The organism is Streptomyces sp. NPDC059142, assembly GCF_042755665.1.
GTDB lineage: Bacteria > Actinomycetota > Actinomycetes > Streptomycetales > Streptomycetaceae > Streptomyces.
Window position 1 is genome coordinate 1 of sequence record NZ_JBHZDA010000002.1, and the last position, 57,671, is coordinate 57,671.

Genomic DNA, 57,671 nt, shown 5'->3' on the forward strand with positions numbered 1-57,671 from the left:
GGGCCGGGGCGCGCCCCGGCCCGGCCGGTTGCCCGAAAAACCCCGTCGGCGGCCGCCCTTTCCGCCGTCTTCCTCTCTCCGACGTCTTCCCCGCCCGCCGTCTTCCGGCCGTCCCCCGAGGAGCTGCCATGCGCGTACTGCTGGTCAACATGCCCTGGTCGCCCATCGACCTCCCGTCGCTGGCCCTGGGAATCCTCAAGCGGAGTGTGGACGAGCACGTGCCGGACGGCAGTGCCCACGTCCTGCACGCCAACCTCGAATTCACCGACTGGATCACCCGGCGCATGGAGTTCACCGCCGAGGACTACGAGTACTACGCGCTGGCCTCCTACTTCATGGGGTGCGGCGACTGGGTCTTCTCGTCCGCGCTCTACGACGACCCCGGCTGGCGGGACGACGAGTTCGCCGCCGCCATGAAGGGGAAGCTCGGCGCGTCCCGGATGCGGATGACCCGCGAACTGCACCGGCTGGTACCGGAGTTCGTGGCGGAGATCGCGCAGCGGATCGTCGACGAGGCACCTGACGTCGTGGGGTTCACCTCCACCTTCCAGCAGAACACCGCCGCGCTCGCGGCCGCCCGCCAGGTCAAGAAGCTCGCGCCGCACATCGTGACCGTCATCGGCGGCGCCAACTGCGACGGCGAGCAGGGTGCGACGGTCCACCGCAACTTCCCGTTCGTGGACCATGTGATCCGGGGCGAGGGCGAGGCCGCGTTTCCGCAGCTCCTCGCCGCGCTCGCCGAAGGATCCGCGGACCTCTCCGGCGTCGCCGGGCTGTGCCACCGCGGTCCGGACGGGGTGAGCACCGCCAACGCGATGGCCACCAGCCCCCTGCCGCCCGCCACCATCCTGCCGCCCGACTACAGCGGCTACTTCGAACGCCTCGGCGCCTCCGTGGCACGCAACTGGGTGGAGCCCAAGCTCGTCGTCGAGGGCGCCAGAGGCTGCTGGTGGGGCGAGAAGCACCACTGCACGTTCTGCGGGCTCAACGGTTCCTTCATGCAGTTCCGCAGCAAGAGCCCGGAGACCTTCTACAACGAGATCATGGATCTCGCCCGCCGCCACCGTGTGCTGGACATGTACGTGGTCGACAACATCCTCGACATGGGCTACCTCTCCACCGTGCTGCCCCGGATCATCGACAGCGGCTACGACCTGCGGCTGCACATCGAGATCAAGGCCAACATGCGCCGCGCCCACCTCCGTACGCTCTCCGACGCGGGCCTGATCTACGTGCAGCCGGGCATCGAGAGCCTGAACAGCCGCGTACTGGACCTGATGGACAAGGGCGTCAGCGGCTGCCAGAACGTACGCATGCTCCGCGACGGCGCCGAGACCGGACTGTCGGTGTCCTGGAACTATCTGCACGGCTTCCCGGGGGAGAGCGCCGAGGACTACGACCCGGTCATCGCGCAGATACCGGCGCTGGAACACCTCAACCCGCCGGTCGACCTCTCGGCCCGTATCGCCATCGAACGGTTCAGCCCCTACTTCAACCGGCCCGAGCTGGGCTTCTCCGGCCTGCGCCCGGAGGCGCACTACCGCTTCACCTACGACCTGCCGGAGGAGGAGCTGTACGGCCTCGCCTACGTCTTCGAGGCACCGGAACGCGGCATCGGCAAACCCACCGTCACCGCGCTGAACGCCGCGCTCGCCGCCTGGCGCAAGCACCACGCCGACGCGCGTCTCACCCAGGCCGATCTGGGCGACCGTATCGTCCTGGTCAGCAGGCGCCGAACCTTCGAGTGGCGGGCGATGGAGCTGACCGACCCGTACGAGATCACCGCGTTCCGGCTGCTGGACCAGCCGCACACGGCGGCGGCCCTCACCCGCAAGGCCGCGGGCCGGGTACCCGGCGGGGCGCTCCAGGAGAGCGAGGTGCAGGAGCTGCTCGACCGGTGGGTGGGGCTCGGGCTGGTCTTCACCGACAACGGGCAGTACGTCCATGTCGCGCCCTCGGCGGTGAACGAGGACCTGCTGCGGCTGGACTTCATGCGACACCGGCACGCGGCCCGGACGGAGCCGACGCCGGCGGTGCCCGCACCAGCCGAACCGCACATGACAGGAGTCTGACCCGCCCCTCCCCCGTCCTTCCTCCGTCCCCGCCCCTCCCCTCTTCTCCTCTCCCGTCTTCTCCTCTCCCCTCTCCCCCGCCCCACCGTTCAGGCGTACTTGGAGGCCAGTCCGATGAGTCCCAGCTCCACCCTCACCCCGTCCGCCGCCGTCTGGCGTGACTACGACCCCGTCGCCTGCGCGCTGCCGGGGATGTTCCTCGGCGACCTCGCGCTGACCGGTCCCGTCGCCGAGGAGTGCGACCGGCTGTGGGAACTGGGCGCGCGCCGCGTCCGGCTCTCCGGCGCCGTGGATCTCGCGGACACGGGCACCCCGGACGCGGCGGCCCGTGCCGTACGCACCCTCAGCCTGGTCAGGGACCTGACGGCCCGCGCGGTGCTCGTCGAGTGGGAGCTGCGGCCGGATCCGGCCGGCGGCCCGACGGCCGCCGAGGACATCAGCCGCCTGCTGAGCCACCTCCAGCCGCCGCAGCGGATCGAGGGGGTGGACCCGGCGACGGCGGACAGCGCGCTGCGCACCTGGCGCAACGGCCACTACCTCGGCAAATGCCTCTGGCGACAGGGACCGGGCTTCGTCCAGATCCGCGACCGCCGCTGGGGGGATCTCCGCCGGTTCACCGTCGACGAACCGCACTACCAGGAGGCGATCGGACGCCTGGCGTACGGGGCTGCCGCGTCGGCGGTGCCGTCGGACGCGCTCGCCGACTTCCGCGAGGAGCGACTCGTGCTCGGCGTCGGCGCGGTGGAGTGGTGGCTGCCCTACCGCGTCAGCCGGTGGATACAGGAGGCGATGACGATCTGAGCCGGGCGGACCGCGGTGGCGGGCCTGGGACCGGGGATCAGCGGCCGGGGCGGGAGAGCCGAGTCGTCGGACATGATCGTTCCCTTCGTTTCCCACACATGGCCGGTCAGGAGGCCCTGGGCGGTGAGAGGGCCCTGGGGCGGTCAGGAGACCCCAGGGCGGGTCCGGGCGCGGTGGGAGCGGTCAGGCCACCGGGGAGCAGGAGAGGCCGGGCGGCGTCAAGGAGGTGGTCGTCGCGTCGGCGTTCACCGGGATGTCCCGGCTGACCTGCGACCCGTGAACGCCCACACGGATGGTGACGGCACCTGAACTGTGGGTGGCCCGCTGGACGCCCAGGTCGTACTGCGTCACCGCGCCGCCGCACAGCGGGGCCGCCATCTCCGTGACGGCCAGTCGCGCCGCGTCGATCTGCGCGGGCGGGCAGCCCCACAGCCGCATCTCGGACTCGACGATGCGCCGTGCGTGGGCCAGGTGGGCGGGATCCGCCGGCATGCAGCAGTACATAGAGCCTCCAGGGCTCTCGACGATGCGAAGGGCCGGGTCGGTGTCGTTGTCGGCCGTACGGCCCCGTCCCACTATCACTCTGCGAGCCGCACTCTGCAACCCTGCAAAGTGGTGTTTATCCTGACATGGCGAGCCATCGGAGACGTTCCGCCGCCCCATGGAAGGGAAGAGAGCACCTGTGTCCCAGCCCCGATCCGGTCCCACGGCAGCCCTGCGGATCTTCGCCGCGGACCTGCACGCCCGTCGTGAGGCCACCGGTCTCACCAGGGAGGCCGCGGCCGAGGCACTGGGTGTGCACCCGGACACGGTGCGCCGCCTCGAACAGGCGGTGACAGCCCCGCGCAAAGTCACCGTCCAGCAGCTGCTGCGCCTCTACGGCACGCCGGACGCGGACACCGGGACGGTTCTCGCCTCGCTGCAGGAGGCGCTGCGTCCGGGCTGGTGGCATCCGTACCGCGACATCCTTCCGGACCACCTCGCCGGGGTGATCGACCTCGAATCGGCCGCTTCGCTGATCCGCTGCTACGCCCCCGGTGTCGTCCCCGAACTGCTCCAGACACCGGACTACGCGCGAGCCCTGCTCACGCTGCACCACCCCCGCGCGAGCGACGCGGAGATCGAGCGGCGCGTCCAGCTCCTCGCCGAACGCCGGCGGCACAGCACCGGCCGGAGTGAGCCGGCCCGGTTGTGGGCACTGATCGAGGAAGCCGTACTGGCACGGCGGATCGGGAGTCCTGAGGTGATGCGCGGGCAGATCGAGCACCTGGAGCGCTGCGCCCTGCACCCCGGCCCGGTCACGGTCCAGGTGGTGCGCACCGCGTCGGGCCCGCATCCGCTGCTGCTGTCCGGGCCGTTCGACGTGATCCGCTTCGACCACGCCATGATGGCCGACCGGCTGGTCGTACGGGGCCTGCACTCGGATGTCGGCACGGTCACCGCCGACCGGGCCGCGGTACGCGCGTACCTGGCGGCCCTCGACACCACCGCCTCCCTGGCCGCGTCCCCCACCAGCCCTCTGCCGAAGGAACTCCCATGAGCAGCGACGACGTCACCCGGGACCTGGATCTTCAGCCGGAGAAGCCGCATTCCGCACGGTTCTGGAACTATCTGCTGGGCGGCAAGGACAACTTCGCGGCCGACCAGGAGCTGGGCGAGCGAATGAAGCGCGACTGGCCCGAGGCCGTCGACATCGCCCGCGCGAGCCGGGCGTTCCTCGGGCGGACGGTCCGTCACCTCGCCGCCGAGCGGGGAATCCGCCAGTTCCTCGACATCGGGAGCGGTCTGCCGACCGCCGACAACACCCACGAGGTGGCCCAGCGCGCCGCCCCCGACGCGCGGATCGTCTACGTCGACCACGACCCCATCGTGCTCGTGCACGCCCGGGCGCTGCTCACCAGCTCCCGGGAAGGCGCGACCGACTTCATCGACGGAGACCTGAACGACCCGCGGACCATCCTGACGCGGGCGGCACGCACACTCGACCTCGACCGGCCGGTCGCGCTGATGCTGCTGTCCGTCATCGGCCATGTTCCCGACGCGTCCGACGCCGCGCGCCTGGTACGGACGTACATGGACCTTCTGGCGCCGGGCAGTTGCCTCGTGCTGTGCACCACGATCTCCACGCCGAGAGCCGACGCCGCGAACGAGACGTACGCCGCCTCGGGCACCGACCCCTACATCACCAGCACGGCCGAGCAGATGGCCGCGTTCGCCGACGGCCTCACCATCCCGCCGCCCGGCCTCGCGCCGATCAACCGCTGGTTCCCGGAGGGCGCGACGGGCCCGGACATCGAGCAGTGGGGATACGTCGCGTACAAAGCGGCGGCGCGGCAGTAGGCGGGAGGGGACGCGGCGGTGTCTCCGGGGCAGGCAGGTCAGGCAGAGGAGAGCTGTTCGGCTATCTCCTTGACCCAAGCGGCGCTCTTCGCCGGGTCGTTGAGGGAGCCCGCCCACTCCTCCGGGCTCAGCCGGTGGTTCGCGGGGCCCGCTTTGAGCGCCACGAGAAGCGCTCTGGCCGAGCTGCGCATCTCGTCCGTCGTGCTGCCGCTCCCGCCGATGTCCGCGCCCGCGGCCAGTCCGTAGAGTTTGCGCGCCATGGCCTGGCGTTCCCCGTTCTCCACCTTCTTCCAGAACTTCAGGGCCTCCTTCAGCGCGTCCTCGCGGGAGGCGGGCTCCTTCGGGGTGTCGTCCGCCGCCCAGCGTTCGGGGTGGCGGGCCCCGTCGTAACGCTTCTTGCCGGCGCGGCCCGCCTTGTACGCGGTGACGCCGAGGATGAGGCCGGCCGCACCCGCGGCGAGGCCCCAGCCGACCGGGTTGCTCGCCAGTCCCGCCCCTCCCGCTGTGGCGGCGACCGCCGTCACGATGCCGCCCGCGGCCTTGGTGGACTCGCCCACGGCGGTGAGCGCCTGCTTGCCCATCTTGTTGCGCTGCTTGCCGAGCGCGTACGTGTGCACCGTGTCCATCGTGTTCATGTCCTCGGCGCGCCGGACGTCCGTGGCCGCGTCGCGGGCGGCGCCCATCGCCTCCCAGGCCGCGTCGATGGCGTCGGAAACACGCTCCAGCCGGTCATCGCCCTCGTTGTCCCAGTGCGCGTCCAGCGCGACATACGCCTCGGCCGCGGCCCATTCGGCGTCCTGCCGCGCGTGGTTCAGCCGGTCCAGCGCCTCCTCGCCGACGCGATCGGACTTCCCGAGCCCCTTCAGGGCACGGTACTTGCGGGCCGTCAGTCCGAAACGGCCGGCCGCGCGGGCGCCCTTGACGGCGCCGACGACGCCGGAGCCGATGCCGCTCGCCTCGGACGCCGTCGCGGCGTTCGCCACCTTCTGGGCCTTCGTCAGCTCCTTGGCGATACCGAGGGCGTAGTTTCCCGCACTGGCCGCGCCGACGACCGCGTCGGCCGATTTGGAGTTGGCCTTCTTGTCCGCCCCGTGGAAGGCGGCCCCGTCCTTGTGCTTCTTGGCGTCCTTCTTGGCCTTGGCCGCCTCCATGCCACTGAGCACGGCACCGGCGGTCTCCGAGACGATGTTCCCCGACGCGGCGGCGGTCCCCGAGGAAGCGGCGGAGTGCTTGAGTCCCTCGTTGGCGGTGGCGGCGGCCTGCTGGGAGAACCCCGCGTTGGCGGGGACGTGGACACCCTTGACGAAGGTGTCGATGAATTCGAGATGCTTCTTGAGCTTGTCGAGGACCGAGGAGATCCGGTCGCGATAACTCTTCGCCCCGGCGGACGCGTTGCCCTTCTCCGGCGCCTTCTCCTTCGCCGTACCCCTGGCGCGCTGCACCGCCGCGGTCGCGACCCGGTTGCCGACGCCCGACTGCATGTCGAGGAAGGCGCGCTCCGCCGAGCTCTCGGACGGACTCCCCGCCCGGCTCCACTCCTGGCCCTGCCGGGCCGGCGTCGGGGCGGCCACGGGCCGCCGGGTTGAGGTGCGGTAGACCGGGGTGCTCATGGACGTACCTCTCCTGCGCCGGACCGAAGCGAGTGGAGAGTAGCCAGGCGCGGCCAACAGAAGGGGTGCGGTGGGGAAACTCCGCGCGGACGGCGCGGAACGCGTTGTGGCGCCGGCAGTCACCTGGTGTCGGCCACACCGGGCACGGCGGGTTCCTCAGTCCGCGGGTGCCGGTTCGGCGGGCCGGGGCGTGAAGAAGCGGACGATGTCCGCCGCCGCGGTGGGGGACAGCATCATCGCCTGGACCCGTGCGGACATGTCGGCGATCGGGCTCGTCCTGGCGAACATCTCCTCCTCGTACGTCCGGATCGCCGAGTGCGGGTCGGCGGGGGCAACGGCGAGCCGGCCGGCGAGTTCGGCGGCGTCGAGCATGGCCTGGTTGGCGCCCTCGCCGACCGGCGGCATGAGGTGCGCGGCGTCGCCGACGAGGGTGACACCCGGCCGGCCGGTCCAGCGCGTACCGGTGGGCATCGCTTCGATCGGGCGCGGCACGGGCGCGCCGTCGCCGGCCTCGACGAGCGCGGTGAGGCGTGGGTCCCAGCCGTCGAACCCGTCCAGCAGAGCGCGCTTGCTGCGGTACGAGTCGACGGGACGGTCGTCCGCGCGCAGCGAGATCCCGACCCGCAGGCTGCCGTCGCCGAGGCGTTGCGCCGCCAGGATGCGGTTGACACCGACGCACCACAGGTTCCCGGGGCCGACCAGCTCGGCGAGGTCGGGACGGCGCCGGTCGACGTCTTCGACGGTCAGCTCCACGAGGGTGGCCACGGAGTGCAGGGGGACGTCGGTCAGCAGCGGCCGGACGACCGAGCGTGCCCCGTCCGCGCCGACGAGGATGTCGCAGCCGGTCCGGTGGCCGCCGTGGAACGTCAGCTCCCAGCCGCCGCCGGGTCGCGGGGCCGCCGCGACGAGCCGGCGCCCCCAGACGACCGTGTCGGCGGGGAGGGAGTCGAGCAGGAGATCACGCAGTGCGCTCCGGTCGATCTCGGGGCGCCCGGAGAACGAGCCGGGTCGCGGCTCGTGGTGGACCAGGGTCCGTCCCATCGGGTCGAGGATGCGGTGTTCCTCGCCCTCGGGCCGTGCCGCCGACCGGAACCGGCCGGCGAGACCCGCGTCGGCCAGGGCCCGCTGACCGGACTCCGGGTGCAGGTCGAGCGATCCGCCCTGCGGTCGCGCCGACCGGTCCGCCTCGCGTTCGTACACCGTCGCGTCGATGCCGTGCCGGTGCAGGATCCGTGCCAGCGTCAGCCCGCCCAGGCCGCCACCGACGATCGCCGTACGCATACCGACTCCTCTACCGTACACTGTATTCATGGATACACCGTACGGTAGCGAAGCCTTGTCCGTCTGGGAACGGCCCGAGCCCCGGCCGCGGGCGGCGCCGGTGGCGTTGAGCCGCGAGAAGATCGCCGCCACGGCGGTCCGGCTCGCGGACGCGCACGGCCTCGACGAACTGTCGGTCCGCAAGCTCGCCAAGGAACTCGGGGTCGGTCCGATGCGGCTCTACGACTATGTGCTCAACCGGTCCGAACTGCTCGATCTGATGGTCGACGTCGTCCATGCCCGGATCGCCGGGGCCGGCCGGCACTCCACGTGGCGCGCCACGGTACAGGCCATCGCGCACGCGACCCGCGAGGCCGCCCTGGAGCACGAGTGGTTCTCCGACCTGCTCGGCGGAAGGCCGCACCTGGGTCCGCACGCGCTCGCCGTGGGCGAAGCGACCGCGGCGGCGCTGAGTCGGGCGCCCGGTGTGCGCGGCGTCGACGATCTTCAGCGGGCTGTGGGCGCCCTCAACGCCTTCCTCGTCGGAGCGGTCCGCAGAGAGGTCACCGAGCGACGCACCACCCGTTCCACCGGCACCGACGAAGCCGCCTTCCAGGCCGGGCTGGGCCCCTACCTCACCCGCATGCTGAACACCGGCCGGTACCCCACCGTCGCCCGGCTCGTCGTCGACGGCGCCCATCTCGACGCCGAGGAGACCTTCGACCACAACCTGGCCACCGTCCTGGACGGCATCGCCGGCCGCCCCGGCGCGTGACCGGCCCGCCGGGGTCAGCCCGACGTCGGCGGATTTTGCGCGTCGAAGGCGAAGAGGGTGTTCTTGGCCGCGGCCACGATCACCGCACGCCCGGCGACGGTCACGCGCGGGCTCGCGCCCTGTTCGCCCGTCAGACCGTCGGCCTGGGGGTCCGTGGTCCACAGGAACTTCCCCTGCGACGGCGACAGCGCGACCACCCGGCCGGTGGCCGAGCTGAAGAACAGTGCGCCGGTTCCCGCGACGGGACCCGACGCGCCCTCCACGCCCGTCTGCCGGGACCACTTCTCCCGGCCCGTCGTGGGGTCGATGGCCGTGACGAGACCGGTCTGCCTGCTCACGTACAGGGCGCCGCCCACCATGCCGGGCGTCCCCGTGTACGTCTTGGGCAGTCGGGTGTACGCGACCTTCCGCGAGGCCGGGTGGACCCGCGCCACCCCGTCGTAGCCGGCCAGCGCCGTCCCCTCCATACGCGCCTGGAAGAGGACGAGCGCGCCGTCGGCTACGCCCATCGGCACGGCGGGGCCGTCGACCTCGATGCGCCCGCCCAGCGCTCCCGAGGCGCGGTCGAGCGTGTACAGGGTGGGGTGGCGCACCTCCGACGCGTCCACCTCGGTGTTCGTCGCGCACATCGCGAGGAGCCGTGAGCCCACCGGGACGGGCGCGCACTGGCTGCCCGCGGGGAACGGCTTCCTCCAGGTCACCGTACCGCTGTGCGCGTCCCGGGCCTCGAAGCGGGAGTTGGAGGCGTCGACCGTCACCACGGTGGAGCCGGCCACCACGGCGTCCTGGGTGCGGCCCGTGACGGCCTGCGACTGGGCGCCGGACGGTACGGACCACAGCTCCCGGCCGCTCTTCGCGTCGACCGCCACCACCTCGCTGCGAGGGTCCTGCGGGGCGTCCTCGGCGGCGAAGCGGTAGCCGAGCACCGTGTCGTCGGTGGCGCCCACCAGGTGCACGCCCTGGACCGGGACGCCCGGACTCTTCACCGTCCACACCGGCGTGCCGTCCGAGACCCTGATACGGGTGGCGACCACGCTGCCGCCTCCGCAGTACAGCGCGTCGCCGCGCGCGACGCAACGCAGCTCGTCGGGGATGTCCGCGCGACCGCCCTGCACCGTCCTGTGCCACGGGTCGAACCCGTCCTGGAGCGTGGCACCCGGCGTCGCGGCGGCGCGGTCCTCGTGGCCGCCGCTCCTCGCCCCGAAGCCGCCCGTGTTCAGCACGGCGGCTCCCCCGCCGATCGCGGCCACGGCGACCGCCGCCGCGAGCACGGGCCGCCACCGGCGCCGCAGACGGCGGCCGAGGGGAGCGTCGGCGCTCCGGGTATCGGGACCGGCCGGGGCGATCGACGCCGGGGTGGCCGACGCCGCGAGGTGATGCTGGGTGTCCATGTCACGGGTACGGCCCACGCCCTCCCCGGTCCCGTCGGTCCCGCCGAGGTCGGTCGGCAGGTCCCGCAGCAGGACGAGCAGTTCGTCCGCCGAGGGACGCCCGTCGGCCTCCTTGTCCAGGCACGACTCGACGACCGTGCGCAACGCCTGCGGCACGGCGCCCAGGGAAGGCTCCTCGTGCACCACCTGGTACGCCGTGAGATAGGGGCTGTCGGCGTCGAAGGGCCCGTGGCCGGTCGACGCGTACACGAGCAGCGTCCCCAGCGAGAAGACGTCGGACCGCGGCCCCACCCCGCGCGGCGCCTGCAACTGCTCCGGCGACATGAAGGGCGGCGTACCGATGACCCGCCCGGTCATCGTCAGCGTCTGCTGGTCCACGGCGCGCGAGATACCGAAGTCGATGACGCGCGGCCCCTCGGGCGAGAGCACGACGTTCGAAGGCTTCAGATCACGGTGGACGACCCCCACCCGGTGGATGTCGCGCAGCGCCTCCGCCAGCCCGATGGCCAGCATCTTCAGCTCCGCCCCGTCGAGCGGGCCCTCCGTCGCGATGCGCTGGGCGAGCGTCTTCCCCTCGATGTAGGTCGTCGCCATCCACGGCTGCTCGGCCTCGGGCGCGGCGTCCACCACGGCGGCGGTGAACGCGCCGCTCACCCGCCGCGCCGCGGCCACCTCCTGCCGGAACCGGATACGGAACTCGTCGTCCCCCGCGAACTGCTGGTGGATGAGCTTGATCGCCACGGGCCGCCCCGAGCTCGTACGGGCCAGGAAGACCGTGCCCATCCCCCCCGAACCGAGCCGCGCCTCCAGCGGGTAACCGCCGATCTCGGTGGGATCACCTCCGCGCAGCGACACTCTCCCCGCCCTCTCCTCCCCCGTGCACCTCTGTCACCACGGGCCCGCCTGTCTGTCCTGCACCCAAACTAGCCGCAGGACGGTACGGCACGGCAAAGAGGGTGACGAACGTGGCTCCGGGACGGCCCCCGGAAGGCCTGGACAAGGGACCTGCCGGCCACGTTCGCGCCGGGCGCCACGGAGGCGACGCACCGACGGATCAGGCCCGGACACCCGCGAAAATCCGATCCGTCACGATGTGCGGCCATCAGCCCCCGCGGCCCGGGGAAGACGTAGCCGGAAGCACGCTCCGAGGGTCCGGGGCGTGAGGGTGAGCGTGCCGTGGTGGCGGTGGGCCAGATCGCGGGCGATGGCGAGTCCCAGGCCGGTGCCGCCGTGGTCGCGGGAGCGGGCGTCGTCGAGCCGCACGAAGCGTTCGAAGATGCGCTCGGCGTCCTCGTTGGGTACGCCGGGTCCGTCGTCGTGCACCGTGAGGACGACCCAGGCGTCCTGGTTCCGGACGGTGATCTGTATGCGGTGTCCGGCGTGGCGGGCGGAGTTGTCGAGAAGGTTGCGCAGCAGCCGTTCGTACGCGTCGGGGTTTCCGTGTACGTAGGCGGGGCCGGTGCTGTCGCAGGCGAGGGTCAACGGTCGCTCGGGGAGGGGGTAGTGCTCGGCCATCCGGGAGGCGAGGGCTGTCAGGTCGACCGTGTCGGGGTCGGTCACGGGGGTGCGGGTGTCGAGGCGGGCGAGGAGGAGCAGGTCCTCGGCGAGGGCCTGGAGGCGGCGGGTCTGCCGTGCGGCGGTGGTCGCCGCGGCCGGCCAGTCGGTGCGTTCCGGGTAGGCGAGCGCGACTTCAAGGCTGGCGAGCAGTGTGGTGAGGGGGCTGCGCAGTTCGTGGGCGGCGTCCGCGACGAAGCGACGCTGCTGGGCGGCGGCGTTGTCGAGGCGCTGGAGGGTGGCGTTGATGGTGGTGGCCAGGGCGGTCAGCTCGTGTCCCGTGGCGGGGACGGTGACGCGTTCGCGGGGGTCGTTCGCGGTGACCGAGGCGGTGAGGACGCGGATGGCTTCGACCGGCCGCAGCGCGATACGGACGGCGAAGTAGGCGACGGCGGCGATCAGTACGAGGCCGACGAGGCCGGCCCGCAGCAGCAGGCGGTCGATGGTCTCGGTGACGGCCACGGCCGTGTGCGGGAGCACCACCACATGGACGCGCAGTGTGGCGTCGGAGGCGATGCCCAGAGCGGCGATCTGGTCGCTGCTCAGTTCATCGGCCCTGATGTCGTCGAACAGGACCAGGTAGGTTCCGCCGTCCTTGCCGAACAGGTCCCAGGACTCGGCGTCGTGACGCCCCGGCAGGCGCAGGGGACGGGTCGCATAACCCCAGCCCTCCCCGTCGTTCTCTCCGTCACCCGGCGGGGCGGGCAGCTCGGCCTTCGGCGGGGCGGGCAGCACATGGCGGGTGCCGGGATCGAATTCCTCCATGCCGCCGCCGAAGGCGACGGCGCCGCTCCGGCCGGTCGCCACGACTTCGTACGGCACGGAGCTGGTGCGAACGGGAACCATGCCTTCCCTCAACTGGTCGACGAGAGCGAAGAGCTGTGGCCGGGCCCGGTCCGCGGCGATCTGCTCGCTCTGGCGGTAGACGTCGCGGTGCAGCCACCAGCCGATCCCGACCAGGATGACGGCGGCGGCCGAGGCGGCGGCCAGGGCCGTACGGGCCCGTACCGAACGCGGCCACCAGCGGCGTCGCGGCTCAGTCGCGTTCACGGTCGTCCACCAGCCGGTAGCCGGTGCCCCGTACGGTCTGCAGGGACTGCCTGCGGAACGCGGCGTCCACCTTCTTGCGGAGGGCGCTGACGCGCGCCTCCACCAGGTTGGGGTCCCGGGCCTCGTCGGGCCACGCGTGGTAGAGCAGATCCGTTTTGGAGACCGCCTGCCCCGCCCGGCGGGCCAGCAGCTCCAGCACGGCGAACTCCCGGGGTGTGAGTTCCACCCGGGCCCCGGCCCGGCGGCAGACCCGCCCGGCGACGTCCAACGAGAGGTCGCCCACGGCGAGGACGGGCGGGGCGACCGTGGCGGCCCGTCTGACCAGGGCCCGCAGCCGTGCGACGAGCACCAGGTAGGAGAAGGGTTTGGCCAGGTAGTCGTCGGCCCCCGTGTCCAGGGCCTCCGCCTGGTCCCACTCCCCGTCCTTGGCGGTGAGCACCAGGATGGGGGTCGCGTTGCCCTCCCTGCGCAACTGGGCGCAGACCTTGTAGCCGTTGAGTCCGGGCAGCATCAAGTCCAGGACGACCAGGGCGTATTCACCGGTCCGGGCCATCCACAGTCCCTGTCGGCCGTCATGGGCGAGGTCGACGCTGTACCCCTCGGCGGTCAGGCCGGTGTGCAGGGTGTGGGCAAGGTCCACCTCGTCTTCGACCACCAGGATGCGCATGGGGTGCAGCCTCGCACACCGCCGGGCCGCCTTCCTGATCGTTCGGTCAGGTTGGGTCAGCACCCGGTCAACGAGGTCCGGGCACGCTGGCGGAGTGTCATCGCCACTGCTGAAAGGCGCTCCCTCCGATGTCCGTTGATGAACGTGGCCCCGCCGTGGCCAGGACGGTTCCCTCGCTCGTGGCCGTCCGCCGACCGGCACCGGGCACGCCCCGGGCCGTTGTCGTCATCGCGCCCCTGTTGCTGACCGTCGCTCTGGGGCTCTGGGGGATCCGCAGGAAGAACAGCATGTGGGGGGACGAGGCCGTCACCTATCAGCTCGCGCACCGCGATCTCTCGCAGATATGGCTCACCGCGCAGCACGTCGATCTGGTCCATGCCCTGCACTACGCCGTGATGCACGGACTCTTCGGTCTCTTCGGCGGAGGGCTGCTGACGTTGCGGCTGCCGTCCGTGCTGGCCATGGCCGTGGCGGCGGGCGGAGTCGGGCTTCTGGGGCTGCGCCTGGCGGGCCCCCGTGCCGGGCTGCTGGCCGGGCTGGTGTTCTCGCTCCTTCCGCAGGTCCAGCGGTACGCGCAGGAGGGCCGCTCGTACGCCATGGTCTGCGCCCTGGTCACCTGGGCCACCTACGCGCTCGTGGTCGCCGTCCCGCATCGCAGCCGGTGGCGGTGGGCGGTCTACGGCTCCACCATGCTGCTGGCCTGTCTGCTCCACGAGTTCGCGGTCCTCGCCCTGGTCGCACACGGCGTCACACTGGTCGCCTCCCGTGTTCCACGACCGGTGCTGCGGGCGTGGAGTGTGACGGCCACGGCGGTCGTGGCCGGGCTGTTGCCGCTGGCCGTCCGGAGTGCGGGACAGTCGGGACAGGTCTCCTGGATCGACCTGCCGGGGCCGATGCGGCTGCTCGGTTTCCTGGCCGTGGCGGTCGTGGGCGTGGCGTGCGCCCGGACGCCCCTGAGGACGAGGGGACCCGTGCGGCTCCCCGCGCTGGCTCTGCCGATCCTTGTGCTCCCGGGCCTTCTGCTGCTGATCGCCTCGCTGGCCAGACCCCTTTTCGTCGACCGGTACGTGCTCTACAGCAGCATCGGCCTGGCGTTGCTGCTGGGCGCCTGGATGGATCACCTCCACCGGCTGCGGCGGTCATCCCGCATGTCGTGGATCGCGGCAGTTGCCGTACTGGCCGCGCTCGTCCCGTCGAGCCTTTCGCTGAGGACGCCCGGGAGCCGCAGCACCGACGTCATCGCCATCGGCGCCACCGTACGCGGGGAGAGCCGTCCCGGCGACGGGCTGCTCTATCTCTCCGGACGCCACCGGGTCTGGACCGCGGCCTACCCCGAGGACACCCGGCTCCTGACGGATCTGGCCCTGGCACAGGACCCCGCTTCCTCGAACACGCTGGCAGGCATCGAGCTTCCCGCCGAGGACATAGCGGCACGCATGCTGGAGTTCGACCGGATCATCGCGGTCCGCGACCCGGCGGGTGGACACTCGCCGACCAACCCCCAGGAGGAAGCGAAGACCAGCACCCTGCGACGGCACTTCCGCGAGGACGGCACAACTCATGCCGCCGGCGCACGAGTCACCGTCTACGTCCGCGACCACGGCCCGTCTCCACAGGCCGGTCCTGAAGCCTCCGGACCGGGTGGGAGCGGTGGGGCGACGACGTGACCCCGGACGGCGCCGACCCGGCCGGCGGCGCGGCCCCCGGGAACGATCCTCGTCACCCGAGGAAGCTCAGCCGCACCTGCCGGTCCGGGTTGTCCCCGTTCGTGTCCACCAACCTCCGTTAAGGCAACCGTCACGCTACCTGGTCACGTCCCCACGGATCGATCGGCGGACCCGCTCCCAGAAGTGGCCGGGCTCCCTCCGGACACGAAGGTGACCACTACGAACCGAACCTGGACACTGCCTGGCTGCGCCTTGGTGGCAGGCTGCGCGGCAGAGCCGAGGCGCAGCCAGGCTTTGGGGAGTTAGTGAGCATTTTCAGCGTTGCCTCTCCAGGGTGAGGAGGGCCTTGGCAACTGACGTCATGCGGTTCGGGCTGATCCGGGACCTTCGGAAGATCTGCCAGGACTCCAGCAGTGCCATGCCTCGTTCGACGGGTGCGCGGGACGCGGCCAGTGCCCGATTCACCGTCTGCTGTGTTGGCGACAATTGCCCGCCGGGCGGCCGTCTGCGTCCGGTGGTGACCCACGGGCCGGCACCCTGGTAGGCACGGTCGGCCAGGATGGGAACGCCCTGGCGTTCGCAGATCCTGATGATCCGGTGAGAGCGGGCCGCGGTGAGGTCGTGGCACCGGCCCGGCAGAGCCGACGAGATCCACAGCACCTGGCCGGCGGGGTTGGTCACCACCTGCACGTTCACTCCGTGGCGACGGTGCTTGTGCGAGTAATCGGCCCGACCGCCGCCCACCCGGTCGCACTCGGCGAGCGTCCCGTCCAGCAGAACGAACTGCGGGTCGCTTTCGCGCAGGACCTTCAGCAGGCCCGGTGACCGCTCGGTCAGGAAGTTGATCACGGCGGTGGTGTAGGTATGGGCGGTGCCGACAGATATGCCGAAGCCGGCGGCGACCTGAGCCAGGGTGTCGTGCTTGCGCAGGTACACCAGGCCGATAAGCGCACGCTGGTGCGGCGGAAGCTGCACCGGCGGTCGCCCTCGCGGGTGACGATGAGTATGGTACCCACTCGACCAGCGCATGCGGCAGGTCGAATGCGGCAGAATAAGGGACCAACGAGGCACCTGCGCTGTTGAGCTGAGACGTCGAACACCTCCCTCAACGGCACAGGCGCCTCGTGCGTTGCGACCGTGCCGCTGTCACCCGATCGGTCGCCAGGCTGAAAATGCTCAGTCAGACGCGACTGGCCGCCAGGTCATTGAGGACGGCATTCACGGTGGACCAACACAGGTCGGCTGTGTCGAAGTCCGCGCTGTGCTTCGCTCGCTTCTCGGCAAGCGGGTGAACCAGATTGCGGTAGGTTCGCAATAGTTCCGACGCCATTTTCGCGTCTTGGTCGATCCATCCATTCACATGGGCATGCTGAACAAGGTCCTGCATGCCAGCCGCGCGCAGCGGCTTGGAAAGTGGCGTGGCGGCAGGCCTGACTTCGGCTGCGTGTACAAGCACGCCTTCGAGGAGGCTGCCAAGCATGATGACCGCAGAGGTGTAAGCGCCGTTTTCCTGACATGTGTGCGCCTCATCCAAACGCAACTGGACGGCGCGGGCCAAGTCGGGATCAGCGACGATGTCGGTGATCGTGACCTTGAGTTCGACTCGCTGTGGCCGGGGTGGGTTGTCAGGATCGTACGCAATTAGGTTGGGTCGCCCGTTGCGGTAGTCGACGCGTAGGCCTTCGAGGGCCAGGACTTCCTGGAGCCGTTCGATGACAGGTGTGTATTCACTGGCTTGTTGCTGGTACTCACGCCGGTCGGCCAGACGCAGTACGACACGCTCGATGTCTCCGGCGTCGTCTTCCTTACGCTCACGCAGGAGGTCCAGAAGCCAAGTGTGTCGTGGGCTGCCCTCGTGATCGGGAACATCTTCCCAGCCAGCCCGGCGGAGGAAGGGCGCCAGCTCCCAGCCACCGCGACGTTTCATGCCAGCCTCATCTCCGCTGATCATGGCAGCCAGCTCTTCGAGAGTACTTTCGTCGAAGTTTTCCATGTCAGACTGCCTCGCTGTCGTCGTCCAGTTCACCGTCATAGGGGTCTGCCTCTTCCTCTGCGGTCTCGGCTTCAGCCAGACCGACCGGCGCCCACACCGCCCGAGGTTCTGCGCCATCTGCGACTCTGTCTGATGCGGTATCCGGGTGGATACCGAGGTCGGTCAAGCGTTTCCACAGAGGAGCGAGGGCAGCCTCCGGCGATAGAGCAAAGGCGCTGCTGCGCACGCGCCAAAAAGTCCAACCTGCGCGGCGTAGTTCTCGTTCGCGCTCCGCATCGTCGTGGATCTGTTGCCTCGTGGAGTGGTGGGGACTTCCGTCACACTCGACGGCGAGGCGTCCGTGGCCCCCGGTGACGACGAGGTCAATGCGCTTGCCGTTGACTTCCCATTGCGGCACTACGTCGTAGCCACGTTCCTTGATGCGCAGGTAAACGCGTTGCTCGAAGAGCGAGTCGAAGGGGGCGCATAGCTGGTCTGGGGTGACGTTGGCCGGCTGGCGGGCGTGGGTGTAGGGCGGGGGTGGGTTTTGCATGTAGGTGAGCAGGGAGCGGCGCAAGTCTTTGCTGCTCAGTTGGTCGACGGTCATCGAGTGGAAGAGCCACATCTGGTCACGAGCTCGGCTGGCTGCGACATTGAAGCGCCGTTCATGGCTGCGCCCAGTTGCCGCGATGACGTTGGTGCCGTCAACGACCATGGAGAGCAGGATGACGTCGCGTTGGTCGCCTTGGAATTCCTCAGGAGTACCGACCAGGATGTTGTGGCGCTCGCGGGCCGGCATGTCGATGCGCAGGTCAACGAGGTCTTGTACGAGTCGGCTCTGGGCGCCTTGGCGCAGGATGATGACACCTAGGCTGCGGTCGGCGTAGGCCGGGTCTTGGGTGAGGCGGCAGAGCTGGTCAACGACTGCTTCTGCTTCGGGGCGGTTGATCAGCTTATCTCTGCGTCCTTCACAGTGGCCTTCTGGTACGTGGACGACTTTCAGCGGGGAGAGCCTGTCCGAGCCGTGCTGACGCAGCGGGATGAGCTCGTTGTCGGGGTAGAACTGCATGGAGGACCACTTGATGATTTCGGGCATACAGCGAAAGTGTTCGGTGAGACGGACCACTTCGGTGAAGCGTGAGGAAAGCAGCTCGTACAGGTTGGATTTGGGGTCGAAGCCTTCGCGCTGCCAGGGTTCAAGTGCATCCATGCGTTCGTCGAAAATTTGGGTAATCCGGTCATGTTTGCTGCCGGTGTAGTAGGGCGCGCACTGGCGGTCGTCCCCGACGACGATGATCCGCGGGGCGAGCCACAGCAGCAGGAGGCCGTTCAGACCGACCTGGCTGGCTTCGTCGACGATCACAACATCGAAGGAGTCTGGTTCCGGGCTGATCGTCTCGGCCACCTGCCTGAGTGGCATGATCCATGCGGGGACCGCGCCCTGAGCTGTCTGCATGGCTGAGCGCGCGTGTCGTTGGTGGCGTTTTCCGTAGTCCGTTGTCCCCTGGCCGGCATTGGCTATGGCGCTGGCGTAAGCGGCCAGGGCTTGTTTGTGTTTCGTGGTCATGCGGCTCACGCAATGCAGGGCCGCTCGGTCGCACACCAGGCCCTCTACAAGGTCGTGGAGTCTGCCTTCGATCTGCGCCAGCTCCCCTTCGAGCTGTTCTTCACGACCGGGGAGGAGAACGGTGTCGAGGAAGTCCTGTGCTTGCCGCCAAGCCCACGCGTGGGGGAAAGCAGCGAATCGGTCGCGCCAGTGCCCTGCGAGAGGGTCGGAGGCGAACACCTGCGCCAACTCAGCGTGAGCTTCGCTCAGGCGCTGGAACAGTTTTCCTGTCTCTCGACGGTCCGCTTCACGCTGGTACGCCAGCGTCAATGCTTGCACTGCGTTGGCATAGGCCTGGGCGTCGCGGGCAGCTACGGCATCAGCTGCCTGGCGAAGCTCCTGAACGCCTTGAGCTTGTGGCTGAGGAAGCCTAGTGAGAAGCTCGTTGAGCTGGCGGTCCGCTGCTTTGACCCGTAACAGGTTCCGGGCCTGTGCAGCAGCTCGTCGGACGTTCTGCCACTGATCGATTGTGGTGACAGGTACTGGGATACCGTTGGTGAGCAGCCTCGTGTGGACTTGGCGGATTGCCGCGACGCAGCAGTCGATGGCCTGCAGCAAGGAAGCTCTGTCCAGGAGTTCGGAGAACAGCAACTCTGGCGTGTTCTTCTCGACGTCCCATCCGACCCCTGCCCAGCGGCTGCGCAAAGTACGGGTATGGGAGCGCATCTCCAGATGGCGCGCCACTGCGGTAACTTGCTCTCGGTTGGCGGGTGCCATGCCTTCGACTCGGCATCGTTCGAGTAGGACCCGGGCTTGTTTGAGGACAGCTGGCCGGGGCCATCGTTTGTTCAGTTGACCGTTTCCCAGGAGGTACTTCTCAACGTCTCGGCTGCTTACCAGTAGTTCTCGTTCTTCGCCTTCGGGTAGCTGGGGCACTTCCACATTCAGGAAGGAGGCGTTCGCGATCTCTTGTTGGGTCTCTTGGGCTCGCTTTGAGGCCTTGCGGATGCTGTCCCACATCTGCTGCGAGCGTCGTGCGATGCCGTCCTCAAGCGCGCGAGTGGGCCAGCTCTTCTCTTGCCAAGTTGCAGGGTCTGCGGACATCCCCATGCCTTGAAGGGCCTGCTGGGCTTGCTCCAGAAAGCCTTCCGTCACCGCAAGCTCCACATCACCGTGTTCGGCCAGGGCCTGGGCGAGTGGCGTTGCGGGCTCCAATCCGAGGGCTGTGTCAGCTGCCTCTATGTCCCTGATGCGGCCTGAGACCTCTTCGGGGTCGGGCAAGGTGCCTGGATCGGGGCAGTACTGAATGTGAGCATCGAGGATCTCTGGGCCGTGCTGGGTCACCAGCAGCCATAGCCGCTGAGCCTCGTCAGTATCCAACGGTGGCAGTTGCCCTGGTTGTGCAGGCAGCGGTGGCAGCCACTGGTAATCAGCATTGCCCCATGCGGCCCTCTGCACAATCTCGTCGAGGCGACCGCGGTATCCCGGTGCGATCTCGGGGTGCTCATACCACTCCACTTCCCGTACCGCTCTCAGACGTTCTCGCAGCTTGGCCCGTTCAGCCAAAAGTTGGTGCCGCTGAGCCTGGTGGGTCTCGATGTGCTGCTTAAGCCGCTCAGTGTTCGTGGTCGCACTCAGGTGGGCCAGAGCTCCGAGCGACTGGCGTAGATCGGAGCTGCCGCCCTGCCACTGATCGCGCTGGAGCACGCACATGCTGCGCAATTTGGGCGGTAGTTGGTCGATCAGTACCTTAAGAGCTTGTCCCTTTTCGCTGGTGACCAAGACTCTCTTGCCATCCGCGAGAAGCGCCGCGATGAGATTGCTGATCGTGTGGGTCTTTCCGGTGCCTGGCGGGCCTTGGACCACCACGCTGGTGTCGTGCTGCAGTCTATCCAGCACGTCCAGCTGGGCCGCGTTGGTGAGCATGGGGAATAGCGGTTCCGGGCCCAGTGCCGGAGGGACGGGGCCCTTACTACTCCCCCAGGTGGTGCGTTGCTCGGGTTCGAGGTCGTACAGCAGCTGCGCCAGCCCCAAAGGCGCCTGCGCTCCGGGACGCTTCAAGACTCGCGCGATACTTTCGAAGAAACCGAGTACCGAGCGCTGGCCATGTTCGCGCAGGATGATCGCCGGCGCATGATGCAGTGACCGTGCCTCGGGGTCGGCGGTGAGGTCAGGGTGCCCGCTGCCGGAGTCGAACGGAAGTGTTCGCTCGACACCGAAGGCACGCTGGGCCCATGAGCGCACGGCCTCAGACGCCCGGTCTGACAAGGGGTGGAAGGCGGCTTCCTCCACCTCAGAACGTACAACCCCCAGTAGTTCCGAGGTGTAGCCATCGGACTCGCTGAGAAACTCGGTATCTTCCAGGCGACCTGACTGACCCGGCACCAGAGACACCGTGACGTTGACTGAATTCGGATCGACCGTAAGGGTGACAGGAACCGTCACAATGTGCCTGCGTACCCGAGCCGAACCTCGCTCGGCTCCTACTTGTAGGAGGCCTACGGCCAGGACGGTTTCGAAGGAATCACCGTCCTGTTGGATCTTCTTGGCAATCCGATACAGCTGCTGGTGCAGACGGCGGTGCGACGCAGCCGCTAGCTCTTCCCGCGCCCATCGCTTCCATCGGCCGACCCAGCCCTCGTAGGCCTTACGCACGTCTGAGCTGCCGACATCCAATGCCTTCGGATCATCGGCCTCGTCAGTGAAGGGGTCTGTCCGTTCACTGAACATTGCCGTGTCGTCGAGCAGCGCGGGAGGCTCTGCGGCAGCGGTCGCTGCGGCCTCGACTGACACGCGTCCCTGCAGAACTGCCGGCAGCCGGGGCGCGTCCAGGGGTGGACGGTGCTTCACCACCATGATGCGGGAGTCGGCGTCCTTCACGGGCCGGACGAGTCCCTCTGGAACATCTGCAAGCCACACCGTTTCGGGGTACTTGCTGCAGTTCCTGACAGGCCGGTAAGCGCCTCGCACCAGCTCCTGCAGGCAGTCGACCAACACGCGCGTGTCACGGACAGCCTTGGGATCGCTGCCGTCGCGTACTGCCGGGCGTGCCATCACATCCCCCAAACGCCCGCCACCGTGGCAAGCCTTCCAGGGTGCATGGGCGCTAAGGGTTGGGCAATGCGGCAGACCTTAACCAAGACGCTTTTCAGACAGGCATTGGATCATTGCCCGCCCCGATCGGCCACCCCTGAAATAACAGGGCAGGCGGCTACATCAGGAGCACCGCCGAGCACGAACGCGAGAGAATTCACCCCGGCCCCCACGGTCACCTCTTCTCCGGCTCCGGGCCCGTACCCGCATCCGTCCGCAGTTTCAGCACCGGCAAGTTCGCCCACTTCGCCCGCATCGACATTCCCGTGTCATACGTGACCAAGTGAACCGACCCGGCCACGATCGTGTGCACGGCGAGGGCCCGGTCCACAATCTCGTCGTCCTCGTCCGCCAGCCGCACATGCCCCGGGTTGTCAAAGAGCACCTCGACCTTCACCCGTCCCAGGCGCTCATTGCTATCCAGGAGCTGGTCCAGCACCGCGAGGCTGTACCCGGCCCGCCACCGGACCTGCTTGTCTCTTGACTCCTTCAGCCGGTCCAGCTCGTCGACAACCACCATCGGCACCGTCACCCGAACCGCCTCAGCCCGAGCGCCTGCAAGCACAGAGAAGTCAGTGTCCTCGAGCTTCGTCTCATGCTTGATGAACACACTGGTGTCGAGCACAAGCACGGAAGTCATAGCCGGCCAACGCTGCATCTGCCCCTGGAAAGCAACCACCGCCGCATCCAGAGCAACTACGCGCTCCCTAACCTCGTTGGCAAGGAGCCCGTTCACCAACCGCTCCTGGTCACTGCCTGCCAGACGCCCCACACCATCCAACAGGGACTGATACATCCGAGTCCTGATCAGACGATCGATGTCGCTCGCACTGATCTGGTCGACCAACAGACGCAGGGAATCGGTGGCCCACTCCAGGTAAGCCAGGAGACGGCCGTAGGCCGAGCTGTGGTGCTGCGAGTCCAGGTTTCCCGCAGCTACAAAGACGGATCGCAGAGCGCTGAGCATGTTGTCCCGGTGGGTTCCGGGTATCGGAGTGACGATCATCAGCGGATGATGTCAGGCCAACACGACCGCTGCAGAACTTTCCTGACATTCCCGCCCTGCATCCGGGAGCGCAGAACCACTTTCCGGCTATAGGCATGCTCCGCAGTTGTCTAGGTTGCTGACCCTCGACTCCACCAAACTCCGTTAAGGCAACCCCAGGGTATCCGGATCCCACGTGGACCTGATCAATACCGTGGCTACCCTCGACCACGATGAACTCGGCGGGCGCAGCACGGGGAATGAGCAAGAGCGACCCATCGGGCAGCCCGCGCGGTCAGCCAACTACCCATGTGAGCGACGGCTTGGCTCTAAGCTGTGTTCGCAATCTATCGAGGGGGCCGCAATGGCAGATCAGGTGGTGTCGTACGCGCTGGACGACGAGACGGTCGTCCGGTTCGAGATCGAGCCGACAGACGAGTTCCACCAGGTCAGCGCCGCAGAGATCGTGGGCCAGGTCCGCGAAGCGGTACGGCCGGCTGTGGAAGCCGCCCGGACAGTACTCGACCAGGCTGTGGCGCTCCGCCCTGCGGAGGTCCAGGTGAAATTCGGTATCAAGGTCAGTGGGACGGCCAACTGGCTCGTGGCCAAGGCTTCGACGGACGCGAACTTCGAGGTGTCCATGGTTTGGCGACCCGCGGCGGCGGACGAGGCCTGAGTCTCGATGAACGCCACTGTCGGTTCGGGCCCGCGCCCGGGCACCGATGCCTGGGTAGCCGCAGCACACGGCACGGAGCACGACGAAAAGGCGCTGGGATCCGGCTTCCTCATAGACGACCATCGGGTGCTTACCTGCGCGCATGTCGCATGCCCAACGTGGGAAAGAACGCGGGAGCTGTGGGTGGCCTTCCCCAAGTCAGACCAGTTCATGGACCGGCGCTTCCGAGTACGAGATGTGTTCGCGCCGGAAGCTCCAGCGAAGCACCGCGCGCAGGACGTGGCCGTCCTCGTACTCTCGGAGCCAGTCTCCGGTGAGCCGGCAGGGCGACTGCGGCGGCCGACGCCTTCCGCCCTCGTAGGTGACGCGTGGTGGGCATTTGGGTTCCCCGACGGCGACCTATTCGGCAATTCGTCGGACGGGACGGTCGGCGAGGCGCTCGCCTACGGGTGGGTGCGACTCGACACGGCATCGCGTTATCCCGTCAAGCCCGGCTATAGCGGTGCCGCATTGTGGTCATCGACGTACCAGGCGATCGTGGGTCTGGTCGGGCAAGCCAGCGGCTCGGGTGACGCCCGAGCCTTTACGCTTTATCAGGCCGATAGGTGTCTGCCCGAACAAAAGATCGCGCTGCTCGCCGACTGGTCGGCCGAGGCAGCGGGCGAAACAGCGCTCGCGGCGTGGGGCTGGACGCTGGACGACGATCCGGAAGCTGGCCGGCACTGGAAGCCGCGCGCCCGCGGCGTGAGCACCAACTCCGAAAAAGGCTTCCGATTCCGCGGCCGCACCGCAGCGCTCGCCGAGATCATCGGCTGGATGACCTGCGTCACCGCACCGCGGAAAGTCTTGATGGTGACCGGGTCACCCGGCGTGGGCAAGTCCGCGGTGCTCGGGCGCGTGGTCACCTCGGCAGATTTCGGTATCGCCGCGTCACTCCCGGCGGATGACGACGCCCTGCGTGCCCCCCTCGGTGCGGTCTCCTGCGCCGTTCACGCCAAGGGAAAGACCGCTCTCGAGGTAGCCGAGGAGATCGCCGCTGCGGCCTCGGCCGCGCCCCCCGAACGCGTGAGCGACCTGGCCTCCGTACTGCGGGCCGCGCTGTCCGAACGAGCTGCCTCCGCGCAAACGCCCTTCGTCATCGTCATCGACGCTCTTGACGAGGCCACCAGCGCGCAGCAGGCCCGCCTGATCGCGCGACACATTGCCATCCCGCTGGCTGAGACTTGCGCGGATCTCCATGTCCGGGTTCTAGTTGGTAGCCGCCGCAGGGACGACGCCGGTAGCTTGCTCGACCCATTCGGCGCGGCGGTCCGTGTCATCGACTTGGACGCTCCCGAGTTCTTCGCCACAGCGGACCTCGCCGCATACACCATGGCTACGCTCCAGCTGTTGGGCGACGAGCGGCCCGATAACCCATATGCCGACAAGCGCACCGCGCGCCCGGTTGCTGCCCGCATCGCAGAACTCGCCGACGCGAACTTTCTCGTGGCCGGTCTCACCGCGCGCGCTCACGGCCTGCACGATACTCGCGCTGTTGCGCCCGCAGATATTGCCTTCACGCCCACCGTCGCTGCAGCCCTGGAGGAATACCTCTCACGACTGCCTGCAGTTGACGGCGCTCCGGCGGCTGATGCCCTAAGCGTCCTGGCCTATGCCGAGGCTCCAGGGCTCCCAATGCCGTTGTGGAGCGCTGCAGTGGAGAAACTTACGGGCCATCACCTCGCTGAGGACCAGCTCCGTTCTCTGGCACGCTCGTCAGCCGCGAACTTTCTCATCGAGAGCGGCGTCAGCGATCAGAACACGGGTGTGTTCCGGCTCTTCCACCAAGCCTTAAATGATGCGCTGCGGCAAAATCGCGCGCAGCTCGGATCGAACGTGACCGACGAGCGCGCCCTCACACGCTCCTTCGTCTCCTACGGCCGACGGCTGGGCTGGGACCGTGCGCCCGCGTACCTGCTGCGTTCGCTACCCCGGCACGCCGTGGGCGGCCGGGTCATCGACGAGCTGCTTGCGGACGCGGAGTACGCGCTCCACGCAGATCTGCGACGCCTCATCCCGGCGAGCAGTTCGGCGGTCTCCCGAGCGGCCAAGGAACGCGCCCAGCTTCTACGCCGGACGCCGCAAGCCATCGACTGCGTCCCCACCAAGCGCGCGGCCCTTTTCAGCGTAACCGAGGCGCAGGAAGGATTCGGACAGGTCTACGGGCCCTTGGCAGTGAAGGGGCCATACCGAGCCGAGTGGGCAGCAGTCGCCTCCCGCGCCGAAGACGCAATTCTAGAAGGCCACAGCGGCGAGATCCGCGCTGTGTGCGCCCTCGGCCCCCCGACCGGCACCCTGCTCGCCAGCGCCGCCGGCGACGGGACCATCCGGCTTTGGGACCCAGTGACCGCCCGGACGGTACGACGCCTCACACCCAAGTTCGGGCGCATCAGTGCGATGTGCGGCCTGATCGTCGACGGGCAGACTTACCTCGCTCTCGCTGCGGACAGGGACGTCTGGCTGTGGAACGAGTCCCTCCGACGCGCAGCGGGGTACCTGCGCGGCCACGTCAGCTCGATCCGAGATTTGTGCGCCTTCGAAACGGCCGACGGGCCTCGCCTTGCAACAGGGAGCGCGGACGGAACAGTCCGGATCTGGGATCCCGCCTCCCGAGAGTGCACAGCGGTCCTATCGGAGCACGGCGGCTGGGTCGAGAGTCTGTGCACGCTAGCGGTCAACCACGGAACTCTCCTGGCGTCGGGCGGAGACGAAGATGACCACTCCATCATGCTCTGGCGTCCCGACACCGGCGAGCGCGTCCACATCCTCGAAGGGCATGAGAGTTCCGTCATCGCCCTGTCCGCGGTGGAAATGGGAGATCACACCCTGCTAGCAAGTCTCGGAGACGACAAAACGGTTCGTCTGTGGGACCCGATCAGCGGCTGGTGTGTAGGTACCCTCCCCGGGGAGGACCTGGCCTTTACGCTGCGTGCCCTCACAGTCGAGGGAAAGTCGCTGCTTGCCAGCCCGAGCGGCGACCTGGTGCGATTGCTGGACCCGGAGACCGGCCGCATCACCATCACCCTCCAAGGCCATTCCGACTCCGTGGACTCCCTCTGCGTGCTGCACGTCAACGGCCGAGACCTGATCGCCAGTGGGGGCGCCGACCACACCGTGCGGCTGTGGGACCCGTCGGCGCCGCGCGCCAGCAGCGTGAGCGCCGTGCGCGCACTCTCCCCCGCATCCAGCGGTAACGGTTTGCTATTGGCCGCTGGCGGTGACGACGGCGTAACTCAACTGCGCGATCCTGGCTCTGGCTCGGTCGTCAACTCGTTGCGTGGAAATCACGACTGGGTGCGGGCTCTATGTACCGTGACCCACCTCAACCGGTCGTACCTCGCCGGGTGCGGTGACGACGGAGCAGTGTGGTTGTCTGACCTTGCGGAAGCCGTGCCGCGGTCGTCTCGACGTCCAGGCAACAAACCTGCCTATACCGTGTGCTCCGTGCGCGTCGGCGACCAAACGCTACTAGCTACGGGCCACACCGACGGAAGCGCATGGCTTTGGGACCCACTGAGCAACGAGACCGCACACTTTGCCCGCTTTCATGGCGGGATCTACGCCATGTGTCCCCTGGAAATCGCTGGTCAACCATACGTCGCAACTGCTACGGACGGTCAGGACGGCACGGTGTGGTTGTGGGACGCCACCTCTGGTCAGCGCCACAAATTGGTCGCCGCAACCGAGACCCTTGCAATGTGTGCGCTGCCCATGATGGGGGAGACCGCGCTCGCCACCGCGCACGCACATGGAGAGGTGCGCCTGTGGGATGCCGCGCGTGGCGAACCCATCGGAGACCTCACAGGCCACTCGGGCGCAGTAAACGCAGTGAGCATGATCGGTGAGGGCGGGACATTCCTCGCCAGCGCCAGTAGCGACAGGACCGTACGCCTGTGGGACGTGTCGAGCCAAGCGCTGGTTGAAGAGATTCCAGTACATCATCCTGCACTTGCCGTCACATGGGTGTCACAGCGGCTGATCGTTGGGCTCGACCACGGGCTCCTCGCACTATCGCTAGGGGAGGTGAGTAGTACACCGCCGGCGGGTGAGCCGGAACACCTGAAGCTTTAACGAGTTGGTGCGTGATAGCGGGTGGGGCGTGCTGGTTCGTTTGAGGACCGTTGCTCAGGCTTAGAACTCCTAACGGAATGACTCTTTGGGGTCGGCTGCCCGAGGTGAGGTGCTGTCGGGCAGCATGGGGCGATGGACGTCGAGCGGCCGCTGCCACACGAGGTGAAGGTCATCGATTCGGCCTCGTTGGTCCGGCTGGAGGAGCGGGCGGGTGACCTCGGCCTGAGTCAGCGGTTGGATCCGACGTGGGTGCGGGCGAATGCGGCGCCTGGCGGCACCCACTCTCTGTGGCCGGCCTTGTGGCACACCCTGTCCCACCGCCCTGACCTTGACGTTGCCGATCACGTGCGGTGGGAACTGCTGATCACTCTGCGTACGGGAGACCGCGTGGTGAGCTGGCTGGACGTGATCCCCGACGACTTCACCCCGCTGCCGAAGGTGACCTCACGCGAAGAGGGAATGCGGGTCAGACGGCTCCTTGACCAAGCTCCTTCGGTCTGGGAGTGGCTACTGCGCGAGGGTGAGGGGTCGGGTCGGCTGTGACAGGCGTCGCCAGCAGATGAGTGCGCATCCCAGGGTGAGGAAGGCTTCGTGGATGTCGTCGCGGATCTCCCAGCGGATCCGCAGGCGGCGGAACCAGTGCAGGTGGGCGAATGCGCGCTCGACAACCCAGCGTTGAGTGCCGAGTCCAGAGCCGTGTTCAGTGCCACGGCGCGCGATCAGTGGCTTCACACCGAGCGCACGGACGAGGCGGCGGTACTTGTCGTGGTCGTAGCCGCGGTCACCAAGCACGACGTCGGGGCGGCGCCGAGGTCGGCCACGCTTGCCCCGAGCGGGCGGCACCGCTTGGAGCAGCGGGATGAGCTGGGTGACGTCGTTGCGGTTGCCGCCGGTCAGCGTGACGGCGAGCGGGATGCCAGTGGCGTCCGTGATCAGGTGGTGCTTGCTGCCCGTCCTGCCCCGGCCAACAGGGCTTCGTCCCGTCTTGGGACCCCTTTTAATGCTCTGGTGTGGGAGCCGTCGACGGCCGCCGCAGAGAAGTCCAGGGCGTCCGCGCTGCGGAGCTTGGCCAAGAGCGCTTCGTGAAGCCGGGGCCACACGCCGGCCTCGGTCCACTCGGCCAGGCGTCGCCAGCACGTCATGCCCGAACCGAAGCCGAGTTCCTGCGGCATGTGTTCCCAGGCGATCCCGGTATGCAGGACGAACAGGACGCCCTGGAACACCAGCCGGTCCGGATGCCGCTTCCGCCCAGGATGACGAGTGCGACGTTCGATCTTTGGTAGTAGCGGCTCGATCACCGCCCACAACTTGTCATCAACGTCCCACGGCTTCCGCCGAGCCACTCGGCACCCCCAGATCAACGGCCCCGGAGTGATCCAACCACCTCGAAGATCATTTCGTTAGGAATTCTAAGACAGACAGCGGCCTCCGGCTGATTGCCCTGGACGGCGAGACCAACGAGGGCTTCCTCACGCACAAGGGTAGCCAGCGGAGGGAGCGCGAGGCGTGGGGTGAGGGCTGGCAGGACACCGGTCGCATCTTCACCCAGGACGACGGCTCCCTCCTCCACCCGGGCAAGGTCAGCGATCTTTTCGAGCGTCTCACAGATGCGGCCGGTCTGCCGCCGATCCGCCTTCACGACCTCCGGCATGTCACCGCGACGCTGATGCTCTCGGCCGGCGTCGACATCAAGGTCGCCTCGGAAACCCTCGGCCACTCGGATACACGGATCACGCGAGACATCTACCAGCCCGTCCTCGACGACCTGGCCCGCGACGCCGCCGAGAAAGTCGTGCAGCTCGTACCCCATGCACGTAAGGCGCTGGCGGCTGTTCCGAACGTCGCGCCGCGGGCAGACCCCGCATCGAGCCTGCCGAGGATGGTGCCGCCGCGTAAGGACGACGCAGCACAGCAGAGTCGTAGCGCCTGACGCGAAGGCATGGGCGATGGCGCGCGCCGAGAAGAGGCCGCCGCGTCGCGCGGCGCCATCGGCACACCGGCGCGAGCAGCGTTCGTACGGCGTCCTCACCTCCCGCACTCAGCAACATGGTGCACAATCTGTCGCCCTACCGCGACTAATCATGTAGCTTCTCAGAAAGTTCCGACCAGATGGTATCCAATCGGAGCTCTGCGGGGTAGCGTCCGATCGCGGCGCGGGGCAACGTACCGCACGGGTGTGTTTCCGCTCGCACTCTCGTTGCCCCGCCCACGGAAATGGCATGGGGTGGGCCGTCACCGCCGGGCCGACCCCGCTCGGGCCGGCGGCGCGGCGGTGACGAGCTGATCTCAGAAACCGTCGTCCGGACTCTTGGAGGGCACTTATGACGCGTTCAGGGAAAGACTCACAGGGCGAACACCTCGTGCGGATCGGATGTGGATCCGGTTTCGCTATGGACCGGCTCCAGCCGGCCCTTGACCTCGCCGCTAGCGGTCGCGTGGACTACCTGGCCTTCGACTCGCTCGCCGAGCGGACGCTGGCCATGGCACAGGTGCGCAAGCGCGCCGACGCGAACGCCGGATACGACGTCCGGCTCAACGACACTGTCGATGCGCTGGCACCGTATGTCGCCGACGGGCTGAAGGTCGTCGGCAGCTTCGGGGCGGCGAACGTCGAGGCCGCCGCCCAGATCCTCGTGGACCGGTTCCAGCAGGCGGGCCATCGCGGGATCAAGATCGCCGCGATCACCGGGGACGACGTACTGGAGCAGGTCCGCAAACTCGATCCCCTGATCGAGGAGCTGGGCAAGCGGGTGAGTGAACTCGGCGACAGCGTCGTGTCCGCGAACGCCTACATCGGCGCACGCGAAGTCGTCGAGGCGCTGGGCGAGGGTGCCCAATGGGTGGTGGGCGGAAGGCTGAGCGACCCGTCGCTCTACGTCGGCCCGATCATCCACGAAATGGGCTGGTCGATGGACGACTGGGACAGGGTGGCCCACGCCACGCTGGTGGGGCACATCCTGGAGTGCAGCACTCACGCCACCGGGGGCTTCTTCGCGGACCCGCCTTACCGCGAGGTCCCTGGCATCGGGCGCCTGCCCTTCCCGTTCGCCGAGGTCGGCGACGGAAGCGCGGTGATCACCAAGCTGAATGGCACGGGCGGCCTGTTGGACGAGAGGGTGGTCGCTGCTCAGGTCTCATACGAGGTCCACGACCCGGCGGCATACACCAACCCCGACATCGTCGCCGACTTCACCCAGGTCACGACCGAGGCCGTGGGACCCGACCGCGTGCGGGTCCAGGGGGCCAGGGGCAACCCGCGTCCGGCGACTGCCAAGGTCCTGGTCGGTGTGGATGTCGGCTGGAAGGTCGTTGGTGAGATCTCGTATGCCGCCGCGGGCTGCTTGAGCCGTGCCCGGGTCGCTGAGGAGATCATGGCCGACCGAATCGCTGAACTCGGCGACGAGATCCTTGACTCCCGCCAGGACATCCACGGCGTCAACACGCTCGTCGGCGATGGCTTCCGGCCGTCCGACCAGGAGCCCGTGGAGGTGCGCGTGCGCACCGCGGCACGTACCCGGACGAGGGAAGCCGCCGAGCGGCTCTCGCTCGAAGTCGAGCGCCTCTATCTCGAGGGACCGGCCGGGGGTGGCGGCGTCGTCCGTCGTATCGAGCCCGCGCTCGCCGTGTACCCCATCCAGATCGACGCCTCGCAGATCCACACCGCCGTTCGCTACCTGGAGAGCTGACATGCAGACCCCCACTCCCACGGTCGTGTCTCTGCGTGAGATCGCATTCTCACGCTCGGGCGACAAGGGCGACATCATCAACGTGTCCGTGATCCCGTACCGGGCCGAACACTGGGACATCATCCGGGAGCAGGTCACTGTCGACATGGTGGCCAAGCTGTATGACGGCCTGGTTACCGGAACGATCACTCGCTATGAACTTCCCGGGACCCGTGCGCTGAACTTCGTCATGACCGGCGCCCTCGGCGGGGGAATCGCCACGTCGTTGCGTGTCGACGGCCATGGCAAGTCCCTCCAGTCCCACATCCTCGAAGGCCGTGTCCAGCTCGACGGCTCCGCCGTGAAACCGCAGTGACGGGTGCAGCCGTCCAATAACGAAGGAGCCGATGTCATGGCACAACGCAGTGCTCCGACCATGGCCCGGAAAACGCTCATCGCAGCGATGCTGGGGACCCTCACCGAGTGGTACGACTTCGCTGTCTACGGCTACATGGCGACGGTCATCGCCACCGTATTCTTCCCGGAGGGCACGAGTTCGACCGTGGCCCTTCTGGCTACCCTCGCCATTTACGGTGTGGCGTTCATCGCCCGTCCGATCGGCTCGCTCCTCTTCGGTAGCCTGGGCGACCGCATCGGCCGCCGTACCACCCTGGCCATCGTCGTCACCGGCATGGGCATAGCAACCCTGCTGACCGGCTTGCTGCCGACGTACGCGACAGCGGGCATCGCGGCACCGCTCCTGCTCGTCTTCCTCAGGATGTGTCAAGGTCTTTTCGCTGGAGGCGAGTTGACCGGCGCGAGTTCGCTCGTCTTCGAATGGGCTCCCGCCCGGCGACGCGGTTTCTGGGTCAGTCTCGTGCCCACGACCACAGCGGTCGCCTTCCTCTTGGCAGTCGGGGTCGTGCTGCTCGTCGAGAGCGTGACCGGGCCCGAGGCGTGGGCGAGCTGGGGCTGGCGCATCCCGTTCCTCTTCGGCGGCGTGATCTCCATGGTGGGGCTCTACACCCGGGCCAAGCTGGACGACTCACCGGAGTTCGAGGATCTGGAACAGTCCGAGGCAGTTGAACAGAACCCCCTGCGCGGTGCCCTGCGGTCCTGTCGCCGGCAGATCATCGCGGTGGGTGGAGGCGTCGCCATCTACGCGGTGGCCTACTACGTCTTCGCCGGGCTGATGCCCACATATCTCAAGGAGACGGTGAAGGCGGAACCCTCCGTCGCGCTCCTGTCCAACCTGTTCGCATTCGTGGTGCTCGCGCTCGCGGTGCCGACCTGTGGTGCGCTGTGCGACGCCTACGGTCGGCGTCCGGTGCTGGTGGCCGGAGTGGTCGGCACGCTCGCCCTGTTCGTTCCCGGGTTCCTCCTGGCAGGCACGGGAACGCTCCTGGGAACCACAGCAGGACAGGTGCTTTTGGTGCTGCCGATCGCGGCCCTCAACGCATCCCTGATCACCACCGTTGTCGAGATCTTCCCCACGCACGTGCGGGTCTCCGCCTCGTCGGTGTCCTGGAACCTCGCTCAGACGATCTTCGGCGGAACCGCCCCCCTCGTCGGAGCCCTGCTGGTCAGCACGACAGGTCTGCCGCTCGCGCCTGCCCTGTACGTTCTGGCGATCGCCGTCGTCGGCAGTGTCGTGATGCTGGTCCTGCGCCTTCCCGAGACCCGGGACTCCGCGCTCGCTGCTGCGGCCGAGCAGACCGACACCGCCTCGACGGAGCCCGCCAGCTCCGCCCGGCCCGTCTGAGGGCGCGCTTCCCACTCTCACGGCCTCTGATCGATTGAGGAGTACACCCCATGAGCTCACCGACATACGACGAACTCGGGAAGCGCACCGACGCCCCCGCCTGGTCCAGTTGGGGCCTGTTCGGAGAATCAGACGAGCGGGGCACGGCCAATCTCGCTGGCCCGGCCGAACTCCTCGCAGCAGCACGGGCCGTGCGCCGGGGCGTGGCCATCAACCTGGACTACCCGCTCGACGCGTTCTCCCCTCCCATCGCGGCACACCGCGAGACCTATGAGCACCACCTCACCGGTACCCACGCCGACCAGCGCGACGACTACCTCGACCGCTTCTGGCTCCAGGCAGGCAGCCAGATCGACGGCCTGCGCCATCGACGTCACTTCCGGCACGGGTTCTACAACGGCTTTCCGGACGAGGCGGTGGAGGTCGGGTCCCCCACGCTCGGCGTGCAGCGCTGGGCCGAACAGCCCCTCGCGGGCCGCGGAGTCCTTGTGGACGTCGAGCGGTACCGGACGGCCCAGGGGCAGCCCATCGACCACGCGAGCGGTGAGCGTCTCCACGCGGGCGTGCTGGACGAGACGTTGGAGTGGCAGGACGCGCAGACGCGGCCCGGCGACATCCTGCTTCTGCGTACGGGCTGGACCGCCTGGTACCTCGCACTCGACGAGGAACGCAAGGCAGAGGTGCGTCGCTCACGGTGCTGGACGGGTATGGAGGCCGACCGGGAGACCCTCGGTTGGCTCTGGGATCACGGATTCGCGCTCGCGGCGTCGGACACCATGGCCTTCGAGGCGCTTCCCGCTTCCGGCAACGCCGAGTTCGGCGGGCCCAACGAGCCGGGAATGATCCATCAGGACCTGCTGGGACTCCTCGGCCTGCCTATCGGCGAGTTGTGGGACCTCGACGAACTCTCCCGCGACTCGGAGGAGTCCGGGCAGTTCGACTGCCTGCTGGTCGTCTCCCCGCTCAACCTGACCGGTGGAGTCGGTTCGCCGGCCAACGCCGTCGCGCTTCGCTGACGGTGTCCGCACCGGTATGGCGCTCGTGCGCGCCACACCGGAACGAAAGGTATGAATCGTCATGAACAAGGTGGTCACCGCTGAAGAGGCGCTGGCCGACATCACCGACGGAGCTTCACTCGCCGTCGGTGGGTTCGGGCTCTGTGGCATCCCGTCGACGCTGATCGACGCCCTGCACCGCTCCGAGGCCACGAACCTCGAAGTGATCTCCAACAACTGCGGGATCGACGACTGGGGACTGGGCATCCTGCTCGGCGCACACCGCATCGCCCGCGTCACCGGCTCCTACGTAGGGGAGAACAAGGAATTCGCTCGCCAGTACCTCAGCGGCGAACTCGAGGTGGAGCTGTGTCCACAGGGCACGCTCGCAGAGCGCTTGCGTGCCGGCGGGTACGGGATACCCGCCTTCTTCACCCCGGCTGGGGTCGGCACGCAAATCGCTGACGGAGGCTTGCCCTGGCGCTACCGGCCAGACGGCTCGGTCGCCCTCGCCTCCCCGGCGAAGGAGGTACGAGAGTTCGGCGGGGCGCCGCACGTGCTGGAGGAGGCGATCGTGACCGACTTCGCCCTCGTCGCGGCGGCCCGTGGCGACCGGCACGGGAACCTCGTGTTCGACAAGACCGCCCAGAACTTCAACCCACTGTGCGCGATGGCCGGGCGTGTCACGATCGCCGAGGTGGCTGAACTCGTCGAGCCCGGCGAACTGGACCCCGAACAGGTCCATCTGCCCGGGGTATTCGTGCAGCGTGTGGTTCACGCACCGGGCGTGGCGAAGCGTATTGAGAAGACAACCGTCACGGAGGCCGCGGCATGAGTCTGAGTCGCAACGAGATGGCCGCACGCGCGGCAAGGGAACTGCGCGACGGTGAGTACGTCAACCTCGGCATCGGACTTCCCACGCTGATCCCCGGATTCCTTCCCGAGGACGTGCACGTAGTCCTGCACAGCGAGAACGGCATCCTCGGCACCGGCCCCTACCCGCCGTCAGACCAGGTGGACCCTGACTTGATCAACGCTGGAAAGGAAACCGTTACAGTCCGGTCCGGCGCGTCGTTCTTCGACTCGGCGCTGTCGTTCGGCGTCATCCGCGGTGGACACCTCGACGTCGCTGTCCTCGGCGCCATGCAGGTATCCGAACGGGGCGACCTGTCGAACTGGATGGTCCCCGGCAAGATGGTCAAGGGCATGGGCGGCGCCATGGACCTGGTGCACGGGGCCCGCCGCGTCATCGTGCTCATGGAGCACACGACGAAGGACGGCTCTCCGAAGATCCTGCGGCAGAACACCCTGCCCTACACCGGGCTGGGCGTGGTCGACCGCATCATCACCGATCTCGCTGTCATTGACGTCGCCCCCGGCGGGCTCGTTCTCGTGGAGACCGCTCCGGGCGTCACCGAGGAGCAGGTACGCAAAGCCACGGATGCGCCGCTCAGCCGGGGCCGGCAACTTCACGAGGAGTCCACGGGATGAGTGTCGGTCTCCTCGTGACCTGTATGAACGACGCGCTGTACCCCGATACCGGACGTGCGGTGGTGAGGCTGCTGGACCGGTTGGGGGTGGACGTCGAGTTCCCGGCGGCCCAGACGTGCTGCGGGCAGCCGATGGTCAACACGGGCTACCTCGACGAAGCGGTTCCTCTTCTGCGGAACCACGTCGAGGCGTTCGGGGGCTGCGAGGCGGTGGTGGTTCCCTCCGGTTCCTGCGCCGGCTCGGTACGCCATCAGCACCGTCTCGTCGCCGAGAGGTCAGGAGACCCCGGCTTGGTCCGAGCGGTACAGTCCGGGCCCCCTGTATACGAGTTGACGGAGTACCTGATCGACGTCCTCGGGGTGGAGGACGTGGGCGCCTACTTCCCGCACCGGGTGACCTACCACCCGACCTGCCACTCCCTGCGCATGCTGGGCGTGGGAGACCGGCCCACCCGATTGCTGCGCGCGGTGCGCGGACTGACACTGTGCGAGCTGCCGGCGGCGGAGGAGTGCTGCGGATTCGGCGGCACCTTCGCTGTGAAGAACGCCGACGTGTCGGTCGCCATGGGTGCGGACAAGGCCCGTCACGTGCTGGTGTCGCAGGCAGAGGTTCTGGTCGCGGGAGACAACTCCTGCCTCACCCACATTGGTGGTCTGTTGTCGCGGCAGAGGGCAGGCGTGCGCGTGATGCACCTCGCGGAAATCCTCGCCTCGACCGAGAGTTCGGCGGAGGAACGGACAGCGTCCTCCGGGGCACGCACGGTGGCGTGCTCACAGAGGGCAACGCCACCGTGCGCGGTCACAGAAACGGTATCCACGGAGGAGGTCCGATGAGTGGCACCTTCCTCGGGATGCCGCCGTTCCCCGACGCTGCACGTACGGCACTGGCCGACACCCAGCTTCGACGTAACCTCGCGCACGCCACACAGACGATCCGCGGCAAGCGCGCCGCCGTCGTCAGCGAGGTGGAGGAATGGGAGCGGCTCAGGCTGGCGGGAGCCGCGCTCAAGGACCGCACACTGCGTCATCTCGACACCTATCTGGAGCAGCTGGAGGAAGCGCTGACACGCGCCGGCGCCACGGTCCACTGGGCTCGGGACGCCGACGAGGCCAACCAGATCGTGATCGACATCGCGCGAGGCCACGGCGCGGACGAGGTCGTGAAGGTCAAGTCGATGGCCACGGCGGAGATCGGGCTCAACGAGGCTCTGGAGAGCGCCGGGATCAAAGCGTGGGAGACGGACCTCGCCGAGCTGATCGTGCAGCTTGGCGACGACCTGCCCAGCCACATACTCGTCCCGGCGATCCACCGGAACCGTTCGGAAGTGCGCGAGATCTTCCTCAGGGAGATGGGACGCAACGGGCGTCCCGCCCCAGCGGACCTGACCGACCAGCCGGCCGAACTAGCCGCCGCCGCGCGCGCTCACCTGCGGGAGAAGTTCCTCCGCGCCAAAGTCGCGGTGTCCGGAGCCAACTTCGCCGTCGCTGAAACCGGGACGCTCGCCGTGGTCGAGAGCGAGGGCAACGGGCGCATGTGCCTGACCTTGCCCGAAGTCCTGGTCAGCGTCGTCGGGATCGAGAAGCTGGTGCCGACCTGGGAAGATCTCGACGTCTTCCTCCAACTGCTGCCCCGCTCGTCCACGGGAGAGCGGATGAACCCGTACACCTCGACATGGACGGGCGTGACACCCGGCGACGGCCCCCAGGAAGTACACGTCATCCTTCTGGACAACGGGCGCACCTCCGTGCTGGCGGACTCCACGGGGCGGCAGGCCCTACGGTGCATCCGGTGCTCAGCGTGCCTGAATGTCTGCCCCGTTTACGAAAGGACCGGGGGACACAGCTACGGTTCGGTGTATCCGGGTCCCATCGGGGCCATCCTCACTCCGATGCTGAACGGCGTGGGGGACAGCGCGCAGGTGGACTCGCTCCCTTACGCGTCCAGCCTGTGCGGGGCGTGTTTCGAGGCGTGCCCGGTGCGCATCGACATTCCCGAGGTGTTGGTGCACCTGCGAACCAAGGTCGTGGACGCGCACCGCGGCCAATGGAAGACGCAGAACATGGCCATGAAGGCAGTGTCCTGGGCCTTGGCCGACTCCCGCCGCATCGTCGCGGCAGAGAAGTTCAGTGGGGCGATCGGGAAATCCTTGAAACGCGTCCGCAGGCGGGCACCAGGGGGCAGAGCGATGCTCGGCCCCCTCCCGAACCCCTGGTCGGACGCCCGGGACACCCCAGTTCCCGCATCGGAGTCCTTCCGCTCCTGGTGGGCCCGGAACCGGAAAGACCGAACACGCAACGCGTCATCGGACCAGACCAAGGATTTCCGCCCGAAGGAGGGATGACAGCCATGAGCAGCAAGCAGGTGCCCCGGACATCAGCGCCCACTCCCCGTAACGAGGCCGCGCGCCAGGCGCGGGCGGAGATCCTGGGACGTGTACGGAGCGCGCTGCGGGACGTACACGAAACGGAGACCCCGGCGGACACCGTGGTGGACCGCCCCGCCCCGGTACCCGTGACCCCCGAACATGTCGACCTCTTCGCCGAGCGCGTAGCCGACTACGAGGCCACCGTGGTGCAGTGCACCGAGGCTGCCTTGGCCGAGCGAATCGACGCTGCTCTGGAAGGGCGCGGCGTTCTGGTCCCTGCAGGGTTCGAGGAGAACCTGACGCCGAAAGGCGCGCTGCGTGATGTCACCACCGTCGGCGGAAACTTTCCCCTGAGCCCCTACGACCTCGATGGCGTCGAGGCGGTGTTGACCACGGCGAAGCTCGGCATCGCCGAGACGGGCACCATCGTTCTCGACCACAGCGCGGGTCAGGGGCGCCGCGTCACCACGCTCATTCCGGATCGCCATCTCTGCGTCGTTCGGACGAGTCAAGTGGTGGCCGACGTGGCCGCAGCCGTGAGGGAACTGGATCCCGAACGACCGCTCACCTGGATCAGCGGACCGAGCGCAACGAGCGACATCGAGCTTGACCGGGTCGAGGGAGTCCACGGCCCCCGCACCCTGATCGTCTTTCTCGTATCGGAATGAGTGTGTGGCTCTTCCTGACAAGCGAACCTCGCACAACCGTGACAAGGGCCGACCGCTGCTGATCCAGGAGGGGACAAGCAGCGGTGCGTTATCTTGAGGGCGAGCGTGCCAGCCCGCGACCGGTGACGATGGAGAGAACGTATGGTGCCCGAGCCCGATGACGCTCCACAAGCGCGGTCGGTAAGGGGGGGCCGTAACGTCGATGTAGACGCGCGGCGGGAGCGCAGCGGCGGAGACCTAGTCTACGAGTCTCTGCGGCAGGACATCGTCCGAGGCACCCACCCGCCGGGCGCCAGGCTGATCGAGGCGCAGCTGGCGAAGGCGCACGGAGTGAGCAGAACTCCGGTGCGTGCCGCCATCGCCCGGCTGGAGGGTGATGGTCTCGTGGAGACCATCACCAATCGCGGGGCGATCGTGAGTACGTGGACCGACAACGACTTCGAAGAGGTCTACGCACTGCGCATTCGCCTCGAACCGTATGCCTCACGCCTTGCCGCAGGCCAAGTGGAGACGGAGGAACTGGACCGACTGGAAGATATTGCCACATCCATGATCCACCTCCTCGACGAACAACCCGAGGGGTGGACGGAACAGTGTACGGATTTGAACTGGCGCTTCCACTCAAGCGTTCTCCGTGCTTCCCGGTCCCCGCGCCTCATCAGCATGGTCATCAGCCTGACCGAAGTGCCCATGGTGCGCCGCTCCATCAGTCTTTACCCACGAGAAGCCCTGCGCCGGAACTTCCAACAACACCATCAGATGCTGATGGCGCTGCGCGCGGGAGACGGCGAATGGGCTGAAGCCCTGATGACAGGGCACATTCTCGGAGCTCGTAACACCCTACGTGCGCACAGCCTAAGAACCGGGTGACCCGACAACAGCAAGCCTGTACTTCTATCAGCGGCCATGTCGTTCTCCCCGTAGTGCGAAGTCCTACGGGATGTTGGACATTTCTGTCCTGGTTGATCCTGGACGGTCCCGCGACAGTTCTGACGGTCTCGGAACATCCTGGACGGCCGTGGCTCGTTGGCCCTTGTGTGACAGAAGCGCGTGAGCCGGAGCCCGTGGACGACCGGCGGTGGATGGCCGAGCACCGTTACCGGGCGGTGCTCCAGGTGCTGGACGGGGCGCCAGTCACGCAGGTGGCCCGCCACTTCGGTGCGTCGCGGCAACCGGTCTACACCTGGGTCGAGCGGTACACGTACGGGCCCGTTACGCGGGCAGGCACACCGCCGTCATCGGCTCCGGCGCCTCCGCCTTCACCGCCCTCGCCTACCTGGCCGACCTCGCCAAGGAGAGCCGGAGACCTCCCAGTCGTCCGCCCAGCCGATGATGTCGGCCCCGACGGAGGCGGCGGCAGTGAGCACGTTCTCGCGCTGGCGCTCAGGCGAGGACGTCGCCAGCTTCACGCGCGACAGCCGCCGCACTCCGAGCAGGCACTTGCCGCATCCGTCGTAGGGTCGTTCGATCGTGTTGAGGTCAGTACCGCGCATTTCTTATCTCCGTTCGAGCGCGCATAGTACGGAGAATCGGCGGCACGCCCCAGCTGAACGATCCTCGTCACCCGAGGAAGCTCAGCCGCACCTGCCGGTCCGGGTTGTCCCCGTTCGTGTCGACCAGGCAGACCGACTGCCAGGTGCCCAGTTCCAGCCGGCCCGCGACCACCGGCAGGGTCGCGTGGGGTGGTACGAAGGCGGGGAGGACGTGGTCCCTGCCGTGGCCCGGGGTGCCGTGGCGGTGGTGCCAGCGGTTGTCGGCGGGGAGCAGGGTGCGCAGGGACGCGAGCAGGTCGTCGTCGCTGCCCGCGCCTGTCTCGATGACCGCCACGCCCGCGGTGGCGTGCGGGACGAAGATGTTCAGGAGGCCGTCCCTGCCCGCGGCGGTTTCCTGAAGGAATTCCGCGCAGGCGCGGGTCAGGTCGGTGACCGTCTCCTCGGTGCCGGTGGTGAGACGCAGGACCTTGGTGGTGAACGCGTGAGCCATACCCCCATCCTGCCGACCGACGGGCGGAAACGCGCGTCCGCGTGACGAGACGGCATTGACCGGTCCGTGAAGTCTCGCTACGTTCTGCGACATGTCGCGATCAGCTCTGCTCACCACGCGCGGTCACATCGACCTGCTGCGGGTGGCCTCCGCCGCGTGTTGTCGCGGTCGCTGAGCACTTCCCGGCTCCGGCGCCCTTCTTTCCCGAGCCCCGCGTCTCTGCACCCTCCCGTCGTACCCGGCCGACCCGCGCCGTAGCACCACCGCGCGCGGACGCCGGGGCGGGCTTCTGACGCCTCCCCCTCCCCCGCTCTGTCGCTGTCCGTGGAGCCTCCATGACACTCGATCATGCCCCACCCGACATATCCCCTGAATCCGCTCACCCCTCACCTGTCCTGGAGGCCGTGACACCGGTCTCCGCGCGCGGCTCACGGCTGCGCGCCGCCCCTCGGTGGCTGCGCCGCACGGTCGGGCCGGTACTGCTCCTGGTCTGCTGGCAGGCGCTCAGCGCGGCGGGGGTGCTGCACCGTGACATTCTCGCCTCGCCGGGGACCATCGCCCGGGCCGCCGGTGGTCTGATCGCCGACGGCACCCTGCCCGCCGCCATGGGGGTCTCGCTCCAGCGCGTCGCCGCCGGGCTGCTGCTCGGCGGCGTGATCGGCGTGTCGCTCGCCCTGGCGTCGGGGCTCTCACGGCTCGGTGAGGACCTGGTCGACGCGACGGTGCAGATGCTGCGCACCGTCCCCTGGGTCGGTCTGATCCCGCTGTTCATCATCTGGCTCGGCATCGGCGAGGCGCCCAAGATCGCGCTCATCTCGCTCGGGGTCGCCTTCCACCTCTATCTCAACGTGTACGCCGGGATCCGTGGCGTCGACGCCCAACTCGTCGAGGCGGGAGAGTCGTTGGGGCTCGGCCGCCTGGGGCTGATCCGGCATGTGGTCCTGCCGGGGGCACTGCCCGGTGCGATGACCGGGCTGCGGTACTCGCTCGCCACCGCCTGGCTCGCCCTGGTCTTCGGGGAATCGATCAACGCGGACGCCGGTATCGGCTTCCTGATGAACCAGGCCAGGGACTTCTTCCGTACCGACATCATCGTCGTCTGCCTGGTCGTCTACGCCCTGCTCGGGCTGCTCGCCGATGCCGTCGTCCGTACTCTCGAAAGGCTGCTGCTGCAATGGCGACCGACCTTCACGGGCCAGTGAGAAGCACGCCGGAGCTCGACGGCGCGGCGGCGGTACGGGTCGAGGGGCTGACCCGGTCCTTCGATGGGCGGCCGGTGATCGACCGGCTCGATCTGACCCTGCGGCCGGGGGAGTTCACCGCACTGCTGGGCCGCAGCGGCTGCGGCAAGTCGACGCTGCTGCGGGTCCTGGCCGGGCTCGACCGGGAGATCGAGGGCACCGTACTCGTCCCGAAGCGGCGGGCCGTCGCGTTCCAGGCGCCGCGGCTGATGCCGTGGAAGCGGGTCTGGCGCAATGTGCTGCTCGGGCTGGACGGCAAGCCCGAACGGGCCGTGGCCGAGAGCGCGTTGGCGGAGGTCGGGCTGGGCCACCGCTCGGGCGCCTGGCCGAAGACACTCTCGGGCGGCGAGGCCCAGCGCGCCTCGCTCGCCAGGGCGCTGGTACGGGAACCCGATCTGCTGCTGCTGGACGAGCCGTTCGGGGCGCTGGACGCGCTGACCCGGCTCACGGCGCAGCGGCTGGTCGCCGAGTTGTGGCAGCGGCGCGGCTGCGCGGTGCTGCTCGTCACCCACGACGTGGAGGAGGCCCTGCTGCTCGCGGACCGGGCGCTGGTCATGCGGGACGGTGTCATCGCGTACGAGACACCGGTCGCGCTGGACCGGCCGCGTTCCGTGGGCGATCCCGGCTTCGCGGCTCTGCGCGCCCGGCTGCTGGCCGAGTTGGGGGTCGACGACATCGGGCATCGATGACGCCCGGCACCCCTGTCGGCCATCCGCGCCGTAACTCACCTCACTCTCCCCCCACTCCGAGAGACCTCTCATGAAACGTCTTGTGCCCGCGGTCCTGTTGCCCCTCGCCCTGCTGCTCACCGCCTGCTCCGGTGCCTCCTCCGCCGACGACTCCGGCGGGGCGGGCGGCTCCACCGACGGGAAGGGCTCGGTGACCCTCGACGTCGGTGATCAGAAAGGCGGCGCCGAGGCGGTCCTGCGGGCCGCCGGTGAACTCGACGATCTGCCCTACAAGGTGAAGTGGTCGACGTTCACCTCCGGTCCGCCGATGCTCGAAGCGGTCAACGCCGGTGCCGTGGACACCGGTTCGGTCGGCAACACCCCGCCGGTCTTCGCCGCCGGGGCCGAGTCGAAGATCACCGTGGTGGGTGCCACGCACGGTGATGCCCGGGGCGAGGCCATCCTCGTACCGAAGGACTCGAAGCTGCGGAGGACGGCGGATCTGCGGGGAAGGACCGTCGCGGTCGCCCAGGGCAGCTCGGCGCACTACCAGTTGATCGCGTCGCTCCGGCGCGCCGGGCTCACCCTCAAGGACATCAAGGTCACCCTGTTGCAGCCGGCCGACGCGCTGGCCGCCTTCGCCGGGGGAAAGGTCGATGCCTGGGCCGTGTGGGACCCGTACACCTCCCAGGTGCTCCGTGCCGGGCAGGGGCGGGTGCTGACACACGGCCAGGGTGTCGTCAACGGGCTGAACTTCCAGGTCGCCTCGGACGCCGTGCTCAGGAACAAGGCGAAGACGGCGGCGCTCGGTGACTTCCTCGACCGGCTGCGCCGGGCCCAGGACTGGGTCCACGACCATCCGGAGGCGTGGGCGAAGGTCTGGGCGCAGGACACTGGGCTGCCGTACGACGTGGCCCTGGACGCGGTGAAGCTGACCTGGGGGACGCGGGTGCCGGTGGCGCTGGACGCCGCCGCGATCGCCTCCGAGCAGGAGATCGCCGACACCTTCGCCGAACTGAGGCTCATCCCCCGGCGCTTCGACTTCGCCGATTACGTGGACGACCGTTTCAACAAGGATCTGCCGCCGTCGACCTCGCCCGCGCGCAGCTACGGAAAGGCCTCTTCCCGATGAGTGTTCATCTGCACTGGTTCCTGCCGACCGGCGGCGACGGGCGCACCCTGGTGGACCGTCACGCGTACACCGACGGGGGTGTCAAACGGTCGAGGATCACCCCGGTGAGCGGGGTCAGGGCGCCCGACATCGAGTATCTGGCGCAGATCGCCAAGGCCGCCGAGCATCTGGGCTTCGAGGCGGTGCTGACACCGACCGGCACCTGGTGCGAGGACGCCTGGCTGACGACGATGGCGCTGGCGCAGCAGACGGAGCGGCTGAAGTTCCTGGTCGCCTTCCGGCCGGGGCTGATCTCGCCGGTGCTGGCGGCGCAGATGGCGGCGACGTACCAGCGCGTCACCCGGGGCAGGCTGCTGCTCAACGTGGTGACCGGCGGTGACGCCACGGAGCAGCGGCGTTTCGGTGACCATCTCGACCACGACCGGCGTTACGCGCGGACGGCGGAGTTCCTGTCGGTGGTACGGGGCGCGTGGGAGGGACGTCCGTACGACTTCGACGGGGAGCACTTCCAGGTGGAGGGCGGGCTGACCGCGCTGCCGCCGGATCCGCTGCCGGAGATCTTCTTCGGCGGTTCGTCGCCGGCGGCGGGGCCCGTCGCGGCGGAGCACGCGGATGTCTATCTGACGTGGGGCGAGCCGCCCGCCCAGGTGAAGGAGAAGATCGACTGGATCCGTTCGCTGGCCGAGGAGCGGGGCCGTACGGTCCGGTTCGGCATCCGGATGCACACCATCTCGCGGGACTCCGCGCGCGACGCCTGGGCCACGGCCGGCCGGCTGCTGGACGATCTCGATCCCGGTACGGTGGCCGCGGCCCAGCAGGCGCTGGGCCGGAGCGAGTCGGTGGGTCAGCAGCGGATGCTCGCCCTGCACGGCGGCTCGCGGGACGATCTGGAGATCTCGCCCAATCTGTGGGCGGGGGTGGGTCTGGTACGGGGCGGGGCGGGCACCGCGCTGGTGGGCAGCCACGCCGAGGTCGCGGACCGGATCGAGGAGTACCACGAGCTGGGCATCGAGCACTTCGTGCTCTCCGGCTACCCGCATCTGGAGGAGGCGTACTGGTTCGGCGAGGGGGTGACGCCGGTGCTGGCGGAGCGGGGGCTGCTCGCGCAGGTCCCGGCGTCGCCGCTGCTCGGGGTGGCGGGCGGGGGCGGCACACAACCACCCGGGGGCGGCGGCGCAGGCGGCACGGGCGGTGCGCCGCTGCTGCTGGCCGGGGGCCGCTGAACCCCCTCGGACACAGGAGGACCGCGGCCCGGGAAGCTCGGGCACAAGAGGGCCCCGGGCCGGGAAGATTGCCGCCACCCCGACTGTTGGTAGAACCGTGAACTACTTCGGGGTACGCGACATCGACGTGGTGGTGGTGGGCGCGGGACAGGCGGGCCTGTCCGGCGCCTACCATCTGCGGCGCTCGGGGCTGGAGCCGGACCGCGGGTTCGTCGTCCTGGACCATGCGCCGCGCCCCGGCGGCGCCTGGCAGTTCCGCTGGCCGTCGCTGACGTACGGCAAGGTCCACGGGATGCACGCGCTGCCCGGCATGGAGCTGGTCGCCGGCCCTGACGACGCCGGCCGGCCGTCGTCCGAGGTGATCGGCGCGTACTTCACGGCGTACGAGCGCCGCTTCGGCCTGCGGGTCCACCGGCCGGTCGAGGTCCACGCGGTACGGGAGGGCGCCGGCGGGCGGCTGCGGGTGGAGACCTCGGAGGCGACCTGGTCGGCCCGGGCGCTGATCAACGCCACCGGCACCTGGGACCGTCCGTTCTGGCCGCGCTACCGGGGCCAGGAGAGCTTCCGGGGGCGCCAGTTGCACACGGCGAACTATCCGGGGCCCGAGGAGTTCGCGGGGCTGCGGGTGGTCGTGGTCGGTGGCGGGGCCTCCGGCACCCAGCATCTGATGGAGATCGCGCCGGTGGCAGCGGCCACGACCTGGGTGACACGCCGCCCGCCGGTCTTCCGCGAGGGCCCGTTCACCGAGGAGTGGGGGCGGGAGGCCGTGGCGATGGTCGAGGAGCGGGTGCGCCAGGGGCTGCCGCCGCGGAGCGTGGTCTCGGTCACCGGACTGGCGGTGACCGAGGCCGTGGCGCGGGCGCGCGCGACGGGGGTGCTGGACCGGCTGCCGATGTTCGACCGGATCACCCCGACCGGCGTGACCTGGGACGACGGCCGGACGGTGGATGCCGATGTGATCCTCTGGGCGACCGGGTTCCGACCGGCGATCGACCACCTCGCGCCTCTGGGGCTGCGGGAGCGGGGCGGCGGCGTCCGGATCGAGGGGACACGCGCCGTCCGGGACGAACGGGTCCATCTGGTCGGGTACGGACCCTCCGCCTCCACGATCGGCGCCAACCGCGCGGGACGCGCCGCCGTACGGGAGATCGGGCGGCTGCTGGCGCGTACGCCCGGCACGGAGCCGGCGGGCGGGACGGCGGCCGGGGACGAGGAGGAGGCGGCGGCGGTACGTGTGTGAGGAGGGGGAACGCTCCTCACACACGAACAACGAGCCGCGAGCCGCGAGCTGGGAACTGCGAACTGCGAGCTGGGAACTACGAGGCGCCGGCGCGGTGCTTGTTGAACTCCTCGACGTTCTCGCGGTGTTCGGCGTACCGGTTCGTGAAGCGGGTGTCGCCGGGCTTCACCGTGACGAAGTACAGCCAGTCCCCCGGCGCGGGGCTGACCGCGGCGCGCATCGCCTCCTCCCCCGGGTTCCCGATCGGTGTGGGCGGCAGTCCCTTGTGCGCGTAGGTGTTGTACGGGCTCTTCGTCCTGGTGTCCGCGTGGGTGGTGTCCAGAGTGGAGCGGTTCAGCGCGTAGTTGAGCGTCGAGTCCATCTGGAGCGGCATGCCGAGGGCGAGCCGGTTGTGCACCACCCGGGCGACCCGGACCATGTCCGCCGTCGTGGCCGCCTCCGCCTGGACGATGCTGGCGATGGTGACCGTCTGGTACGCCGACACGCCGTGGGACCGGGCGCCCGCGGTGATCCGGTCGCCGCCGAACCGCTGGTTCGCGGTCCTGACCATGTAGTCGAGGAGTCCGGCCGGAGTGGTCGAGGGGGCGATCGGGTACGTCGCCGGGAAGAGGTACCCCTCCGGGTTGGAGCGGGCCGCCTCGGGCAGTTCGAGCCGGGCACCGGCCGCCGCCTTGCCGGTGGTGCCCTCGGGCACGTCGAGCGCGCGGTCGACGGACGCGTAGATCTGGGTGGCGCGCCGTCCTTCGGGCACGACCAGGGAGGTCGCGCGCCCGGCGTCCTCGTCCCCGCCGCTCAGCAGGGCCGTCGTCACCACTACCGCGGCCGTGGCCACCAGGGCGGCGCCGACGATCAGCACCAGCCGGCCGCGGCGGGTCAGGCGGGTGCCGCGCCCGGGGCGTGCCATCGGAGGCTCGTTCTTCATATGGGCACGCTAACCCGGAGTGATCACCGATTCCGACATCTCGGGCAAGGCGACACGGATGGCACGCGTTCGGCCGGATGCCGGGCCAGCGGACACCGCCCGGGGAACGCACGAACGTGGGATCGGATGTTCGTCAGAACGTGTGATCGCATTGGTTTTCCGTACGGGTGCCGGTGTGACAGGTGATGCTTACGGAGCGCGCTCACCGGGCTGCAGACCGTGAAGCGCGCTGTCCCGTGGTCGCGTCACCCTCCACAAGTGGCGCGCCAGCACGTCAAGCACGTACAAGGAGAACCACCTCGATGAACGTCATCACCAACCTGCTCGCCGGCATCGTCCACTTCGTGGGTTGGCTCGTCTGACACACCTTCACCGAACGCGGTGCCGTCGCTTCCCGTCCCAGGGAGCGGCGGCACTGCCGTGTTCACCGGACGTCCAGCGCCACCGGCTCCGGCTCCGGTGCGGGAGCGCCGGTGTCGGGCTCGTCCGTGTGGGCGGGGCGCTCGTCCCTGCGGACGAGGGCGGCGTAGCGGCCGTCCCGCCGGAGCAGTTCCTCGTGCGTACCCCGTTCGGCGACGGCGCCCGCGTGGAGGACGACGATCTGGTCCGCGTCCCTGACCGTGGAGAGCCGGTGCGCGATGGTGATGGTCGTACGGCCTTCGGAGAGCGCGTCGATCGCCTGCTGCACCGCGTGTTCCGTACGGGTGTCCAGCGCGCTGGTCGCCTCGTCCAGGATGAGGACGGGCGGGTCGCGCAGGATGGTACGGGCGATCGCGAGGCGCTGTTTCTCGCCGCCGGAGAAGCGGTATCCGCGCTCTCCGACCAGGGTGTCGTAGCCGTCGGGCAGCGAGGCGATGTGGTCGTGGATCTGGGCGGCGCGGGCGGCCGTCCGCATCTCCTCGTCGGTGGCGTCCGGTTTGGCGAAGCGCAGGTTGTCGGCGACCGAGGCGTGGAAGAGATAGGTCTCCTGCGAGACGACGCCGACGGCACGGGCGAGGGTGTCGAAGTCCAGATCGCGGACGTCGACGCCGTCGAGGAGGACCCGGCCGCCCGTCACATCGTACAGGCGGGGGACGAGATAGCTGAGGGTCGACTTGCCGGAGCCCGTGGGGCCGACGACGGCGAGGCTGCCGCCGGACGGCACCGTCAGATCGATCCCGCTGAGGGTCCGGCGGTCCTTGTCGTCGTAGCTGAAGTCGACTGCGTCGAAGCGGACTTCGCCCCGGATCCGCTTCAGCCGCACCGGCCGCTCGGGCTCGGTGATGTCGACGGGGAGGTCCAGGTACTCGAAGATGCGCTGGAAGAGCGCGAGGGAGGTCTGCATGTCCACGCCGGTGGAGAGCAGGCTCACGGCGGGCCGGAACAGCCCCTGCTGGAGGGAGACGAAGGCGACGAGCGTCCCGATGGAGACGGGGGCGCCGCCCGCGCCGAGCGCGATGCCCGCGGCCCAGTAGATGACGGCGGGCATGGCGGCCATGACGATGCCGATGGTCGACATCCGCCAGCGGCCCGCCATGTTGGAGCGGACCTCCAGATCGACCAGGCGTTCGGACTCGTCGGAGAAGGAGCGCGTGAGCGAGTCGGCGCGGCCCATCGTGCGGCCGAGGAGTATGCCGCTCACGGAGAGCGATTCGGTGACGGTCGCGGCCATGGTGGCCATCTGCCGCTGACGCTCGGTGGTGATCCTCTTGCGCTCGCGGCCGACCTTGCGGCTGATCCAGACGAAGACGGGGAGCAGCACCATCGAGACGGCGGTGAGCCGCCAGTCCAGGGCGAGCATCGCGACGACCGAGGCGATCACGGCCGTGAGGTTGGAGACCAGGGAGGTCGCGGTGGAGGTCACCGTCGCCTGCATGCCGCCGATGTCGTTGGCGATACGCGACTGGACCTCACCGGTCCTGGTCCGGGTGAAGAAGGCGAGCGGCATGCTCTGGAGACGGCTGTAGACGCCGGTGCGCAGATCGTGCATGACCCGCTGGCCGACGGTCGTCGAGATCAGCGTCTGGAGCACGCCGAAGATGCTGTTGACGACCGCCGTGAGGATCATGCCGAGGGCGAGCAGACTCAGCAGGCCGGTGCGGCCCTGCGGGATCGCCGTGTCGAGGATTTCGCGCAGCATGAACGGCGAGGCGACCGTGACCAGGGACGACGCCGCGACCAGAAGGCCGACGAGGGCGAGCCGGCCGCGGTAGGGGCGGAACAGACCGAAGATCCGCCGTAGCTGGGCGGGCTGCTCCGGCGCCTCTTCCGCCCCCGGCGCCGCTTGCGCACCAGGCTCCGGCGCCGGCTTCCGGTCCTGCTTCTGGTCTCCCCGTTTGTCCTGCTTTGGGTCCTGCTGCTGGTCCTGCTTCTGGTCCGGGCCCGGCGACCCCGGCAGGTCCGGCCGGCCGGGGGTTTCCGAGGCGGGACGGGACGGGGGTGTCCAGGGGGAGGGTTCGGGTTTCATGGGCTCCTTCGATATGACGCGTGAGGGCTCGGCACAATCGGCATGACACGTAAGGGCTCGACGCCCTCGGGCCGTCCGGCTCCGGAGAGGCGGGGCCTGTCAACTTTACCGATCTTAGCTCACTGTTACCTATGTTCACAATCACCTTGGTCCTGATATTATTCCGGGCATGAGCACCCCCGATGTCGACGGCATGCTGGCCGAACAGCTTCTGCGGCTGACCCGGCGGCTCCACCGCATCCAGAAGCAGCAGCTCGAACCGATCGGCATCACCCCGGCCCAGGCGCGGCTGCTGCGCGCCCTCACGCTCTACGACACACCGCCGCGGATGACCGATCTGGCCGCCCGGCTCGAAGTGGTGCCGCGCGCCGTGACCACCCTGGTCGACAGTCTGGAGGCGAGCGGCTGGGTGCGCCGCGCCCCCGACGCGACCAACCGCCGGGTGATCCGTATCGAGCTGACCGACACCGGCCGGGCGACGCTGCGCACGCTGCGCGGCGCGCGCAGATCCGCGGCGGAGGACGTCCTGGCGCCGCTGACCGCCGAGCAGCGCGAGGTGCTCGGGGGGCTGCTCTCGACGCTGGTCGACGGGGGCTCCGAGCGCCCCTGCTGAGCGCGGGCGCGCGGCCGGAACCGGCCTCCCCCGCGGAAAACCCATTGCCTCGGGCCTTCGAAAACCGCGAACCTTGCACGGTTTGGGCCACCCACGAGTCATGGGACATCATGCAGATTCGCGACCTTCCGTATCCCGATCCGGGGATTCCCGATGTCCGGTCAGGCCCCCGGTTCCTGTTCTGGCTCGGGCGCAACCAGTTGGGCGGACAGCTCAAGTCGCTCTCCTGGGGCCTGCTCCACCAACTGGGCATCGCCGGACTGCCCGTCGGCGCCGGGGTCGCCGTCCAGGCCGTCATCGACCGCTCCGGGGGCCGGCTCGCGCTGGCCGGCGGTCTGATCGCCCTGTTCGGCCTCGCCATCACCGTCGGCGACACCATGCTCCACCGCACCGCCATCACCAACTGGATCACGGCCGCCGCCCGCCTCCAGCAACTGCTGGCGCGCAAGACCGCCGAGCTGGGCTCCGCGCTGACCCGCAGGGTCGCCGCCGGTGAGGTGGTGGCGGTGTCCACCGGCGACGTCGAGAAGATCGGCTGGTTCGTGGAGGCGCTCTCGCGCTTCCTGGCCGCCGTCATCGCCATCGCCCTGATCTGTGTGGGCCTGGTCCTGTACCTGCCGGAGCTGGGGGTGCTCGTCGCCGTCGGCGTGCCGGTGCTCGCCCTGTCCGTCCTGCCGCTGCTCCCCCGGGCCACCCAGCGCGCCGACATCCAGCGCGAGAAGGCGGGCAAGGCCACCGAGCTGGCGTCCGACACCGTCGCCGGGCTGCGGGTGCTGCGCGGCATCGGCGGCGAGGAGCTGTTCCTCGGCCGCTACCGCACCGCCTCGCAGGAGGTGCGCGAGGCCGCCGTACGCAGCGCCCGGATGTGGGCCCTGATCTCGGCGATCCAGGTGCTGCTGCCGGGCGTCCTGCTGGTCACGGTCGTCTGGTACGGGGCCCGGCTCGCCCTGGACGGACGGATCGAGGTCGGGGGGCTGGTGACCGTCTACAGCGCGGTGACGCTGATGCTCTTCCCTCTGCGGCACTTCGAGGAGATCGCGATGGCGTACTCCTTCTCCAGGCCCTCCGCGAAACGCGCGGCGCGGGTGCTGTCCCTGGAGCGCACGGCGTACGAGAGCGAACGCGGCGGGCTCGACCACGCCCGGCCGACCGGCGATCTGTACGACCCCGCCACCGGTCTGCGCGCCCCGTCCGGGCTGCTGACGGCCGTGGTCTGCGGGGACCCGGACGCGGCGGGACGGCTGGCCGAGCGGCTGGGCGGCCATGCCGCCGAGGCGGAGAAGAGCCCCTCCGTGCTGCTCGGCGGGGTGGCGCTGGACGATCTCCCGCTGGACTCGGCGCGGGCGAGCGTTCTCGTACAGGACAAGGATCCGGTGCTGCTCTCCGGGACGCTGACGGAGCTGCTGGACATCCCGGCCTCCGGCGATGTCGCCCCGGCCGAGGCGCTGACCGCCGCGCAGTGCGGGGATGTGCTGGACGCACTCGTCCAGGCGTCGGTGGACGGCAGCGGGGACCCGATGCGCTCCCGGATCACCGAACGCGGGCGCTCGCTCTCCGGCGGGCAGCGGCAGCGGCTGGCTCTGGCCCGCTCGCTGGTCACCGACCCGGAGGTGCTGGTCCTCGACGAGCCGACGTCGGCCGTCGACTCGCACACGGAGGCGCGGATCGCGCGCGGGGTGAAGGAGCTGCGCGCCGGGCGTACGACGGTGGTGTTCTCCTCCTCACCGCTGCTGCTGGACCACGCGGACCGGGTCGTCTTCGTCCACGGGGGCGAGGCCGTGGCCGTGGGGACACACCGCGAGCTGCTGGGCGGCGACTCCGGCTACCGGGCGGTCGTCACCCGCGAGACGGACCGTACGGCGGAAGAAAGTGCGGGAGCGGGAGAAACGGAAGAGCAGGTCAGGGCACCCGTCGCGGCACGACTGGCCGGGACCACCAGCGAGATGGAGGAAACAGCGTGATCGGCTTGGCGCCCCCGGCGTACGACCCGGCGGCCCCGGAGTCTGCGACCACCCTGCCCGTCGGGACACCGGCGACCGTACGGACCTATGTGAGCGAGCTGCTGCGGCGTCACCGTACGGCGTTCATCGTGCTCGTCACGGTCAACGCCGTGTCGGTGATCGCCTCGATGGTCGGCCCGTACCTGCTGGGCACGATCGTCGAGGACCTGTCGAGCGGCGTGCGCGAGCTGCACCTGGATCGCGTGGTCGCGGTCTTCGTGATCGCGCTGGTCGTCCAGACCGTGTTCGTCCGGATGGTGCGGCTGCGCGGGGCGATGCTCGGTGAGGAGATGCTGGCCGATCTGCGCGAGGACTTCCTCGTGCGGGCCGTCGGGCTGCCGCCCGGCGTGCTGGAGCGGGCGGGGACGGGCGATCTGCTCTCCCGGATCACCACGGACATCGACCGGCTGGCGAACGCGATGCGCGAGGCCGTGCCGCAGCTCGCGATCGGCGTCGTGTGGGTGGTGCTGCTGCTCGGCGCCCTGACGGCGACCGCGCCGCCGCTGGCGCTCGCGGTGCTGGTGGCGCTGCCGCTGCTGATCGTCGGCTGCCGCTGGTACTTCCGCCGGGCGCCCTCGGCGTACCGCTCGGAGGCCGCCGGGTACGCGGCGGTCGCGGCGATGCTCGCCGAGACCGTCGACGCGGGCCGGACCGTGGAGGCGCACCGCCTCGGCGGGCGCCGCGTGGCCCTCTCCGGGCAGCGGATCCGGGAGTGGACGGCGTGGGAGAGGTACACCCTGTACCTGCGGTCGGTGCTGTTCCCGGTCATCAACCTCACCCATGTGACGATCTTCCTGGCCTCACTGGTGCTGGGCGGCGTCTTCGTCCTCCAGGGGTGGCTCACCGTCGGGCAGCTCACGACCGGCGCGCTCTTCGCGCAGATGCTGGTGGACCCCGTCGGCCTGATCCTGCGCTGGTACGACGAGTTGCAGGTGGCCCAGGTGTCGATCGCCCGGCTGGTCGGCGTACGGGACATCGAGCCCGCCGCCGGTGACGCCTCGGTCGTGCCCGAGGGCCGCGACGTCACCGCCGACCGGGTGCACTTCGGCTACCGCGAGGGTGTCGACGTACTGCACCGGGTGACGCTGGACGTCAGCCCCGGCACCCGGCTGGCGCTGGTCGGCCCCTCGGGCGCCGGGAAGTCGACGCTGGGGCGGCTGCTCGCGGGTATCTACGGGCCTCGCCAGGGCAGGATCGCGCTGGGCGGCGCCGAGCTGTCCCGGATGCCCGCCGAGCGGGTACGGGAGCAGGTGGCCCTGGTCAACCAGGAACACCACGTCTTCGTGGGGGCGCTGCGCGACAACCTGCTGCTGGCCCGTACGGGCGCGGCGGACGAGGAGCTGTGGGCCGCGCTCACGGCGGTCGACGCGGACGGCTGGGCGCGGGCGCTGGACCAGGGGCTGGACACCGAGGTCGGCTCCGGCGGGGCGCCGCTGACGCCCGCCCAGGCGCAGCAGATCGCGCTGGCCCGGCTGGTGCTGGCGGACCCGCACACGCTGGTGCTCGACGAGGCGACCTCGCTGCTGGACCCGCGCGCGGCGCGCCATCTGGAGCGTTCGCTGGCCCGGGTGCTGGAGGGCCGTACGGTCATCGCGATCGCCCACCGGCTGCACACCGCGCACGACGCGGATGTGATCGTGGTGGTCGAGGAGGGCCGGATCAGCGAACAGGGCAGCCACGACGAACTGGTCGAGGCGGACGGCGCGTACGCGGCGCTGTGGCGCTCCTGGCACGGCTGACGGCTGGCAACGGACGGCTGACAGCGGACGGGCGTGACGGGTTGTCGTGGCGGGGTGACGGCAGCCCGTCCCTCGGCGTGAGTGACGGCACCCGTCCCTCGGCGTGTACGCGTACGTCTTGCGGGGGCGGCATACGATGTCGCCCATGACGCAAGAGGACGGCGAGCTGGACAGCCTGGTACGCAAACGGATCCGGGCGCTGCGCCTGGCGCAGGGCTGGTCCCTGGAGGAGCTGGCCGGCCGTGCCCGGCTCAGCCAGTCCACGCTCAGCCGTATCGAGACGGGCCGGCGCCGGCTGGCCCTGGACCAGCTCGTCACGCTCGCCCGCGCCCTGGACACCTCGCTGGACCAGCTCGTGGAGACGGCGACCGACGACGTCGTCATCAGCCCGACGATCGACGCGGCCCGTGGGCAGATGCGCTGGCCCATGAAGGGGTACGCCGGTATGAGCGTCGTACGACAGCGTATGACCGACCCGCCGCCCGACAGCCCGACGCGCATGCGCGCCCATCCGGGGCGCGAATGGCTCGTCGTGCTGTCCGGCACCGCGGTCCTGCTGCTGGGCAACCGGCGTATCCGGGTGGAGGCGAACCAGGCGGCGGAGTTCCCCACGATGCTGCCGCACGCCATCGGCGCGGAGGGCGGGCCCTGCGAGGTGCTGGGCGTCTTCGACCGCGACGCCCGCCGCGGCCACCAGCGCGGGGACGACGCCTGAGACGGCTGCCGGACCGGGCGCCCGGGGCGGCGGCTTGCGCGTTCGGCAGGTCCACGGGCCATCGTCTTGCGCATACGGGGATCGATGGTGCCGCGACGGCAAGATCCTCCTAGCGTGACGGTCATGACTCACGCCTCCGCGTCGCACGCGGCACACGATGACGCGCACCCCGCTCCCCCGCACGCCCACGGCGCCTCCGCCGAGAGCGCTCGGATCTTTCAGGACGACACCGACCAGGCGGAGACCCTGGACCTGGACGCCGACGTACTCGGCGAGCACATCGCGTCCCTCACCGCCTGGCTGCCCGTCGGGCGCGCCCCGCGCCATGTCCTCGACCTCGGATGCGGGACCGGAACCGGGACCTTCGCCCTGCTCGCGCGCTTCCCCGAGGCGGAGGTGACCGCCGTCGACGCGTCGGCCGGCCATCTGAGCCGTCTGCGGGAGAAGGCCGGGGCCCGCGGGCTGGCCGACCGCGTCCGTACGGTGGTGGCCGACCTCGACGCGGACTGGCCCGAACTGGGCCGGCCCGAACTGGTGTGGGCGTCGGCGTCGATGCACCACATGGCCGACCCCGACCGGGCCCTGCGCGAGGTCCACGGCCTGCTCGCGCCCGGTGGTCTGTTCGCCGTCGTCGAGCTGGCCGACTTCCCGCGCTTCCTGCCCGAGGACGCCCCGGCGGAGCGGCCCGGTCTGGAGGAGCGCTGCCATGCCGCCCTCGCGCACCTCCACGCCGAGCACGTGCCGCACCGCGGGGCCGACTGGGGTCCCAAGCTGGCCGCCGCCGGGTTCACCGTCGAGGGCGAGCGCACGATCACCGTGGACATCGACGGCTCGCGGAACGAGAAGGTCGGCCCGTACGCGCTCAGCAGCCTGCGGCGGCTGCGCGCCGGCGCAGCCCCCACCCTCGACGCCGAGGACCTGACCGTCCTCGACGCTCTGCTCGACACCGAGGGCCCCCGCAGCATCCTGCGCCGCGACGACCTCGTGGTCCGTACCGAACGCACCGTGTGGGCGGCGCGCCGCGCCTGAGCGGCCCGCGCGGGGCCGGCGCCGCCGCCCGGCCGCTCAGACCAGATTGAGCGCGAACACGGCGCCGACCCCGCCGAGCAGCATGAAGACGGGCATCAGCACCTTCACCTCCACCCAGGCTCCGGCGCGGAAGCGCATCGCCTTCGGCGGGCCGAGCGGGTACCAGCGCTTGCGGCCGAGGGGTATGGGCCACAGGATCGGGCAGCCCGAGACGGTCAGCGCGTCACCGATGTCGTGCACCAGCGCGCCCAGGACGATCGGCAGGCCGAGCCACAGGTACTCCTGGCCCGGTTCGGTGAACAGCCAGTTCGCGCCGTTGCCCGGCTGGTCCAGGATCCCCGCCAGCATCCAGGCGCTGGTCGCGCCGAGCAGCCAGACGAGGATGTCACTGGAGACGCGGGCGGCCTTCCACAGCAGGCCCTCCACCGCGAGGACGAGGTGGACGAAGAGGATCGCGAGGACCCCCCACCGGCCTCCCGTGTACGCGACGGCCGAGGCGCCCGCGCCGATCAGGACGGCCCAGAGCCAGGTGTGGGTGAGCGTGCGGTGGCCGCCGGTCCGGCGGGGGTCGCCCGGCTTCCTGGTCGACTTGTAGACCGCGTACGACAGCTTGTCGACGACCTCGCAGAGCGTTCTCGACACCGGGCCGAACGCCCGCGATATCGTCGCGGCCTTGTGGTCGAGGTCCGGGGCGAGCGCGGCTCCCGCGCAGATCAGCGCCCCGACGACCAGCACCGGCCAGGGCATCGTGTAGCCCGCGGCGGTCGCCGCGGCGCCCACCCCCAGCCAGGCCGCCGCCCCTGACAGAGAGTGTGCCGGTCCCATCATGGTCGTATCCGTCCCGTCCCGTTGCAGTTGTCGCGAGCCCCTGTGCGGGGCTCGTCCGGTGCCCCCGTGAAGGCTCTGAGCCGTCCGGGGTGAAGCCTCGTGTCCTGGGATTCAGGGCTCTGAAGCCAGTTGTCCTGATGCCCAGTTGACACGGCAGCGTATCTCTCATGATCTTCTGCCCGCTGTCCGGTTCCCTCATCCGGCCGGAAGGAGGGCAAGATGGGGACGTGACCCTTATCGATCGCCTGCCGCCGGATGCCGACCCCGATGCCCTCTTCGAGGCTTTCTCCTCCTGGGCCGAGGGCCAGGGCATCACGCTCTATCCGGCTCAGGAGGAGGCGCTGATCGAGGTGGTCTCCGGCGCCAACGTGATCCTCTCCACCCCCACCGGCTCCGGAAAGAGCCTGGTCGCGGCGGGTGCGCACTTCACCGCGCTGGCGCAGGACAAGGTCACCTTCTACACCGCGCCGATCAAGGCGCTGGTCTCGGAGAAGTTCTTCGACCTGTGCAAGCTCTTCGGCACGGAGAACGTCGGCATGCTGACCGGCGACGCCTCCGTCAACGCCGACGCGCCGGTGATCTGCTGCACGGCCGAGGTGCTGGCGTCGATCGCGCTGCGCGACGGGAAGTACGCGGACATCGGCCAGGTCGTGATGGACGAGTTCCACTTCTACGCCGAGCCGGACCGCGGCTGGGCCTGGCAGATCCCGATCCTGGAGCTGCCGCAGGCCCAGTTCGTCCTGATGTCCGCGACGCTCGGGGACGTCTCGCGCTTCGAGGAGGACCTGACGCGCCGCACCGGCCGGCCGACCTCCGTCGTACGGTCCGCGACCCGTCCGGTGCCGCTCAGTTACGAGTACCGCCTCACCCCGATCACCGAGACGCTGACCGAGCTGCTGGAGACCCGGCAGGCACCGGTCTACATCGTGCACTTCACGCAGGCGGCGGCCGTCGAGCGGGCGCAGTCGCTGATGAGCATCAACATGTGCACGCGCGAGGAGAAGGACAAGATCGCCGAGCTGATCGGCAACTTCCGCTTCACCACCAAGTTCGGCCGCAACCTCTCCCGGTACGTACGGCACGGCATCGGGGTGCACCACGCGGGGATGCTGCCCAAGTACCGCCGTCTGGTGGAGAAGCTGGCCCAGGCGGGGCTGCTGAAGGTGATCTGCGGTACGGACACGCTGGGCGTCGGCGTCAACGTCCCCATCCGTACGGTGCTGTTCACCGCGCTCACCAAGTACGACGGGACGCGGGTACGCACGCTGCGCGCCCGGGAGTTCCACCAGATCGCGGGGCGTGCGGGGCGGGCCGGGTTCGACACGGCGGGCTTCGTCGTCGCGCAGGCGCCCGAGCACGTCGTGGAGAACGAGAAGG

45 protein-coding genes and 3 pseudogenes (1 of these 48 running past the window's edge) are annotated in these 57,671 nt (G+C 69.3%); 33 read left to right on the top strand and 15 right to left on the bottom strand.

Annotation, left to right across the window (positions count from 1 at the left end):
* Positions 1 to 128 precede the first annotated feature (128 nt).
* Together ACFXPK_RS01200 and ACFXPK_RS01205 are read left to right on the top strand one after the other, a co-directional pair.
* Positions 129 to 2,072 (top strand): RiPP maturation radical SAM C-methyltransferase, encoded by a 1,944-nt coding sequence (locus ACFXPK_RS01200; RefSeq protein WP_385070259.1) that lies wholly within the window; start codon positions 129 to 131, stop codon positions 2,070 to 2,072.
* Positions 2,073 to 2,186: 114 nt separating this feature from the next.
* Entirely contained in the window at positions 2,187 to 2,873 is a 687-nt protein-coding gene (locus ACFXPK_RS01205; RefSeq protein WP_384995424.1) for a DUF5825 family protein, read from the top strand.
* A 183-nt stretch (positions 2,874 to 3,056) separates the two neighbouring features.
* On the opposite strand, the gene ACFXPK_RS01210 is transcribed toward ACFXPK_RS01205, so the two are convergent.
* Complete coding sequence (locus ACFXPK_RS01210; RefSeq protein ID WP_385070263.1) at positions 3,057 to 3,365, bottom strand: ATP-binding protein; 309 nt, start codon at positions 3,363 to 3,365, stop codon at positions 3,057 to 3,059.
* Positions 3,366 to 3,555: 190 nt separating this feature from the next.
* Between ACFXPK_RS01210 and ACFXPK_RS01215 the strand changes: the two genes are divergently transcribed.
* Positions 3,556 to 4,413, top strand: a complete 858-nt coding sequence (locus tag ACFXPK_RS01215) for a helix-turn-helix domain-containing protein (protein WP_384995429.1) — start codon at positions 3,556 to 3,558, stop codon at positions 4,411 to 4,413.
* Positions 4,410 to 5,213, top strand: coding sequence for an SAM-dependent methyltransferase (locus ACFXPK_RS01220; RefSeq protein WP_385070266.1), 804 nt, complete (start codon positions 4,410 to 4,412; stop codon positions 5,211 to 5,213). The genes ACFXPK_RS01215 and ACFXPK_RS01220 overlap by 4 nt, the downstream gene beginning before the upstream one ends.
* A gap of 38 nt (positions 5,214 to 5,251) precedes the next feature.
* Here ACFXPK_RS01220 and ACFXPK_RS01225 read toward each other — a convergent pair whose 3' ends face one another.
* Entirely contained in the window at positions 5,252 to 6,823 is a 1,572-nt protein-coding gene (locus ACFXPK_RS01225; RefSeq protein WP_384995435.1) for a hypothetical protein, read from the bottom strand.
* Between the two features lie 156 nt (positions 6,824 to 6,979).
* Positions 6,980 to 8,104, bottom strand: coding sequence for an FAD-dependent oxidoreductase (locus tag ACFXPK_RS01230; RefSeq protein ID WP_385070269.1), 1,125 nt, complete (start codon positions 8,102 to 8,104; stop codon positions 6,980 to 6,982).
* A gap of 28 nt (positions 8,105 to 8,132) precedes the next feature.
* Here ACFXPK_RS01230 and ACFXPK_RS01235 point away from each other — a divergent pair, with 28 nt between their 5' ends.
* Entirely contained in the window at positions 8,133 to 8,858 is a 726-nt protein-coding gene (locus ACFXPK_RS01235; RefSeq protein WP_385070272.1) for a TetR/AcrR family transcriptional regulator, read from the top strand.
* 14 nt (positions 8,859 to 8,872) lie between these two features.
* On the opposite strand, the gene ACFXPK_RS01240 is transcribed toward ACFXPK_RS01235, so the two are convergent.
* The 3 genes from ACFXPK_RS01240 to ACFXPK_RS01250 form a co-directional block, all read right to left on the bottom strand.
* Entirely contained in the window at positions 8,873 to 11,104 is a 2,232-nt protein-coding gene (locus tag ACFXPK_RS01240; RefSeq protein WP_384995443.1) for a serine/threonine-protein kinase, read from the bottom strand.
* Positions 11,105 to 11,335: 231 nt separating this feature from the next.
* Positions 11,336 to 12,853, bottom strand: a complete 1,518-nt coding sequence (locus tag ACFXPK_RS01245; protein WP_385070276.1) for a sensor histidine kinase — start codon at positions 12,851 to 12,853, stop codon at positions 11,336 to 11,338.
* Positions 12,840 to 13,520, bottom strand: coding sequence for a response regulator transcription factor (locus tag ACFXPK_RS01250; RefSeq protein WP_384995448.1), 681 nt, complete (start codon positions 13,518 to 13,520; stop codon positions 12,840 to 12,842). The genes ACFXPK_RS01245 and ACFXPK_RS01250 overlap by 14 nt, the downstream gene beginning before the upstream one ends.
* Before the next feature lie 128 nt (positions 13,521 to 13,648).
* Between ACFXPK_RS01250 and ACFXPK_RS01255 the strand changes: the two genes are divergently transcribed.
* Complete coding sequence (locus tag ACFXPK_RS01255; RefSeq protein ID WP_385070281.1) at positions 13,649 to 15,187, top strand: glycosyltransferase family 39 protein; 1,539 nt, start codon at positions 13,649 to 13,651, stop codon at positions 15,185 to 15,187.
* A 315-nt stretch (positions 15,188 to 15,502) separates the two neighbouring features.
* Here ACFXPK_RS01255 and ACFXPK_RS01260 read toward each other — a convergent pair.
* From ACFXPK_RS01260 to ACFXPK_RS01275, 4 genes and pseudogenes are all read right to left on the bottom strand, one after another.
* Positions 15,503 to 16,250, bottom strand: a pseudogene (locus ACFXPK_RS01260) (transposase family protein).
* Between the two features lie 117 nt (positions 16,251 to 16,367).
* On the bottom strand, positions 16,368 to 17,180 hold the full coding sequence (locus ACFXPK_RS01265) for a hypothetical protein (RefSeq protein ID WP_385070284.1): 813 nt from the start codon (positions 17,178 to 17,180) through the stop codon (positions 16,368 to 16,370).
* 1 nt (position 17,181) lies between these two features.
* Complete coding sequence (locus ACFXPK_RS01270) at positions 17,182 to 21,585, bottom strand: AAA domain-containing protein (RefSeq protein ID WP_385070287.1); 4,404 nt, start codon at positions 21,583 to 21,585, stop codon at positions 17,182 to 17,184.
* Between the two features lie 388 nt (positions 21,586 to 21,973).
* Complete coding sequence (locus ACFXPK_RS01275) at positions 21,974 to 22,804, bottom strand: PIN domain-containing protein (protein ID WP_385070290.1); 831 nt, start codon at positions 22,802 to 22,804, stop codon at positions 21,974 to 21,976.
* Between the two features lie 343 nt (positions 22,805 to 23,147).
* Here ACFXPK_RS01275 and ACFXPK_RS01280 point away from each other — a divergent pair, with 343 nt between their 5' ends.
* The 3 genes from ACFXPK_RS01280 (at position 23,148) to ACFXPK_RS01290 (ending at position 28,112) form a co-directional block, all read left to right on the top strand.
* Complete coding sequence (locus ACFXPK_RS01280) at positions 23,148 to 23,459, top strand: CU044_2847 family protein (RefSeq protein WP_385070294.1); 312 nt, start codon at positions 23,148 to 23,150, stop codon at positions 23,457 to 23,459.
* Positions 23,460 to 23,465: 6 nt separating this feature from the next.
* On the top strand, positions 23,466 to 27,569 hold the full coding sequence (locus ACFXPK_RS01285; RefSeq protein ID WP_385070296.1) for a trypsin-like peptidase domain-containing protein: 4,104 nt from the start codon (positions 23,466 to 23,468) through the stop codon (positions 27,567 to 27,569).
* Between the two features lie 132 nt (positions 27,570 to 27,701).
* On the top strand, positions 27,702 to 28,112 hold the full coding sequence (locus ACFXPK_RS01290) for a hypothetical protein (protein ID WP_385070299.1): 411 nt from the start codon (positions 27,702 to 27,704) through the stop codon (positions 28,110 to 28,112).
* Here the strand turns inward: ACFXPK_RS01290 and ACFXPK_RS01295 are convergent.
* Positions 28,077 to 28,912 (bottom strand): IS5 family transposase gene (locus tag ACFXPK_RS01295; protein ID WP_385070302.1). Its coding sequence is split into 2 segments (ribosomal slippage): positions 28,077 to 28,567 and positions 28,567 to 28,912, totalling 837 coding nucleotides; the frame shifts between segments, so codons are not numbered across the junction. The genes ACFXPK_RS01290 and ACFXPK_RS01295 overlap by 36 nt on opposite strands.
* A 68-nt stretch (positions 28,913 to 28,980) precedes the next feature.
* Between ACFXPK_RS01295 and ACFXPK_RS01300 the strand changes: the two are divergent.
* The 12 genes and pseudogenes from ACFXPK_RS01300 to ACFXPK_RS01355 form a co-directional block, all read left to right on the top strand.
* Positions 28,981 to 29,499: pseudogene (locus ACFXPK_RS01300) on the top strand (tyrosine-type recombinase/integrase); the annotation flags it as partial.
* A 391-nt stretch (positions 29,500 to 29,890) separates the two neighbouring features.
* Entirely contained in the window at positions 29,891 to 31,255 is a 1,365-nt protein-coding gene (locus tag ACFXPK_RS01305; protein ID WP_385070304.1) for an acyclic terpene utilization AtuA family protein, read from the top strand.
* Between the two features lies 1 nt (position 31,256).
* On the top strand, positions 31,257 to 31,610 hold the full coding sequence (locus ACFXPK_RS01310) for a hypothetical protein (RefSeq protein ID WP_385070307.1): 354 nt from the start codon (positions 31,257 to 31,259) through the stop codon (positions 31,608 to 31,610).
* 36 nt (positions 31,611 to 31,646) lie between these two features.
* Entirely contained in the window at positions 31,647 to 32,996 is a 1,350-nt protein-coding gene (locus ACFXPK_RS01315) for an MFS transporter (protein ID WP_385070309.1), read from the top strand.
* A gap of 50 nt (positions 32,997 to 33,046) precedes the next feature.
* On the top strand, positions 33,047 to 34,012 hold the full coding sequence (locus tag ACFXPK_RS01320; protein WP_385070312.1) for a cyclase family protein: 966 nt from the start codon (positions 33,047 to 33,049) through the stop codon (positions 34,010 to 34,012).
* Positions 34,013 to 34,073: 61 nt separating this feature from the next.
* A complete protein-coding gene (locus tag ACFXPK_RS01325) occupies positions 34,074 to 34,826 on the top strand; it encodes a CoA transferase subunit A (RefSeq protein ID WP_385070315.1) in 753 nt (250 codons plus the stop codon).
* Positions 34,823 to 35,482, top strand: coding sequence for a CoA transferase subunit B (locus ACFXPK_RS01330; protein ID WP_385070319.1), 660 nt, complete (start codon positions 34,823 to 34,825; stop codon positions 35,480 to 35,482). The genes ACFXPK_RS01325 and ACFXPK_RS01330 overlap by 4 nt, the downstream gene beginning before the upstream one ends.
* The gene (locus ACFXPK_RS01335; protein ID WP_385070321.1) at positions 35,479 to 36,315 is read left to right on the top strand and encodes a (Fe-S)-binding protein; all 837 of its coding nucleotides are present in this window, start codon (positions 35,479 to 35,481) and stop codon (positions 36,313 to 36,315) included. Before ACFXPK_RS01330 ends, ACFXPK_RS01335 begins: the two co-directional genes overlap by 4 nt.
* Positions 36,312 to 37,823 (top strand): LutB/LldF family L-lactate oxidation iron-sulfur protein, encoded by a 1,512-nt coding sequence (locus tag ACFXPK_RS01340; protein WP_385070323.1) that lies wholly within the window; start codon positions 36,312 to 36,314, stop codon positions 37,821 to 37,823. The genes ACFXPK_RS01335 and ACFXPK_RS01340 overlap by 4 nt, the downstream gene beginning before the upstream one ends.
* A gap of 5 nt (positions 37,824 to 37,828) precedes the next feature.
* On the top strand, positions 37,829 to 38,515 hold the full coding sequence (locus tag ACFXPK_RS01345) for a lactate utilization protein C (protein ID WP_385070326.1): 687 nt from the start codon (positions 37,829 to 37,831) through the stop codon (positions 38,513 to 38,515).
* A gap of 141 nt (positions 38,516 to 38,656) precedes the next feature.
* Positions 38,657 to 39,385, top strand: coding sequence for a GntR family transcriptional regulator (locus tag ACFXPK_RS01350; RefSeq protein WP_385070329.1), 729 nt, complete (start codon positions 38,657 to 38,659; stop codon positions 39,383 to 39,385).
* Between the two features lie 212 nt (positions 39,386 to 39,597).
* A pseudogene (locus tag ACFXPK_RS01355) lies at positions 39,598 to 39,714 on the top strand (helix-turn-helix domain-containing protein); the annotation flags it as partial.
* A gap of 361 nt (positions 39,715 to 40,075) precedes the next feature.
* Here ACFXPK_RS01355 and ACFXPK_RS01360 read toward each other — a convergent pair.
* A complete protein-coding gene (locus ACFXPK_RS01360) occupies positions 40,076 to 40,498 on the bottom strand; it encodes a YjbQ family protein (RefSeq protein ID WP_385070332.1) in 423 nt (140 codons plus the stop codon).
* A 91-nt stretch (positions 40,499 to 40,589) separates the two neighbouring features.
* Between ACFXPK_RS01360 and ACFXPK_RS01365 the strand changes: the two genes are divergently transcribed.
* The 6 genes from ACFXPK_RS01365 to ACFXPK_RS01390 all read left to right on the top strand — a co-directional run bounded on the left by ACFXPK_RS01365 (position 40,590) and on the right by ACFXPK_RS01390 (position 46,002).
* Entirely contained in the window at positions 40,590 to 40,673 is an 84-nt protein-coding gene (locus ACFXPK_RS01365) for a putative leader peptide (protein ID WP_382893431.1), read from the top strand.
* Positions 40,674 to 40,833: 160 nt separating this feature from the next.
* Positions 40,834 to 41,700: an ABC transporter permease gene (locus tag ACFXPK_RS01370; protein WP_385070335.1), complete on the top strand. Its 867-nt coding sequence runs from the start codon at positions 40,834 to 40,836 to the stop codon at positions 41,698 to 41,700.
* The gene (locus tag ACFXPK_RS01375; RefSeq protein WP_384995459.1) at positions 41,673 to 42,428 is read left to right on the top strand and encodes an ABC transporter ATP-binding protein; all 756 of its coding nucleotides are present in this window, start codon (positions 41,673 to 41,675) and stop codon (positions 42,426 to 42,428) included. Before ACFXPK_RS01370 ends, ACFXPK_RS01375 begins: the two co-directional genes overlap by 28 nt.
* Before the next feature lie 70 nt (positions 42,429 to 42,498).
* Positions 42,499 to 43,539: an ABC transporter substrate-binding protein gene (locus tag ACFXPK_RS01380; protein WP_384995461.1), complete on the top strand. Its 1,041-nt coding sequence runs from the start codon at positions 42,499 to 42,501 to the stop codon at positions 43,537 to 43,539.
* Entirely contained in the window at positions 43,536 to 44,762 is a 1,227-nt protein-coding gene (locus tag ACFXPK_RS01385) for an LLM class flavin-dependent oxidoreductase (protein ID WP_385070340.1), read from the top strand. The genes ACFXPK_RS01380 and ACFXPK_RS01385 overlap by 4 nt, the downstream gene beginning before the upstream one ends.
* A 97-nt stretch (positions 44,763 to 44,859) precedes the next feature.
* Positions 44,860 to 46,002, top strand: a complete 1,143-nt coding sequence (locus ACFXPK_RS01390) for an NAD(P)-binding domain-containing protein (RefSeq protein WP_385070343.1) — start codon at positions 44,860 to 44,862, stop codon at positions 46,000 to 46,002.
* Between the two features lie 76 nt (positions 46,003 to 46,078).
* Here the strand turns inward: ACFXPK_RS01390 and mltG are convergent, their stop codons facing one another.
* The gene (gene mltG / locus ACFXPK_RS01395; RefSeq protein ID WP_385070345.1) at positions 46,079 to 46,924 is read right to left on the bottom strand and encodes an endolytic transglycosylase MltG; all 846 of its coding nucleotides are present in this window, start codon (positions 46,922 to 46,924) and stop codon (positions 46,079 to 46,081) included.
* Between the two features lie 424 nt (positions 46,925 to 47,348).
* Complete coding sequence (locus ACFXPK_RS01400; protein ID WP_385070348.1) at positions 47,349 to 49,370, bottom strand: ABC transporter ATP-binding protein; 2,022 nt, start codon at positions 49,368 to 49,370, stop codon at positions 47,349 to 47,351.
* 169 nt (positions 49,371 to 49,539) lie between these two features.
* On the opposite strand from ACFXPK_RS01400, the gene ACFXPK_RS01405 reads away from it, so the two are divergent.
* The 5 genes from ACFXPK_RS01405 (at position 49,540) to ACFXPK_RS01425 (ending at position 55,466) form a co-directional block, all read left to right on the top strand.
* Positions 49,540 to 49,983 carry a MarR family winged helix-turn-helix transcriptional regulator gene (locus ACFXPK_RS01405; RefSeq protein ID WP_384995470.1) on the top strand — a complete coding sequence of 148 codons (444 nt, stop codon included), beginning with the start codon at positions 49,540 to 49,542 and terminating at the stop codon, positions 49,981 to 49,983.
* A gap of 110 nt (positions 49,984 to 50,093) precedes the next feature.
* Positions 50,094 to 51,944, top strand: coding sequence for an ABC transporter transmembrane domain-containing protein (locus ACFXPK_RS01410; RefSeq protein WP_384995473.1), 1,851 nt, complete (start codon positions 50,094 to 50,096; stop codon positions 51,942 to 51,944).
* Entirely contained in the window at positions 51,941 to 53,722 is a 1,782-nt protein-coding gene (locus ACFXPK_RS01415) for an ABC transporter ATP-binding protein (RefSeq protein ID WP_385070352.1), read from the top strand. Before ACFXPK_RS01410 ends, ACFXPK_RS01415 begins: the two co-directional genes overlap by 4 nt.
* Positions 53,723 to 53,867: 145 nt before the next feature.
* Positions 53,868 to 54,437, top strand: a complete 570-nt coding sequence (locus ACFXPK_RS01420) for a helix-turn-helix domain-containing protein (protein WP_384995478.1) — start codon at positions 53,868 to 53,870, stop codon at positions 54,435 to 54,437.
* A 123-nt stretch (positions 54,438 to 54,560) separates the two neighbouring features.
* On the top strand, positions 54,561 to 55,466 hold the full coding sequence (locus tag ACFXPK_RS01425; RefSeq protein WP_385070355.1) for a class I SAM-dependent methyltransferase: 906 nt from the start codon (positions 54,561 to 54,563) through the stop codon (positions 55,464 to 55,466).
* A gap of 36 nt (positions 55,467 to 55,502) precedes the next feature.
* Here the strand turns inward: ACFXPK_RS01425 and ACFXPK_RS01430 are convergent, their stop codons facing one another.
* Complete coding sequence (locus ACFXPK_RS01430; protein ID WP_384995483.1) at positions 55,503 to 56,294, bottom strand: metal-dependent hydrolase; 792 nt, start codon at positions 56,292 to 56,294, stop codon at positions 55,503 to 55,505.
* Positions 56,295 to 56,461: 167 nt separating this feature from the next.
* Between ACFXPK_RS01430 and ACFXPK_RS01435 the strand changes: the two genes are divergently transcribed.
* A protein-coding gene (locus tag ACFXPK_RS01435) for a DEAD/DEAH box helicase (RefSeq protein ID WP_384995485.1) crosses the window boundary here: on the top strand, positions 56,462 to 57,671 show its 5' end (the start). 1,364 nt of this gene lie beyond the right edge of the window; the window shows 1,210 of its 2,574 coding nt (coding positions 1-1,210); the start codon lies at positions 56,462 to 56,464; its stop codon lies off the right edge, out of view.

Coding starts and splice junctions, on each gene's coding strand:
- ACFXPK_RS01200 (WP_385070259.1), top strand. CDS start 129: ATGCGCGTACTGCTGGTCAACATGCCCTGGTCGCCCATCGACCTCCCG.
- ACFXPK_RS01205 (WP_384995424.1), top strand. CDS start 2,187: ATGAGTCCCAGCTCCACCCTCACCCCGTCCGCCGCCGTCTGGCGTGAC.
- ACFXPK_RS01210 (WP_385070263.1), bottom strand. CDS start 3,365: ATGCCGGCGGATCCCGCCCACCTGGCCCACGCACGGCGCATCGTCGAG.
- ACFXPK_RS01220 (WP_385070266.1), top strand. CDS start 4,410: ATGAGCAGCGACGACGTCACCCGGGACCTGGATCTTCAGCCGGAGAAG.
- ACFXPK_RS01225 (WP_384995435.1), bottom strand. CDS start 6,823: ATGAGCACCCCGGTCTACCGCACCTCAACCCGGCGGCCCGTGGCCGCC.
- ACFXPK_RS01230 (WP_385070269.1), bottom strand. CDS start 8,104: ATGCGTACGGCGATCGTCGGTGGCGGCCTGGGCGGGCTGACGCTGGCA.
- ACFXPK_RS01235 (WP_385070272.1), top strand. CDS start 8,133: ATGGATACACCGTACGGTAGCGAAGCCTTGTCCGTCTGGGAACGGCCC.
- ACFXPK_RS01250 (WP_384995448.1), bottom strand. CDS start 13,520: ATGCGCATCCTGGTGGTCGAAGACGAGGTGGACCTTGCCCACACCCTG.
- ACFXPK_RS01255 (WP_385070281.1), top strand. CDS start 13,649: ATGTCCGTTGATGAACGTGGCCCCGCCGTGGCCAGGACGGTTCCCTCG.
- ACFXPK_RS01265 (WP_385070284.1), bottom strand. CDS start 17,180: ATGGAAAACTTCGACGAAAGTACTCTCGAAGAGCTGGCTGCCATGATC.
- ACFXPK_RS01275 (WP_385070290.1), bottom strand. CDS start 22,804: ATGATCGTCACTCCGATACCCGGAACCCACCGGGACAACATGCTCAGC.
- ACFXPK_RS01280 (WP_385070294.1), top strand. CDS start 23,148: ATGGCAGATCAGGTGGTGTCGTACGCGCTGGACGACGAGACGGTCGTC.
- ACFXPK_RS01285 (WP_385070296.1), top strand. CDS start 23,466: ATGAACGCCACTGTCGGTTCGGGCCCGCGCCCGGGCACCGATGCCTGG.
- ACFXPK_RS01290 (WP_385070299.1), top strand. CDS start 27,702: ATGGACGTCGAGCGGCCGCTGCCACACGAGGTGAAGGTCATCGATTCG.
- ACFXPK_RS01305 (WP_385070304.1), top strand. CDS start 29,891: ATGACGCGTTCAGGGAAAGACTCACAGGGCGAACACCTCGTGCGGATC.
- ACFXPK_RS01310 (WP_385070307.1), top strand. CDS start 31,257: ATGCAGACCCCCACTCCCACGGTCGTGTCTCTGCGTGAGATCGCATTC.
- ACFXPK_RS01315 (WP_385070309.1), top strand. CDS start 31,647: ATGGCACAACGCAGTGCTCCGACCATGGCCCGGAAAACGCTCATCGCA.
- ACFXPK_RS01320 (WP_385070312.1), top strand. CDS start 33,047: ATGAGCTCACCGACATACGACGAACTCGGGAAGCGCACCGACGCCCCC.
- ACFXPK_RS01325 (WP_385070315.1), top strand. CDS start 34,074: ATGAACAAGGTGGTCACCGCTGAAGAGGCGCTGGCCGACATCACCGAC.
- ACFXPK_RS01330 (WP_385070319.1), top strand. CDS start 34,823: ATGAGTCTGAGTCGCAACGAGATGGCCGCACGCGCGGCAAGGGAACTG.
- ACFXPK_RS01335 (WP_385070321.1), top strand. CDS start 35,479: ATGAGTGTCGGTCTCCTCGTGACCTGTATGAACGACGCGCTGTACCCC.
- ACFXPK_RS01340 (WP_385070323.1), top strand. CDS start 36,312: ATGAGTGGCACCTTCCTCGGGATGCCGCCGTTCCCCGACGCTGCACGT.
- ACFXPK_RS01345 (WP_385070326.1), top strand. CDS start 37,829: ATGAGCAGCAAGCAGGTGCCCCGGACATCAGCGCCCACTCCCCGTAAC.
- ACFXPK_RS01350 (WP_385070329.1), top strand. CDS start 38,657: ATGGTGCCCGAGCCCGATGACGCTCCACAAGCGCGGTCGGTAAGGGGG.
- ACFXPK_RS01360 (WP_385070332.1), bottom strand. CDS start 40,498: ATGGCTCACGCGTTCACCACCAAGGTCCTGCGTCTCACCACCGGCACC.
- ACFXPK_RS01365 (WP_382893431.1), top strand. CDS start 40,590: ATGTCGCGATCAGCTCTGCTCACCACGCGCGGTCACATCGACCTGCTG.
- ACFXPK_RS01370 (WP_385070335.1), top strand. CDS start 40,834: ATGACACTCGATCATGCCCCACCCGACATATCCCCTGAATCCGCTCAC.
- ACFXPK_RS01375 (WP_384995459.1), top strand. CDS start 41,673: ATGGCGACCGACCTTCACGGGCCAGTGAGAAGCACGCCGGAGCTCGAC.
- ACFXPK_RS01380 (WP_384995461.1), top strand. CDS start 42,499: ATGAAACGTCTTGTGCCCGCGGTCCTGTTGCCCCTCGCCCTGCTGCTC.
- ACFXPK_RS01385 (WP_385070340.1), top strand. CDS start 43,536: ATGAGTGTTCATCTGCACTGGTTCCTGCCGACCGGCGGCGACGGGCGC.
- mltG (WP_385070345.1), bottom strand. CDS start 46,924: ATGAAGAACGAGCCTCCGATGGCACGCCCCGGGCGCGGCACCCGCCTG.
- ACFXPK_RS01400 (WP_385070348.1), bottom strand. CDS start 49,370: ATGAAACCCGAACCCTCCCCCTGGACACCCCCGTCCCGTCCCGCCTCG.
- ACFXPK_RS01405 (WP_384995470.1), top strand. CDS start 49,540: ATGAGCACCCCCGATGTCGACGGCATGCTGGCCGAACAGCTTCTGCGG.
- ACFXPK_RS01410 (WP_384995473.1), top strand. CDS start 50,094: ATGCAGATTCGCGACCTTCCGTATCCCGATCCGGGGATTCCCGATGTC.
- ACFXPK_RS01420 (WP_384995478.1), top strand. CDS start 53,868: ATGACGCAAGAGGACGGCGAGCTGGACAGCCTGGTACGCAAACGGATC.
- ACFXPK_RS01425 (WP_385070355.1), top strand. CDS start 54,561: ATGACTCACGCCTCCGCGTCGCACGCGGCACACGATGACGCGCACCCC.
- ACFXPK_RS01430 (WP_384995483.1), bottom strand. CDS start 56,294: ATGATGGGACCGGCACACTCTCTGTCAGGGGCGGCGGCCTGGCTGGGG.